Source organism: Stieleria maiorica (genome assembly GCF_008035925.1).
Lineage (GTDB): Bacteria > Planctomycetota > Planctomycetia > Pirellulales > Pirellulaceae > Stieleria > Stieleria maiorica.
The window spans coordinates 959,501-1,017,171 of record NZ_CP036264.1 but is presented as its reverse complement, the minus strand read 5'-3'; the positions used below and the strand labels follow the sequence as shown (position 1 = coordinate 1,017,171).

Genomic DNA, 57,671 nt, shown 5'->3' with positions numbered 1-57,671 from the left:
TGCGATCCCAGTTGGTCACGGTGGTGGCGCGCATCTGAATCCGCGAGACGATTCCGGTGGTGTCGCCGATGGTGACGACATCGCCGACGCGGACCGGGCGTTCCAGCAACAGGATGATCCCCGAGACGAAGTTGGCGACGATTTCTTGCAATCCGAATCCCAGACCGACCGAGGCGGCGGCCAGCAGCCAACCGAGTTGGTTGTAGGGGACGCTCAGCAAGTTCATGACGATAAAACTGCCGGCGATGATGATCACGTATCGCAACAGTGTCGAGATCGCGTAGCGTGCCCCGGGATCGAGCTCCGTCCTGCCGCGGACCAGCAATTCAAAGACACGCGGGACCACACCGGTCGCGTAGACCATCAGCGCGATGCACAGCAGACTGTAAATCACATCCAACAGGCTGACCGACTCGATATTCTCTCCCGTCCCAACGGTCCCCAGCGAGAAGTCGTCGAAAAACGCCAGTGCGGGAACGAGGTCGTGCCAGATCAGCCCGAACCCGATCAGCCCCAGCGTCGAAGCGAACACCACCGCGGTCTGCCGACCCTGTTCGTCCAGTTTTTCGAGATCGCCCGCGCTTTCTTCTTCGAGCACGATGCCGACCTGATCGGCGATCGCCTTGTCTTCGCTGCCTTGCAATTCCTTCAGCTTTCGATCGCGTTGCTCCATCGCTCGGCGGCGTGCCAGATCGCGTCGCCGCAGCATCAGCCAGCGAGAAAGCAATCCGTGGCCGAGGACGATCACCACCAACAGCAGGAACGTCGACTGCAACGAATGCCCCAATCGGAAGGTGGTTTCCAGGTACCCGGCCAACGCCATGAAGGCGAACACGATGGGCGCCAGCACGGCGATCGCCCAGATCAGTTTTCGCATGCGGTAGAACAACGAACTCGGATTGTAAAGAACGAATTCGACATGCAGCGGGCTCTTCTGACGTAGCATCAGATGATGAAAGGCGGCCGTCACCAGAAACAGTGCCGTCGACATGATCCGGATCGCGAAGATCCGAACTTCGGCATCCGGATGCTCATAGAAGACGCCCATGGTCAGGACGATGCCCCCGCCCACCCAGGTGTACCAACGCAGATGCCGACGAAGATGTCGTCGCAGCTTTTCCGACCATCCGAAATGGCACTCGGCGACCCCCTTGTCGCGACAGACTTTCGAAAGCAGTTCACGCGACGACACGTACAGCGCGACCATGGCCAACGCGTTTCCCAGCCCGCGGACGAACGGATCGGCCGGCGAGGTTTTGACCAACAGAAACGCGAAGGTTCCCAAACACGCCGGCCAAACCATGGCGGTGACGAAGGTGGCCACCATGGCACGGACCGTCGACATAAACCCGACGTTGACCTTGGTCGCCTCCTCGCCTTCGTGCTTGATCGCGGCCCGCGCCCGCCCCCGCCCGAACAAGACGGCAAAGGTCAGCAGGATCAATCCCAGCGACGCCAGCGGTTCCAAGGTCACCGTCAAGACCATCTGATGCACCACGCCTACCCAAGACGCCGGCGCACTGACCCATTGAATCAGTTCCGGAGCAACAGCCAACTCGCCGATCGAGATGGTCGGGGCGTCTTTGGTCCAAAACAGATTCGCATCGATGGCCGCGGTGAATTCGTCGATCAACAAAATCAATTCGCGACGTTGCGTGTCGCTGGTCAGCATGGACTGCAAGACGGAGTTCTGTGAATGAAGCGTGTCTTCGAGCAGTTTGCGGCGTTTGCGTTTGAGCACCCACTCGGCCTCGTCAAGCCCCAAGTCGCCCCATGCGATCTCCGTGCTGTCCCAGTCCACTTGCACCGCTTCACGCTGATCGAGCCACTGGTTGATGTCGGCCAGCTCGTCTTCCATCTTGAAGGTGCTGAGCTGGTACTCTTCGACCTTCTTGGTCAGATCGTCACGGGGACGGAATTTGTTTCGCAGTGCTTTCGCTTCTTCCCTCTGTTGGCGAAGGATCACGCCCAAGGCGTCGGTCAACCCGATCGCATCGATTCGCTCCTTGGAGGATTTTGCATCCGCTTTGACATCATCCATCGCGGATTGGACGCCCGACAAGTTCTGTTGGGTCGTGGCAGTCTGCTCGATCAGTTGCCGCTGCAACTCGGCAAGTTCGACGTTGCTTTCGGCCAGCGTTCGCAGACTCTTGGGAACCGAGGCGACGGTTTGTTTCAGATCCGCCGTGGTCGCATTGACCTGGTCCTTCTGCATCTCCAAAATCGCTTCCTGCAGCAACTCGGTTTGGCGACGCAGTTGTGTCACGTTCGCTTCGGCCAGCTTCCGTTCCAACGGCAACAAATCCACGGTCGCGGTGTAGGCCGCTTGCTCGTTCTCGAGCGCCTCGATCCGAGCGGCCAATTCTTCGCCGCGTGCCGCCAGCAAGGTTTTGCGCGTCTGGGACTCGATCGCCGATTCGTTGACCGGTGCCGGCTGAGCCTGTTGCCCGGCAACGTCGGCACGTTCTTTCTCCGCATCGGACAGCAGTCCCGGGATTTCGCCCAGTCGGGTCCGCCGCCGCGTCGACTCGGCCGTCAGATCGGTTACCTGTTTGGAAGCGGTCGCCAATTCGGCTTTCAACGTGGCCAAACTCTGGGTCGCGTCGGCCAGCGTCAGCCCCTCGGCGAGGGTGGGTTCCGCACCCGACAAGGCGTCCAGTTTGGCTTGGAGCTCCGCTTGGCGGGCCGCCACGCTGCCGATCATCTGGGAGTATTGATTCGCCAATTCCTCGTACGTCTGCCCCTGCTGCAGCGTCTTTTTGGCTTGCTGCAGCATCGACACCAGCCGCGTCTTGGTTGCCGCATCCAGCTCCGATTTCAGTTCCAGCGCCGCCAGTTCCGCATCGATCGAATCAGTCGTGGGGCCGTTGGAGGCAACGATCGGAGTGGCCGGCAGAGTGGCTGGCGGGGCGTCAGGCGGCGTTTCCTGGCCGTGACAGGTCAGGCAGGCCAGCGGCACCGCGAGGACGACAAAGCATTGCAAGCAAAGCGAGCGAACGGCGGACAGCGAAAATGGCATATCGGTCAACGGTTTTTGTTGCGTGGGAGATCGGCTCAGACGCCACACAGGATCTGATCATCTGCCGGCTTGGAGGTTTTCTATGTGTTTCGCTTCGATGTGGCAAACCCACCTGCCAGGCTTTGGTGTCGATACACGTCGTATCCTAAACCACGACATGGCTCCTCTCTCCCTAAAGCAGATCGCGCGAAAAACCTTGATCGCGGCGTGTCAGATGCCGCGATCTGTTTTGGGGAGAGGGGCTGAGGGTGAGTGGCCGCCTAGCTGAGCCGTCGGCGCGTTAGATCAGTAGCTTTTGACAGGCCGCTGGCCCCCTCATCCCCAGCCCTTCTCCCCCGCAAAGCCGGGGGAGAAGGGAGCCATGGTAGATTGTGTAAACACCTCTGCCCACTGAGAGCCCCGAAGAGGTTGCCGTTGGAGCGAGGGGATTTACTGCGGCTCAGATTCACGCCAGCACCACCAATTGCCCCTCGCTTAGAGTGAAGCCCTTCGAGCCGGCGTTTGTCTGATCCAAAACCTGCCGATGACTTTTGAAGTTTCACGTCGGAATCGGCTTGCCGCCGTTTGCCTCGGTCTCGTAGTGTCGACTTGGCGGGTCTGACCGACCGCCGCACGAGTACGGAGTCACGTTTCAGGCAGGAGGCCTGCTTTGTTCAACCAGTCGATCAATCATCGGATCGTTGCCACATTGGTCCTCGCCTGGGGGCTGACCACACCGCCGGGTGTGTTCGGCACGGAGGACGACATGATCGGCCAGGCGGCGGCCCAACCGGCGCGGCAAACCGCTTCACTGACGGCCGAACAGATCAATCAACGGCTGCAGGCGGCGGAGCAGGATGCGACACTGGCGGCCGACGTCCGCACCTCCGTGGTGGATTTGTATCGAGCAGCGCTGGCGGATCTGAAGGCCGCCGGCGAGCTGAACCGACAGCGTGACGAGTTGGTCGCAGAAGCGGAATCCGCCGGCACCCGGGTCGAACGCATCCGCGGCAAACTGGAGGAACTGAAAACCAAACAACCGGTCATCGACCCGCAGTTGAAGCTGGTCGAACTGGAACAACAGTTGGCCCAACTGGAATTGCAGTTGGCGACACAAAAACAGAATCGTTTGGCGGCCGAATCGGAATCCCAGACGCGTTCGCAGCGTCGCAAGGAGATTCGATCGAAGCTGGTGGCGTTGCAACAGAAGCTGGAAGAGAGCCGGCACAATCGCGTGGCCGACACCTCCGGCGAGACCTCGGCCTTGACCGCCGCCCGACAGGTGCGTGCCGAGACCAGCCAACATCTGCTGGAAAACGAAGGACCGACGCTCGAAGCGGAGTTGGCCAAGTACGACGCCGAAGAAGCACTCGGCATTGTCCAGCTGCGATCGGACCTGGCGGCCAAGCAGGTGATGTTCACCGAAAAGAGTCTCGAGGCGTTGGGGCTGCGGATCAAGGAGGCGCGGGAAATCGCCGCGGCCGAATCGGTCCGCAAGGCAAAGCTGGAAGCGATCGAGACGGCACCGTCACTGCGGGCGTTTGCCGAACAGAACCAGGCCCTGGCCGAAAGTGCCAAACGGGTCGCCGACTCACTGGCGACCGCCGAACAGGAGCTCAAAGCCGCGACCGAGGCTCACGAGAAGCTGGCCAAGCAATTCAAGACGACCCAAAAGAAGGTCGACTTGGTCGGGCTGACCAGTTCGGTGGGCGCCCTGCTTCGAAAGCAACGTTCCACTCTGCCCGATATGCGGCAGCGAAAAATCGACGTCGCCGATCGCCAGACACTGATCAACGATGCCCAGTACGAGCTGTTTGAATACGACGACGAACGGCAAGCGATCGCGGACACCGAATCCTGCATCGCGGAGATGATCCAGCAATCGACCAACGGTCGCGATACCGCGGTGCTGCGGTCGGCCGCACAAGAACTGCTGGCGCGAAAGCAGGAGTATCTCGATGCGCTGATCCGCACCAGCAACCAGTATTTCGATGCGCTCGTTGAACTGGACTTTGAAGACCGCCAGATCATCAAGCTGACCGCCGAGTACGAAAACTACATCGACGAGCGGGTGTTATGGATCCGCAGCGCACGCTTCCTGAGCGACGATTTTTCGATCGAAACGAGCGACAAACGGCTGCTGGATGCCGAAGCCTGGGTCGGACTGGGGGCGCACCTGATCAAGGATGCCCGAAACCGTTTTCCCGTCTACCTGCTGGCCGCCACCGGGTGCGGGCTGTTGATGCTGCGGCGCAAACGCATGCGGGACCGGATCAAGGAAGCCGGTGCGGTGGCGATGAAGGCGAACTGCCAAACGATGGTCCCCACGGTGCTGACGCTGACATTGTCGATCATCGTTTCCGCGACCGGTCCACTGCTGTTCGCGTTCTTGGGCTGGCGGCTGGGCGTCACCCACGCCGATGACCTGTTCATCAAGGGCGTCTCGCGCGGCATGACCTCCGTCGCCGTCATCTGGTTGGCGCTGGAGTGTTTGCGTCAGATCTGCCGGCCGCAGGGGTTGGCGGAAAACCACTTCCGCTGGAATCGCAGCGTGACGACGACGGTGCGGCGCGAAATGCGACAACTGTTCGGAATCGCGTTGCCGATCGTCTTCATCACGGGAATGCTATCGGTGACCGATTCGTCCCACGGTCGCAATTCGGTCGAGCGTGTGGCGTACATCGCCGGCATGATCGTGTTGGCGGTGTCCCTGTACCGATTGTTCAGCCCCGCCGGAATGCTTCGCGACTACCTGACGACGCACAAGTCCGAATGGGTCAGCCGACTTCGATACGGCTGGTGCCTTGCGGCGGCCAGCGTTCCGCTGACCTTGGGCTTGCTGGCGACGTTTGGGTATTACTACACGGCCGAAGTCCTGTTCTGGCGTGTCTTTGCCACCGCCCTGTTCGTCTCCAGCCTGTTCGTGCTGCGTTCGATGTTGTTGCGATTGTTGTTGCTGCGTCGACGCTCACTCAGCATCGCACAATCGCGGCAGCGCGCCGCGGCGGCGGCCGCGGGCACGGCGGGCAGCGAGGACGACGGCCGACAATCGGTTGCGGGCATCGTCACCTCGACCCCGGAAAATGACATCACCGCACACAGCCTGCAATCCAAGCGTCTGGTCACCACCGCATTGGTGGCCGGGTCGGTGATCGGTCTGTGGTGCATTTGGGTGCAGGTGTTGCCGGCGCTGGGGATGTTGGACAAGTACGAATTGTGGGGCGGATCGACGCCCCCAACGGTTGCCGCATCGTCACCGGCGGACGCAACGGCGGCGGTCGGCATGATTCCCGGTGCCGATGTAGCGGCGGAATCGACCGGGTCGATCGAATCGACGGCCGGGCGTTCGGATGTCGTCACCGCCTCGGATCTGGCGTTGGCGATCCTGATCGCGTTCGTCACTTTCGTGTTGGCCAAGAACGGTCCGGGGTTGCTGGAGATTTCGGTGCTGCAGCAGTTGCCGGTCGACGCGTCGGTCCGTTACGCGATCACGACCTTGGTCAGTTATGCGATCGTGCTGGCCGGAACGATCGCCACCTGTTCAACGATCGGGTTGCAGTGGTCCCAGATCCAGTGGCTGGCGACGGCATTGACCTTCGGTTTGGCGTTCGGTTTGCAGGAGATGTTTGCCAACTTCGTGGCGGGGCTGATCATTTTGCTCGAACGTCCGATCCGCGTCGGCGATGTCGTGACGGTCGATGACGTGACCGGCGTGGTTTCCAGAATCCGCATCCGGGCCACGTCGATCACCAACTGGGACCGCAAAGAGTACGTGGTCCCGAACAAGGAGTTCATCACCGGCCGATTGCTCAACTGGACCCTTTCGGACAAGATCAATCGGATCGTGATCAATGTCGGTCTGGCCTATGGCAGCGACACCGAACAGGCCCGCGAGATCTTGCTGAAAGCGGCCAACGATCACCCGCTGATTTTGGACGATCCGCCATCGGTGGCCACGTTCGAAGGATTCGGCGACAACGCGCTGAATCTGTCTCTGCGAACCTATCTGCCGACGCTGGACAATCGGTTGGAGGTGATTCACCAGTTGCACACCGAAATCGACCAGGCGTTCCGCCGGGCGGGAATCGAAGTCGCGTTCCCACAACGCGACCTGCACATCCGCTCGATGCCGGCCGCGGCCGCGTTGGGGCTCGATGGCGAGCGTCCGCAGTCCAAGTCGATCAGCGAAGCGGCGTAGCGTTCCGCCGCAGCTTGGTTTTCGGTTGGGCTGGACAGTCGCCGTCCTCTCCGAGGTCGGCGCGGGACAAAGCTTTGCTGATTCGCGCTCGCCGAGTTCGGAGAACACGGCGACATTTTGTGCTCGCCGAGTTCGGAGAACACGGCGACATTTTGTGCTCGCCGAGTTCGGAGAACACGGCGACATTTTGTGCTCGCCGAGTTCGGAGAACACGGCGACATTTTGAAGGCATCGTCAACGACGTGAAATGAGTCGCGGTAGTCGACTGGTGCACTGTTGCCATTGGTGAATCCTTGATGGCTGTTTCGTCGTGGGCCATCGTCCCGTGCTGTCTCGGGGTTTCCCGACCCGCTATAGTGGAAGGGCTCCTCCACTCCGTTTCCGGCTACGAGTCTGTTCCGATGGTGATCGTCGCAACCGCAATCAGTGACAAGGGATTGAAGCGCGACGGGAACGAAGATCAGTATCTGATCGACGAAAGCCTGGGATTGTATGTCGTTTGCGACGGGATGGGGGGACACTGTGCCGGTGAGGTCGCGGCCGAACGGGCGATCGAATTTGCGTCCGACCACCTGGCCAAAAACCGCGACCTGATCCAGTCGGCCGGTGAGTCGCCCGACGGCGTGTTCCGAGTGCTGAAGGTGGTCGAAGAAGCCGTCCAGCAGGCCAGCCAGGGGCTCAATCAACTCGCCCGAACGACTCCCGATTATGCCGGGATGGGAACCACGTTAACGCTGTTGGTTGTGGTCGAAAACAAGGGCGTCATGGCACACGTCGGCGATTCGCGGTTGTACCTGTTGCGTCAAGCCGAGGTCCACCAACTGACCAGCGACCACACGTTGGCCAACGAGCTGTTTCTGTCCGGAGACATGACGCGGGAAGAGGCCAACGACAGTCGGTACCGCCATGTGCTGACCCGCAGCATCGGGCCCCATGAATTCGTGGATGTCGACACGCTGCTGTTCGATTTGATCCCCGGCGATCGCCTGCTCCTCTGCTCCGACGGACTGAGCAATTACTTCGGCAGCAGCTCCTGTGTCGCCGATTTCATGTCCAAACCGGACATCATCGCGCAACCGGACACGCTGGTCGAATTTGCCAAGCAATCGGGCGGGGCCGACAACATCACCGCGATCGTGGTCGAAGTCCAGGGTGATGCGAACGACCATCCGGCCGCGGACATCCCCAAGAAGATCGATTGTCTCAAACGCATCTTCTTGTGCAAAAAGCTGTCGGTTCGACGGCTGATGCACCTGGTCGCGATCACCAATGTCATCCAGTGTGCGGCGGGCAAAGAACTCATCGCGATGGAGTCCGAATTGACGGGCATGTACGTCGTTCTCGATGGACGTTTCCGCGTGATCGACGAGGACGTCGTCGAAGGCGAGCTTACCCCCGGCGATTGCTTCGGCGAAGCATCCCTGTTGACGGAAACGCAGTCGACCGCGTCGCTCGTCGCCATCGAGCCGTCGCGGGTACTACTGATCGGTCGAAAGGACTTCGGCAAGCTGACCCGCCGACTGCCCCGACTGGGCAACGTGATGCTGCGAAACCTCGCCAAACAACTCGCACGTCAAATCGCCGCGATGCAAACCCGTCCGATCAACCTGGATGACACGGGGCCATTGTGATGTCGACGTTCCAACGCATCGGGTTGATTCTACTCTTGCTACTGAGCGGACTTGGTTGCAACGCCCACGGTGCGGCTGGACGGGAATCTGACGCAAGTCCTGAGCTTGAGTGCGTCCGTTCAAACGTAGCTACCTTCGCCAGAAGGTGGATTAACGGCGATTTCCACGCTCTGGCGAGCGTAGCTACGTCGACGATGTCTCTCAACCTGCTGCAAGTGCCCGCCGAACCGGATGCCGCACAAGACACAGACCTCCAAGACACCGCGGCACCTCCGATCGTCGTCGGCACCAAGCACAGCCCTCCGTTTGCGATCAAGAACAACGACGGGACCTGGAGCGGGATCAGCATCGAGCTGTGGAAGAACCTGTGCGGTGAACTGGATCTGCAATACGAATTCCGTGAATTGTCGCTTGAGCAGATCTTACAGGGGTTACAGCGTGGCGATCTCGATGCCGGGGTGGCGGCGATCAGCGTGACGGCCGAACGCCACCGGCAGATGGAGTTTTGTCATCCCCATTACGCGACGGGATTGGGGATCGCCGTTTCGCGGCACCACCGGGCCAGCGTGTTGGCGTCGATCCGTGAAGTGTTCAGTTTCCGTTTGATCCTGTTCGTCATCATCATGGCGTGCGTGGTCGCGTTTTGCGGCTGGCTGTTCTGGACGTTTGAACGCGATCGCAACGAAACGCTGTTCGGCAAGGGCCGACGCCAAGGTGTTTCGACGGGGATGTGGTGGTCGATCATCGTGCTGTTGGGGCACAAGGGGATCGCACCGGTCAGCATTTGGGGCCGGGTGTTGGCGACGATCGCGATGCTGGCCAGTATCGCGGTCATCAGCCTGATCACCGGAGTCGTCGCGTCGGCGTTGACGGTTCGGCAATTGGACATCGGCATCGCTCACCCGAGTGACCTGCAGCATGTCAGCGTCGTGACCGTGTCGGGCAGCACCAGCGCCGATTACCTGCGCAGCCGGCGGATTCCTTTTCGAGTGTACGCGACACCGGACGAAGCCATGCGGGCGATCGATGAAGGGAAAGCCGACGCCGTGGTGTATGACCGCGCGTTGATGAACTACCTTGCGCTGTTGGAATTCAACGATCGCATTGAGGTGCTGCCTGTTTCGTTCAACTCACAAGAATACGCGATCGCGTTGAAACCCGACAGCGAACTGAGGCGACCACTCAACGAGGAACTGTTGCGGTATCGTGCGACGGATGCTTGGAGCGATCTGTTGTACCGGTACTTGGGAGAATCGCAATGATCGCTCGACCAGTCGCGGCGGTGCTCTTGGTGATGTTCGGTCTGCCGACATCGATGCCGGTGGCGTTTTCACAACCGGTCGATCCGCCACCGGCGATCGAGATCCCCGACACGCTGACGGTGGCCAGTCGCAGCGTCCCACCGTTTGCGATGGAGCAGGCGGACGGCCGCTGGCAGGGCATCAGCATCGACCTGATCGAGAAGATCAAGTCGGACTTGGAAGTGGAGTCCGGGCATCAGATCCAGCTTCGCTACCAATCGCTATCACTCGACGAGATGCTCGACGCGGTGGAAGCCGGCCGGGTGGACATCGCGGTGGCCGCCATCACCGTCAACGCCGAACGCGAGAAACGGATGGATTTCACGCACGCGTTCTTCCATTCCGGGCTGGGCATCGCACTCGGCAGCACGCAACGCAGACCGGCATGGCCGGGGATCATCGAGGCGGTCCTCTCGCCCACGTTCCTGCGGATCCTCGCCGGATTGATGTTCGCGATGTTGATCAGTGCGGTCGCGGTCTATTTCTTTGAACGAAAACACCGCGGCGGTGACTTTCAGTACGGGGTCGTGCGGGGGATCGGTGCCGGGTTGTGGTGGGCGGCGGTGACGCTGACGACGGTGGGCTATGGCGACAAGGTCCCGCGAACCGTACCGGGTCGGCTGATCGGATTGATCTGGATGTTTGCCGGTCTGTTCATCATCGCCAGCTTCACCGCGGCGGTCACTTCGGTGTTGACGGTCGATCAGCTCCGCTCGCGGGTGGCCGGACCGGGCGATCTGTCGCGCGTCAAAGTCGCCACGGTCGCCGGGTCGACCTCGGCGGACTATTTGCGTTCACACCATATCCGTTTCCGGTCGTACCAGACCGTCGAAGCGGCGCTCGAGAATTTGGACCAGGGGCGCATCGATGCGGTCGTCTACGACGCACCGATCCTTCGACACCTGGTCTTCCAAGCCGATTCGAGCAATCTCTACGTGCTGCCGGTCACGTTTGAGCGTCAGAGTTACGCGTTTGCCCTTCCCAGCGACAGTCCATTGCGTGAACCGATCAATCGAAGTCTACTCCACCAGACATCCTCGTCCGACTGGGAAGACACCGTGCAGAGCTATCTGGGCAGCGACCAGTAACGCGACGACGATGGTCTTGTTCGTGGTCATCGACATTCAACATCAGGAAGGGGTCCATGAGTCCCGGCATCTTCAAGAAACAATACACCCGCGTCGGCGCCCGGCCCGGCACCCTGGTGATCTCCAAGCAATCGCCGCGACCGGTGGTCAGAGGCATTTTCTACAATCCCCAAAGCGTGGATGACCACCTGATCGAAGACCTGGATCAATTGCCCGAAATCCTGAAAGCGGAGACGGTCGGTTGGATCGACGTGCAAGGATTCGGCGATCGATCGGTGATGAACAAGATCGGATCGATCTTCTCGCTGCACCCGCTGCTGTTGGAAGATGTCGTCAATGTCCCCCAGCGTCCCAAGACCGAACTGTATGACGACCAGCTGTTGATCGTCGTTCGAATGGTGCGTTTGAAAGACCCCGAGGAACAGTCCCGCTATCGCGTCGACATGGAACAGGTCAGCATCGTCCTGGCGAAAAACTACGTGATCACGTTCCAAGAACGCTACGGTGACATCCTGGATCCGGTCCGGAAACGAATCAAAAGCGGCAAGGGCATCATTCGAAAACGCGGGGCCGACTACCTGGCCTACGCGATCGCCGACACCATCGTGGACGGGTACTATCCGGTGCTGGAGGGGGTCGGCAACGATTTGGAAGCGATGGAGGACGAGGTGATTCGCAATCCGTCGCCGGAGGTCCTGGCCGAGCTGAACACACTCAAGAACCAGCTGATCAATCTCCGCCGCGCCGTCTGGCCGCAACGTGAAGCGGTCAACTCGCTCGTCCGTGGTGATTATTCGCTGATCGGCGAAGACGTGCGTTTGTACCTGCGTGACACCCACGACCACTGCATCCAAACATCGGAGGTCGCCGAAATGTATCGTGAGATGGCAACCGGATTGATGAACACCTACCTGTCGTCGGTCGCCAACCGAACCAACGACGTGATGAAGGTGCTGACCATCATGGCCAGCTTGTTCATTCCGTTGACGTTCATGGCCGGCATCTACGGGATGAACTTCGAACACATGCCCGAACTGCACTACCAATACTCCTATCCCTTGCTGTGGCTGGTGATGTCCCTCACCTGCGTCGGCATGTTGATCTTCTTTTGGCGCAAGGGCTGGATCGGCCGCGGCTGACGCAGGATCCCCGCGATGTACGACCGCCCTTCCCGGCCGTCCGTTCGTAGGGTTTTGGCGTTTTCGATTCCGCGAAACCCTCTTGGGATCAGCCGTTTGGCGCCAGCCTACGGGCCTCCGTCGACGGGCCTCCGTCGACGGGCCTCCATCGACGGGCCTCCATCGACGCTGGGGCCCGAACGCTTGCGCGAATCGGCTGATGTCACTCGTGTTTCGTCGCCCGAAGGCGGCTGTGAGTCGACCAACCATCGCGGAATCATTCCGCTTGAATTCTGAACCACCGCGAAATCCAGATTTTGAGCGGTCCGGGAACGAGTCGCGATCGACGGCAGCCCTCCCGGACCGCCGCTCGGATTCTTCCCTCTGGGCGGCCAACGCGGCTTGCCAGCCCACGAATCCGCGTCAGACTGACAGCCCCCTCGACCGATTCAAACGAAAGGCTGGCACCGTGAAGACACCAAACGAACCGGACACGATCGAAGCGAACGATGGATTCGATTCGCAAGCCGGCGATGTAGCCGTTTCCGATCGTCCCTGGGAAGAACTGACCCGCCTGGCCGAACTGGGCGATCCGGAGAGTTTGGAAGAGTTCCTTTCGGAACTGACGACGACCGATCAGGCGTTGGCGCTGAGTCGGTTGGACGAAAACCACCGCGTCCAGGTCCTGGAGAAACTCGATGCCGAAGACGCCGCGGATTTGATCGCGGCCCTGCCGGAAGTCCAGGCGGCCGATGCGATCGCATCACTGGAACCGGACACCGCCGCGGCGATCGTCCAGGAATTGCCCAGCGACGAACAGGCCGACGTCCTGGGCGATTTGAGCGACCAGCAGGCGGCGGCCATTCTGAACGTGCTGCCGGTCGTCGAAGCCGACGCCGCTCGCCAACTGGCGTCCTACGACGACGACGTCGCCGGCGGGATGATGGTCTTGGAAATGCTCCGCTTCACACCCGACATGACCGTCGCCGATGTGATCGCGGAGCTGAACAAGAACGCCGACATCTACAGCGATTTCGACGTCCGCTACGCCTACGTGTGCGACCATGACGATGCCCTGGTCGGCGTGCTGCCGATGCAAAACCTGCTGTTCGTCCGGCGCGGTTCCAAGCTGTCCGAGCTGATGATCACCGAGCCGATCTCGGTACTCGACACGACGCCGCTGGATGATCTGATCGAATTGTTCGATGCCCACCACTTCCTGGGCGTCCCGGTGGTGGACCGAGACGGACGACTGAAGGGAATCCTGCACCGCGAAGCGGTCAATTACGAAGAAACGCGTGCGGCCGAGAGCGACTACCTGAAAAGCCAGGGGATCGTCGGTGGGGAGGAATTGCGTTCGATGCCGCTGTGGCTTCGTGCCCGCCGACGGTTGAGCTGGTTGAGTATCAACATCCTGCTGAACATCGGTGCCGCGGCAGTGATCGCCTACTTTCAAGAAACGTTGCAGGCGGTGATCGCGCTGGCCGTGTTTCTGCCGATCATCAGCGACATGAGCGGCTGTAGCGGCAACCAGGCGGTCGCGGTCAGCATGCGTGAACTTTCGCTCGGGCTGGTGCGGCCCTCGGAAGTCTTCCGCGTTTGGTGGAAGGAAGTCACCGTGGGGCTGATCAACGGCGCGGTCCTGGGGTTTCTGGTCGCCATCTGCGCGGTGATTTTCGACGGCAACGGCTACTTGGGACTGGTCGTCGGCGTCGCCTTGTTCGCCAACACGTTGGTCGCTGTTTCGATCGGTGGCGTCGTCCCTTTGGTGCTCAAACGATTCGGGTTTGACCCCGCCGTGGCCAGCGGCCCGCTGTTGACCACGGTGACCGACATGTGCGGTTTCTTCTTCGTCTTGGGGTTGGCGACGTTGCTGCTGTCGAGACTGGTCGTTTGAGCCGACGGCTGGGACAGCCGTAGCGGAAGCCGCCAAGGCTTTCGGAGCCCCGGGGCGGCTTCGCCGCCAAGGCGAAATTCTTGGCGAATTCCGCTACGGTGCAACCAGCCTCAAGGCGCGAGCAACACGATGCTTAAGTCATCTGGCTTGCCCAATTCGGTGTGCATCCGCTCGGTCGCCTGATCGACCAGCCGGCGCATGCGTTTGATCGGCGGGCCGACGCGGGCCAAGGAACAGACCTCGTCCAGATGCAAGTTGTCGAACAGCCCGTCGCTGGCCAAGACGATCGTGTCACGCTTGGCCAACGTGACCGCCGGACCGATTTCGATGTGCATGCTTTTGGACCCCACCAGATTCGAAACGAAGTGCCGATCGTCGTGATACATCGCTTCCTCCTCGCCCATCATCCCCGATTCGACGGCGTAGCCGACCGGCGAATGCGAGGTCGATTTCCACTTGATCACGCCGCGTTGACCGACAACCAAGGCCATCGAATCGCCGACCTGGTACCCCCGCGCGACCCGGTTCTGCACCTCGACCACCGAGATCGTCGTCCCGGCTCCGATCCCCAGCTCCAGCACGCGGGTGTTGGCTTTCTCGATCCCGTCCAAGATCAACGGCCGCAGATCGCCGCTTTCGGTCTGTGACTGCAAACTTTCGGCCAGACATTGCATGGCGATGGCGGATGCCCGGTGCCCCGACGGAGACCCGCCGACGCCATCGGCGACGGCCAAGACCAGGGCGTCGTCAAAGGTGCGGATCACCGCGGCGCTGTCATCGTTGGGATCTTGCTTGCCCGGACAGGTGCGGGCCAGCACCAACACCTGGCCCTGGACCTGGTCGAGAACCTCCGGCTGCTCCATCTCACATTCCAGATAGAGCTGCGACTGGGGCGTCGATGTGGAAACGCGATGCTCGCTCGACATTTAATTAGATTTTCGTTTGCGAAGGACGTGTCGAATCGCCTTGGTCCGCGACTTCTCCCACTCCGCGGCCATCTTACTGGCATCGGCATAGCGCTCGCGCGGTTTAACGGCGACCGATTTTCGTATGATGCCGATCAGTTCCGGATGCACCCGTTTGCGGATCGTCGCCGCACCGGGAAACGGCCAATCGAAGGGATACTCCGGCCACTTTCCCGAGAACAATCGGTAGGCGATCAAACCGAGCGAAAACACGTCGCTGCGGGCCGACGGCTTGCCCATCGCCTGCTCCGGAGGCATGTAACCGAGCGTCCCGGTCCCCGAACCGTTGATCGTTTGCTGGGCCACCTTGGCAATGCCGAAGTCCGCCAGCCGCAACCAGTCGTCGTCGAACAGCAGAATGTTCTCGGGCTTGATGTCACAGTGAATCACCCCCATCGCGTGGGCGTACGAAACCGCTTCGAGCAACTGCGACATCAACTCAAACCCGAGCTCGAACCGGATTCGCTTGGTCAACCGGTCATTGAGGGTTCGTTTGGCCAACGGCGACACGATCACAAAGTGGCCTTCGATGAACCGGGCGTCGCGAATCGGCAGGATGTTGGGATGATCCAGCTCGATCGTCAGCTTGACTTCCCGTCGAAATTCATCGATCAGCTCCGGCGTGACCCACCTTGAATTGGGGATTTTCAGCGCCACCTTGGTCGACAACAACGTGTCGGTCGCGGCGTAGACGTCGGCAAAACCGCCTTGTCCGATCCGTCGGTTGAGCCGGTATTTTCCCAGACGGCTGCCCACGCGAAGCCGTGGCGCATCGCGGGCAAGTCGGGCATCGCGGGAGATCGGATAGTCAGATTGTTTTGCCATGCGTTACCAGTCAACACCCAATGATCAACAGATCGTACCTGATCGGCCGGCGTTCCGCCGCCCCAATCGGAACGCTTGCCCGCTGCAACGAGCGCATCGTCTGCCATATAATAGAAGAGGAATTGTCCGACACTCACTAAAAGCCGCGCGCTTTGCGATCGTTCACCCCATGGTTTCAGATCCATCCCATTCTTCAAGTCAATCCCATTCTGCAAGCCAAGCTTGGTTCGGCAAGTCCATCGCGCCCGGTGAATCGGTCAACTCGGAACTATTGATCACCGAAAGTTACAGCAGCCGCGATATCGGCATCGCCGTGCGGGTGATCCGCGGACACCGCGACGGGCCGACCGTGTTCGTTTCCGGGGCCTTGCACGGGGATGAGATCAACGGGACCGGCGCCATCCGGTCGCTGATCGCCGACGGCGAGTTGCAACTGACCGCGGGCACGGTCGTCTTGATCCCGGTCCTGAACGTGCTGGGGTTCGAGCGTCACTCGCGCTACCTGCCCGACCGCCGGGACCTGAATCGATGCTTTCCCGGCAACGCCAGCGGAAGCATGGCCACGCGGATGGCTAAGGTGATCTTTGATGCCATCGTCCGCCGCAGCGATTTTGGGATCGACCTGCACACCGCGGCGGTGCGGCGGACCAATTACCCGAACGTCCGAGCCGACTTTCGCAACGCCCAGTGCATGCGGCTGGCCGAAGCCTTCGGCGCCGGCGTGATCCTGGACGGCAAAGGCCCCAAGGGATCGTTTCGCCGCGAAGCCACGCTGTCGGGCTGCCCGACGATCGTGGTCGAAGGCGGCGAAGTCTGGAAGGTCGAACCGTCGATCGTCGACTGCATGAAACGCGGCGTTCTGAATGTGCTGAAAGAATTGGACATGATGGACGGCGACCCGGAAATCCCGGCCGGCCAAGTCAAAATCAAGCAAACCAAGTGGGTCCGCGCCGAACGCGGCGGGTTCATGGACATGCACGTCTCGCCGGGCAGCACCGTCGCCGCCGGCCAGCCGATCGCCACCAACAGCACGCTGGTCCATCAAGACCAAAACCAACTCCTGGCCCCGTTTGACGGGATCGTGATCGGGATGTCGACCCTGCCGGCCGTCCAACCCGGCGAGCCCGTCGTCCACCTGGGACGGCTGGCCGGCGCAAAAAGCGCCCGCCGCGTGGAAAAACATTCCCAGGCCGACGACGTTCAACGAACCGCCCAAGAACACCTGTCGACGAACATCCAAATCGTCGACCCGAATTGAATTACCGTTCACCTTGTCCCTTTGATCGAATCGCCAATACGGTGTCGCCATGAAACTCGGAATCCTCTCGCGAAGTATTCGCTGCTACAGCACCCGCCGGTTGCGCGAAGCCGCCATCCAACGCGGCCACAAGGTGAAGGTCCTGGACACGTTGAAATTCGCCATCGACCTGAAGCCGGCCGAACCCGATCTGTTCTTTCGCGGCAAACACCTGTCGCATTACGACGCCGTGCTGCCACGCATCGGTGCCTCCATCACCCAGTTCGGCACCGCCGTCGTGCGGCAGTTCGAACAGATGGACATCTTCACCACCAACTCCTCGGCCGGGATTTCCAACTCCCGCGACAAACTCCGTAGCCTGCAAATCCTCAGCCGCCACCAGATCGGCATCCCCGAAACCACCTTCGTACGCGACAAACGCGACGTGTTGCCGGCGATCGAACGGGTCGGCGGGGCTCCGGTCATCATCAAGCTGTTGGAGGGGACACAGGGCATCGGCGTGCTGCTGGCCGAATCGGTCAAGGCCGCCGAAGCGATCGTCGAGTTGCTGCAAAGCCAAAAACAAAACGTGCTGATCCAAAAGTTTGTCGCCGAGAGCAAAGGCAAAGACATCCGCGCCTTTGTGGTCGGAGACCAAGTCGTCGGCGCCATGCGGCGGGTCGCCCAAGGCCAAGAGTTTCGCAGCAACGTGCACCGCGGCGGTGTCACCGAACCGGTCGATCTGCCCGACGACTATCGCGAAGCCGCCATCCGAACCACTCAAATCATGGGCTTGCGCGTCGCCGGCGTCGACATGCTGGAAGGCAAGGACGGCCCCCAGATCATGGAAGTCAACTCGTCGCCCGGACTGGAGGGCATCGAACACTGCCTGCAACTGGACATCGCCGGTTCCATCATCGACTACATCGCCGCCCAAGTCGATTTCCCCGAAATCGATTTGCGGCAGCGCCTGACCGTCAGTCGCGGTTACGGCGTGGCCGAGATCCATGTCCCCGAAGGATCCGAATTCATCGACAAAACCATCCAGGCATCCGGGCTGAGAGAAAAAGACATCAACGCACTGACGCTCTACCGCGGTGCATCCGTCATCCCCAATCCCAGAGCCGACCGTGTGCTGATGGCTGGCGATCGGCTGCTGTGCTTCGGAAAACTGGAACTGATGCGAGGCCTGATTCCCAAAAAGACCCGCCGAATTCGCAAGCCCAAGGTGCGGCACCTGCCCGATCTGCCCGTCGCCCACGAAGCGCTGACCAGCGATCCCGATGCGACCGAGTCCTGAGCGGTCTGCAGTGGTTCGGAATTCGAGCGAAATCGTCCCGTGATGGACAGTCGACTCATAACAGCCGTCGGGCGATGAAACACGCGTGACATCAGCCGATTCGCGCAAGCATTCGGGCCCCAACATCCATTGAAGGCCCGTAGGCGGGCGCCCAATGCCATCGACTTAATGAGCCGACGGCGCTAGCCGCGGGCCTTGGATTGCCCTTCGAGACTTGTGAGGCCCGAGGCTAGCGCCTACGGCTCAGTTTGTGAACGAAAGGTTGCAGGCAGTGTGTGTGGCAGGAGCCACACCTGCAGCGCGTCCCAAGGCGGAGCCTTGGAACGAGACAGCCTAGGAACGAGACGATGGGCTGATTCATGTCCGCCTTGGGGACCCGCTCCCGACCTGGCGTGAAATATCGCAGAATCATTGCGCGATATCACATACCCTCGACGGCGGCGAAGCCTACACTAGATGGACTCCCACGGTCCCTCCCGCCCCGCTACTCGACACCGTCACTGCGAATCGACCAAGCAGCTTGACCGGCAATCCCATGAAAACCTTGACGTCTTTTGTTTGTCTCGTTGCCGCCGGTGCCATGCTCTTTGCTGGCAACGCACGCTGCGACGCTCCCATCCAAGTCCTGTTCCTCGGTGACAACGGGCCCCATCAACCCGGTGCCCGATTTCACGAACTCCAGCCGGTGCTGCAAACGCGTGGGATCGAGTTGAGCTACACCGACCAGGTCTCGGATCTGACACCGGCCAAGCTGAACCAATACGACGTGTTGGCGGTGTACGCCAACATCGACGAGATCGCTGCGGAACATGCCGACGCGATCTTAGATTATGTCCGTGATGGCGGAGGATTTGTTCCGCTGCACTGCGCGTCGTACTGCTTTCGCAACGCGCCGGAAATCGTCGCCTTGATGGGCGCCCAGTTCCAGCGACACGGCACCGGCGTGTTTCGAGCCGAGGTTGCCCGGCCGGATCACGAACTGATGAAGGGATACGGCGGATTCCAAAGTTGGGACGAGACCTACGTGCATCACTTGCACAACGACAAGAACCGCACGGTGTTGGAGTATCGCGTCGACGAGGAAGGCCGCCAGCCTTGGACTTGGATCCGAACCGAGGGACAAGGCCGCGTCTTCTATACCGCATGGGGACACGACTCGCGGACCTGGACCAATCCCGGTTTTCACAATCTGGTCGAACGTGGGATTCGTTGGGCGGCCAAGCAAGACCCGACCGCGGCCGGGACGTACCTTGCCGACCAAGCGTTTCCGGTTCCGGAGATGACAACGATTCCTGCCGACGCACCGGATTTTGATTACGTCGATGTCGGCGGCCAGATCCCCAATTACACGCCGTCGGCCCAGTGGGGCACCCAAGGCAAACCGCTGAATCTGATGCAAAAACCGCTCGATCCCGAAGCGGCGATGAAGCATCTGGTCGTTCCCGAGGGCTTTCACGTCGAGCTGTTTGTTTCCGAGCCGCAACTCGGCGGCAAACCGATCTGCATGGCCTGGGATGAACGCGGCCGACTGTGGGTCGCCGAGACCCTCGACTACCCCAACGAACTGCAACCGCCCGGCAGCGGACGCGACCGCATTCGGATTTGCGAGGACACCGATGGCGACGGCAAGGCCGACAAGTTCACGGTGTTCGCCGAGGACTTGAGTATTCCGACCAGCATCGCGTTTCATCGCGGCGGGGCGATCGTCCAGAACGCCGTCGAAACGCTGTACCTGAAAGACACCGACGGCGACGACCGGGCGGATGAACGTCGGGTGCTGATCTCCGGTTGGGAGCTCGGCGACACTCACGGCGGTGTCAGCAACTTCCAATACGGCCTGGACAACTGGATCTGGGCGATGCAGGGTTACAACAATTCCCAGCCGGTCGCCGGAGACCAGACCCAGCGATTCCGCATGGGGTTCTTCCGCATGCGGCCCGACGGCAGCGCGGTCGAATTCATCCGATCGACCAACAACAACACCTGGGGTTTGGGGATCAGCGAAGAAGGCCTGATCTTCGGATCGACGGCCAACGGTTGCCCCAGTGTGTTCATGCCGATTGCCAACCGTTATTACGAACGGGTCCGCGGTTGGACGCCGTCGCTGACGCTGCAATCGATCGCCGACACGAATGATTTCCAGCCGATCACCGACAAGGTGCGTCAAGTCGACCATCACGGCGGGTACACCGCCGGTGCGGGTCACGCCCTGTACACGGCCCGCGAGTATCCGCAGGAATACTGGAACCGCGTCGCGTTCGTCAACGGCCCGACCGGGCACCTGGTCGGCAGCTTTGTGCTCCGCAGCCAGGGCAGCGAGTTTGAATCGACCAGCCCCTTCAATCTGCTGGCAAGTGACGACGAATGGAGCGCGCCGATCATGGCCGAAGTCGGTCCGGACGGACAGGTCTGGGTGATCGATTGGTACAACTACATCGTCCAGCACAACCCGACGCCGGAAGGTTTTAAGACCGGCAAAGGCAAGGCGTACGAAACCGAATTGCGAGACAAAAAGCACGGCCGGATCTATCGGGTTGTCCCGGACGGATCCTCGGGAGCCCCGGTGCCGGACTTGTCCAAAGCCGACGCCGCGGGACTGGTTGCCGCGCTCAACCACCCGACCATGCTGGTGCGAAAACACGCGCAGCGTTTGCTGGTCGAACGGGGCCAAACCGACGTCGCCGAAGCGTTGACGGAGCTTGTCGCCGATCGGCAGACCGATGAAATCGGCTTGAACGTCGGCGCGATCCATGCCCTGTGGACGATGCACGGGCTGGGCTTGCTGGACGGTCGCAATACAGCCGCCACCCAGTCCGCGGTCGCTGCGCTTCAGCATCCCTCGGCCGGCGTTCGACGCAACGCCGTTGCCGTGCTGCCCCAATCCGCCGATTCGGTCCAGGCCATCTTGGACGCCAATCTGCTGGCCGACCGAGACGCCCATGTGCGTGTCGCCGCATTGCTGGCGCTGTCGGATTTGCCGGCCGAAGGCCAAGCCGCAGCGGCGCTGTCGTCCGTGATGACCAAGCCCGCGTTGATGGCCGATCGCTGGACACGTGACGCCCTGACCAGCGCCGCGGCCAACCACAGCGCAGCGTTCCTGAAGTCCCTGGCAACCATCGGCGACGTGTCCGATCAAGCCATCGAAATGATCACGGTCGTCAGCGAGCACCATGCGCGTGGCACGGAGAACAACGACGCGGCCGAATTGCTGGCCGGATTGAACGCGGCCAACCCGGCCGTTGTCGAAGCGGTGCTACAAGGATTCAACAATGGCTGGAAACCCGGACAGCAGGTCGCGCTCGGCGACGAAACCGAAGCGGACTTGGAAAAGCTGGTCGATCGGGTTTCACCGGGTTCCAAAGGTGTGTTGGTCCGCATGGCAAGCCGCTGGGGCAGCAAACGATTCTCACGCTATGGCAAAGAAATCGCCGACGGGATGATGGAGACGGTTCGTGATTCGGACGCAGCCGAGGCGGATCGAATCGCCGCCGCGGCACAACTGGTCGAGTTCATGCAAGAGGACGAGGATATTGTGTTGGACTTGCTGGACGAGGTGACGCCGCAAACACCGCCGGCGGTCTCGATGGGGATCATCGCCGCATTGGAAAAGAGTCGCTGGGACGAGGTCGGGATCGAACTGGTCGACCGGCTCGCCACGATGACACCGGCGTTGAAAAAGGCGACGTTCTCGCAATTGCTGAAACGTCCCGCGTCGACCGCCGCCTTGCTGGACGCCGCCGAATCGGGCGACGTCTCGCTGGACGAACTGGCACTCGATCAGAAACAATCGCTGGCCGCCCACCCCGACCGACAACTCCGCCGTCGCGCCCAAAAACTGTTTGAACAAGGCGGTTCGTTGCCCGACGCCGACCGTCAAAAGGTGTTGGACACTTATCTGGCAGCGACCGAGCGCAAAGGAGACGCCGACAAGGGGCAGGCGATCTACAAAGAGCACTGTTCCAAGTGCCACGTCCACGGAAACATCGGTGTCGCGATCGGCCCGAATCTGACCGGCATGGCGGTTCATCCCAAAAAAGAACTGCTGACCCATATCCTGGATCCCAGCCGAAACGTGGAAGGGAACTTCCGGGCATACAGCCTGCTGAGTGTCGATGGAATCGTGCTGACTGGGATGCTGGCGTCCGAATCACGGACGGCCGTCGAGCTTGTTGATACCGAAGGCAAGAAGAAGAGCGTCCTGCGGGAAGACATCGACCAACTGCGGATGTCGACCAAGTCGATCATGCCCGAAGGCTTTGAAAAATCAATTTCGATCGATGCGATGGCTGACTTGCTGGAGTTCCTGACCCAGCGCGGCCAATTCGTCCCGCTGCCGCTGGACCGCCACGCCACCGCCATCAGCACAAAAGGCCTGTTCAGCAACTCCGACAACGGTCCGGATCGGATGGTGTTTTCCGATTGGAAACCGAAAACGCACAATGGCATTCCGTTCCTGTTAACCGATCCGCAAGGCAAGAGCAAGCCGAACATCATCCTACTGCACGGCCCACGCGGCCCACTGCCGCCCAAGATGCCCAAGTCGGTTTCGCTGCCCTGCAACAGCCCCGCCAAGGCGATTCATTTGCTGAGCGGTGTGGGCGGTTGGAGTTTCCCCTACGACCGCAACAAGACGGTGTCGATGATCGTGCGGTTGCACTACGCCGGTGGTGAAGCCGAAGACCATGAACTGGTCAACGGCGTCCATTTTGCCGACTACATCCAACGGGTCGATGTGCCTGAAAGTGAGTTCGCGTTCGCCTTGGGGAATCAGCAAGTTCGCTATCTGGCTGTCGTCCCCAAGAAGCACGACGTGATCGAAACGATCGAATTGGTCAAAGGCCCCGACAGCACCGCGCCGATCGTGATGGCCGTCACCGTCGAATCCCCCGACGCCAAACACTAACCGAGTGATCGGCTTCCAGCCTGTCACGGCATTCCCACGCTCGCACCTGTCTTCGGATGGTTTGCGAGCGTCACTGGACGGTAGTAAAATCGTTGATCATCCGATCAACAGCGCAAACCCGTTGGAATCCCTGAATGTCGTTTCAAGCGGAAACCCCCGGCAAGCTGGGCTACGCACATTACGTGTGCTTTCCCGATGAATGAGATCTGGTGACGCGCTCCGCCGCGACCCCGTCCCCACGCCAGCGGGAAACGTCACGGCCCGTTGATTTAATAATTCCCGATGAATCAACAGGACAACACTCGGCGCGAAACGCAAGCGAGTGAATCTACCTCGCGCCGCGGGCTCGTGATTTAACAGGCCGGTCAGCGTGCGCCCCGTGCTGCAGACACGGCATCCCAATTGAGCCCGAACTTCTGCAGGTACTTCCTCAAACGATCGGCATCGTTGGGGCGCTGCTTGGCCAACCGCGAGACCTGGAACAGAGACCGCCCGGCTGCCGAAAGCGACTTGGACCGGCGGCAAACGCGAATCACTTCGGCCAATTGGACGCGATCAAAATGGTCGATGGCATCGATCTGATCGGGCTGCAATACTCCCGCCAACACGGCGTGACTGTCGGCGACCTCACGTGCGCCGGCACCGTCATGGCCGATGCCCCAATTGCGACGCAGCCGAGCGATCTCTTCGTCGACCTGATCGATACCGATTCGACCGCCGCTTGCCAGCGTTGCCATTCGCGTCACAGCGGCATTCAGGTCGCGAAAATTTCCCCGCCATGGCGTGGACGGGTCGGCGGCGAAGGCCAAGAACCGCTTTCGCGACTCCCGATTCATCGAAACCTTGCGGCCGGCCGATTCGGCAAACCGGGCGAGTTCGAAATCCAAGTTGGGATCGATGTCGTCGCGGCGATCGGCGAGTCCGGGAAGCGTGAAGGTCCAAAGATTGATCCGCGTCAGCAGATCCTCTCGGAACGTGCCGGCGGCGACCTCCGCCAACAGATCCCGGTTCGTGCCCGCGATCAATTGAAAGTCGCTGGCCGTCGCATCGTCCGAACCGACGCTTAGAAATCGTTTTTCTTCGATCGCCCGCAGCAGCATCGCTTGTTCGTCCAGACCGAGTTCGCCGATTTCATCCAGAAACAACACGCCCCCGTCGGCCGCTTTCAACAACCCCGGGCGATCGCTGGTGGCTCCGGTGAAGGCGCCTTTCTTGTGCCCGAACAATGTCGACATCGCTTGGTCGCCGCGAATCGTCGCGCAGTTGACTTCGACCAGATCGCCGGCGACCAAGCCGCGGTTCCGCTTGAGCTGGAAAATCCGCTTGGCGAGCTGTGTTTTTCCCGCGCCGGTCGGGCCGGTCAACAAGATGGGTGCCGTGGTGGCAAGCGTGACTTGTTCGATGCGCTGGATCAGCGCGTTAAAATCATCGTCGCGGGTTTCGATCCCCGCCTTCAAAAAGGATTGGCTCTCCCGGTGCTCCTGTTGAAACCGCTTGGCGAGCTGGTCGTAACGGGACAGATCCAGGTCGATGATCCGGTGCATCCCGGCCGGATCGCTGTGCCCACGCTGACGACCCGACGGCGACGTCTGGAGCAAACAGCCGGGGAAGTGCCGCGATTCGGTCAGCAAGAACAGACAGATCTGGGAGACGTGGCTGCCGGTCGTGATGTGGATCAGGTACTCCTCTCGGTCGGTATCGAACGGATAATCGCGGGCGAACGAATACAGGGTCGCGTAGACGTCTTCGAAATCCCAGGGGTCCTCCATCACCAGCGAATGAAGCTTGACGGCGGTTTCGGGCGACACCGATTCGATGTCGGCGGCCACGCGATCGGCCAGCGACGTGCTTTTCCGATCGAACAACAACTCCAGCCGATCGACCAGCAGGTCGGGTTGTTGGCAGGCGGCGACGGTCGGCCGCCACTGCTGCCAACGGTCCTTCCGCCGCGAAACATGGTCCAGCTTCGTGCCCAGCAATCCGATCACAACAAGTTTCTTAATCATAGAAATAATTATAGAACACGCGATAAAATGATCACACTTCCCTGTCCTCTTGACATCCGCCGACCTCGAGAGAACCACCCTAAGCCTTCCCCAGTGCTAGACTTACGATTACGACCGGACGATTGGCACACCAATCGCTTAGTTGCATCGGGCAATGACCAAACGATTCCACCGACGCAAAGGAAATCTCATGACGACGACGCACGCCCGAACGACCCCTCCGATGATCTCCACCGGCGAAGCGACGGCGATCCTGCCGACCGAAACGACCGCGCCGATCAAAGTGATCGGAACCGAGGCGATCCGGGAAACGTTCGACGACCTGTGCATCCAGCAGGCGATCAATTCGCGGACCGCACCGGGCGTGACCGACGTGGTGCTCAACCCCGACGCCCACTGCGGTTACGGCGCGCCGGTCGGATGCGTGATGGTTTCCCCCTCGCACGTCTACCCCGGACCGGTGGGCGTGGACATCAAGTGCTCGATGAGCTTGCTGCAACTAGACGTGCCGGCGGACGTGATCGAGGACCGAAAGACCCGCCGCGCGCTGATCGCTGCGATTTGCAAACGCACGCCCACCGGAGCCGGAAAAGGACAGCGCAGCGTGCCCAACGGGCGACGCGTGAACCGGACGTTGGGGATGCAAGCGGTGATCGAAGGCGCCAGCGAATCGGTCTGCGAACAACTGGGAATCCCCAGCAACTGGGCCGATCGCTGCGAAGACTCGTTTCACGTCGGTCACGATGACACACGAGACGCCCTGGCATCACGGCTGGACTGGCTGACCGACCAACGCCACATGACCAACTTTTCCGACAAGATGACCCAACTGGGTTCTTACGGAGGCGGCAACCACTTCGGGGAATGCGAAGTCGTCGAGATCGGCGATGACGATCGATCCAAGTCGGTTGCCGAAACCTTCGGGCTGCGCGACGGCAAGGTTGCCTTCCTGTCCCATTGCGGATCCCGAGGGTTTGGCCACAACCTTGCCTCGGGGCAGTTCAAGGCGCTGCAGGAAAAGTTCAGCCGCTGGAACATCCCCTTGCCGGCCGGCGACCGACAACTCGTCTATGCACCGCTGGGATCCGAGGAAGCCAACCACTACTTGGACGACATGGCACTGGGCGCAAACTTCGCGACCGTGAACCATTTGTTGATCAATGCCCTCGTACTGGAAGCGTTCCAGGAAGTGATTCCCGGAACGACCGGAGATCTGGTGTACTTCATCAGCCACAACATCGCCCGCAAGGAGATCGTCAACAACGTTCCGTCGTGGGTGCACCGCAAGGGAGCGACACGCGCGTTTCCCGGCGGTCACCATGCACTGGTCGGAACGCCGTTTGCCCACACCGGGCATCCGATCCTGTTGCCGGGCAACCCTCGCGACGGATCGGCGGTGATGGTGGCCGACGAGGGTGCCGAGCAATCGTGCTTCAGCGTCAACCACGGCGCCGGACGGGTTTTGGGACGCAAGCAGGCCAAGCGAACGCTGGATCAATCGACGATCGATTCAGAGCTGGAGGATCACGATATCCTGAGCAACTGCCGCTTCTACCCCAAGGATGAAGCGCCGGCGGCGTACAAGGATTTCAACGAGGTGCTTGCAAGTGTCAAGAAAGCAGGCTTGGCCAGCGAGGTGGCACGTTTGAAAGCCCGGTTCGTGATCAAGGACGCCAGCAAGGCAGACGATTAACGCCTGCCACTCGCTAACGCGTCGTGCTGGCATTCCATGCCAGCGAGAAGCGTCACGGCCTGTTGATTTAATTCGATCACACGTGGGATCAGCCGTTTCGCGCAAGCGTACGGGCCTCCAATACCAAGAAAATGCACTATCGCCCGTAGGCTCGCGCCAAACGGCTGATTAGATCAACAGGTCGGTCAGCGAGCGGCCACATGCCCCGACTACACGGGCGTAGACCGAACACCAAAACCCGCCACTCGCTTACGCCTCGTGCTGGCATTCCATGCCAGCGGGAAGCGTCACGGCCTGTTGATTTAATTCGATCACACGTGGGATCAGCCGTTTCGCGCAAGCGTACGGGCCTCCAATACCAAGAAAATGCACTATCGCCCGTACGCTCGCGCCAAACGGCTGATTAGATCAACAGGTCGGTCAGCGAGCGGCCACACGCCCCGAACACACGGGCGTAGACCGAACACCAAAACCCGCCACTCGCTTACGCCTCGTGCTGGCATCCCATGCCAGCGGGAAGCGTCAGCGAGCGGCCACACGCCCCGACCACACGGGCGTGAACCGAACACCAAAACCCGCCACTCGCTGACGCGTCGTGCTGGCATCCACCCCCCTTTCCCATCTCCATGCTTCAACCAAAAACCAAACCACGCATCACGATCGACGGCTCGCAGGGCGAGGGCGGCGGGCAAATCATCCGCTCGTCGCTGGCGCTCGCTGCCGTCACCGGAACGCCCATCCGTCTGGAGAACATCCGCGCCGGTCGCAAGCAACCGGGGCTGATGCGCCAACACTTGACCGCGGTTCGCGCTGCCGCCGAAGTCAGCGGCGCGGAAACGACCGGTGACACACTCCGCTCGTCTTGGCTGGAGTTCACTCCCGGCGAACTTTGCGGCGGCGATTATCGATTCGCCGTCGGCACCGCCGGAAGCACATCGCTGGTCGCGCAAACCGTCTTGCCCGCGCTGACGTTTGCCACCACACCGTCCACCGTCACGCTGACCGGCGGCACGCACAACCCGTGGGCTCCGCCATTGGATTTCCTCCAGCGATGCTACCTGCCACAACTGGCCAAAGCGGGGCCGCGGGTCGATGCCTCGCTCGTCCGACACGGCTTCTATCCGGCCGGCGGTGGCGAGATCCGACTGGACGTCCAGCCCCAAGCCTGCTTGACCAGTTTTGAGTTGATCGATTGTGAACCGAGCTACACGCCCAAGGTCACGGCGATCGTTAGCAAATTGCCACGAACGATCGCCGAGCGGCAATGCGATACCATTCGTCGCAAATCAGACTGGCAGAACGCCGACTATGATGTGATCGAAGTCGACGCCCCGATCGGCCCCGGGAACGTGGTGATGATCGAAATCGAGCGACCGTCGCTGACCGAACTGTTCATCGGCCACGGCAAGCCTGGCGTCAAAGCGGAGCAGATCGCGCGAGCGTTACTCAAACAGGTCCGCGCGCACCTGGCCCGACGCGTCCCCGTCGGCGAATACCTGGCCGATCAATTGATGATGCCGATGGGGCTGGCTGCCGCGCAAGGTCACACCAGCGTCTTCCGCACCGGCCCACTTTCGTTGCACAGTCAGACGCACCTGGCGGTGCTGAAGCGATTCCTGCCGATCCAGATCGACGTCAGCGAAGAAGACGACGGCAACGTGCGAGTGAAGTTCGGACCGTGACAATAAGCCCGACGCGTCCCACGGTTGCCCAGCGAGAGGTGCGATCAACACGTTCTGCCATTCATGCGAGCCATAGGTCAACAGGCTTCAGGCCTTTCGATGGATCCAAATCAACGAACGATTTGTTCAACACAGCATGAGAAAAAACCCACGGATGGCAGCGTGAACCCACGGACCCCTGGCTGATTAACATCCGTGGGTTCGCGCTGCCATCCGTGGGCAAATTCAACACCAACGACCTACCACGCGCTACCGCTTGGCCCGCGGCTTGGGCGGTAGTGGCTTGATCATCACGACGTCGACATCGTTGGCCAGTTGCTTGCCGGGCGTCGTGCGACCGTCGTCGATCGCTTTGCGGAGCATCGCCATCATCGCTGCAACTCGATCGGGATGTAGGGCGATCAAATTCTTTTCTTCCCCCGGATCGCTAGCCAAATCGTACAACTGCATCGGCGGCAGATCGGTCATGTCGTCACGGCCCGGCCGCGGACGACTCCAGCCACCTGAGCCCGGACACACGCACAGCTTCCACTGGCCGTCGCGGATCGCGAACTGCCCGCCGATCGATTGCGAGATGATCGAGTTGCGGGCCGACTGGTCGGCTTTCCCCAGCAACGTCGGCAAGAACGACACGCTGTCTTCGGCCCCGTCGGCGGGAATCGTTGCGCCGGTGATTTCCGCCGCGGTGGCCAGAAAGTCGATCTGTCCGACCAGGTGTTCGGTCCGTGATCCCGGTTTGACTTTGCCGGGCCAGCGGACGACGAAGGGGACGCGGTGTCCGCCCTCGTAGATGTCGGCCTTGTGTCCACGGTAGATGTAGTTTTGGTCGTGCCCGGCGGCTTCGAGTTCACCGATCTTGGCCGCTGGAGAGCACCCGTTGTCGGTGGTGAAGACGATTAATGTTTCGTCGACGATGTCGTTGGCATCGAGTGCATCGAGGACCTTGCCGACGGTCGCATCGACTTGCATGGTAAAGTCGGCATAAACATTGATGCCGCTCTTTCCCCGCCACTGTTCGGTCGGAACGATCGGCGTGTGCGGGGCGTTGAGCGGAAAGTAGATGAAGAAGGGTTCGGGGGCATCGGCATGCTCATTGATGAAGCGGACGGTTTCCTCGGTGATCGTCGGCAGCACGTCGACGGCTTCGAAATCCGCCCCGGCGGGGCCTTTGCGTTGAAACGCCTTTTCGACCGTCGCCTTTTGCGTGGGGACGCGGTTGCGAACGAAGACATAGGGGGGCATGTCCAGCGAGGCGCTGATGCCGAAGAAATAATCAAACCCCAGATCGTTGGGCCCGTTTTGAATCTCGCCTTCGTAATCGACATCCCAGCCCTTCGCATACGGCTTGGAGAAATCGCCACCGTCGTCCGCAGCGCCGCCGCCTTTAAGCGGCCAATCCCAACCCAGGTGCCATTTGCCGATCCCGGCGGTGGTGTAGCCTTGGCGTTTCAGCAGCGATGCGATCGTCAATCGGCCCTGCGAAATCAGCGGCTTGGAGAATCCGCCCAGCACCCCCTTCTGCAAGTGGGTCCGCCAGTGGTAGCGACCGGTCAGCACACTGTACCGCGTCGGCGTGCAAACCGAAGACGACGTGTGGGCGTCGCCAAAGATCATGCCTTCGTTGGCGATCCGATCGATATTCGGCGTAGGGATTTTGGAGTCCGGATTCAGCGCCCCGACATCGCCAAAACCCTGATCATCGGCCAAGATGAAAATGATGTTTGGACGAGTGGCCGAATCGGCCTTTGCGACGGAAAAAAACGGGACATGCACGAACACGCCGACAACTGCCGAAAACGCGAGCGTGGCTATTTTGTGGAGCGAATGAAGCGGGAATGATGGGCGGCAAATGCCCGGCGTCGAGGCGAGAAATTGGACCATCTTAAATTTGATTTGTTGCAATGTGGGTGCTGACTTTATTATGTCACTGGGCGTTCGTACCGATTTCACGCGCCGCCGTGTAAGACGAGTTCGTCGCGCACAAAAAAACCAGAGGATCGCGGTCGGCAAACCGCATGGTGATCCGCTGGCGGCAAGGAACCGAACTCGGTTCCCGCCAATAGTTTCTTCTTTCTCAACCCCCAAGTCAAATCCCAGCGGCAATTGGGCCAACCCCAGGCTGGACTGCGAATTCCTTTTTCCGTTGAACCAAGACACGAAGTCATCGTGGCGACCTTCCGTCTCGGATTCACGACACCGGTAGAAACGACGAGCCAACGGACGCGCAAGGAATCAGGTAGCAACTTCCAATGATCAACACCATTCAATTGACAATGCTGGTCGCCGCAACGTTCGCGCCGACTGCAGTGGCAGTGTCCGACAGTCCAAACGTCGTTTTCTTTCTCGTGGACGATCTCGGCTGGGCGGACCTGGGATGCTACGGCAGTTCGTTCCACGAGACACCCAGCGCGGATCGGCTGGCCAGCGAAGGCGTTCGGTTCACTGACGCCTACGCTGCGTGTCACGTTTGTTCGCCGACGCGCGCCAGCGTGATGACCGGTCGCTATCCTGCGCGAATCGGATTAACGGACTGGATTCCCGGGCGCCGCGACTTTCCGTTTCAAAAACTAACCAACGCGCCGAATCTTCAGCAGTTGCCGCTGGAACAAGTGACGCTGCCCGAAGCGTTGCAGTCGCACGGTTATGCGACCGGGCATTTTGGAAAGTGGCACCTGGGCGAAGACGAGTTCGGGCCGCTGCATCAGGGCTTTGACGTTCAGGTCCCGAAGAACTGGTACAAAGGCTGGCCGCGAGCCGGATATCACGCCCCTTTCAAACTCGACGCACTCGCCGACCAACCGGGCGATTACCTGACGGATCGACTGACCGATGAAGCGCTCCGATTTATCGAGGATTATCGGGACCAACCATTCTTCCTGTACCTGTCTCATTTCGCCGTCCACGATCCGATTCACGGCCGCGGTGATCTGGTCGAGAAGTATCGCCGCAAACTTGAGGAGCGGCAGGCGACAGACGAAACACAGTTTATTCTCGAAGCGAACCCTGACGACGCGGAACCGCTGACTCGCGAAGCACTGGATGAATTGATCCAGCAACCGTCGCACAGCCCTTTCCGCGTACTTCCGCAACGTACCGTGAAAATCAAGCAACGGCAGGATAATGTTGAGTTCGCGGCGATGGTGGAAGCGATGGACGAAAGTCTCGGTCGTGTCCTCAACAAGCTCGAAGAACTCGGTCTGGATGAAAACACAATCGTCATCTTCACCTCCGACAACGGAGGCATGGCGGGCATGAATGTCGGAAATCCTCTAAGACAGGCCAGTCCTGACAAACTGGACACCGTTTACTCCACCGCCAATCTCCCGCTGCGTGGTGCGAAAGGGTGGCTCTATGAAGGCGGTATCCGTGTCCCCGCGATCATCAAGTGGCCCGGAAAGGCCGAGGCGGGTGTTGTCTGTGGCGAGCCGATCATCAGCAACGATTTCTATCCGACCATTCTGCAAATGGCCGATCTACCTCCGCGATCCGAACAGACAACGGACGGCGTCAGTCTGGTGCCGGCGCTGCAGGGAGGTTCACTCGAGCGTGATGCACTCTACTGGCACTTTCCACATTACAGCAATCATGGGATGCAAAGCCCCGGAGGAGCCATTCGTCAGGGTGACTTTAAACTGCTGGAATACTTTGAGAACAACACGGTTCAGTTATTCAATCTCGCGCAAGACATCGGCGAGCAACACGATCTGGCCAAACAACAGCCGGCGAAAGCCAAGAAACTCAGGAACAAACTGCACGCGTGGAGGAAGCAGGTCGGTGCAAATGGGATGGAACCCAATCCAGATTACAATTCCGCCGAGTATCCCTTTGTGACCAATCGAATCCAACGACGATGAATCATTCTGCGGGCTCCGCCACAGCACAGATCCGGCAATGGGCGACTCGGCAGCTTGCTGACTTCGATGCTCACCGACCCAGCATGATGAGTGTTTCTCCTTGCGGACAGGAAATCTTGACAATTAGCTGACCGTTGTCATCGGCGCAGGATGTGTGGATCGACCCTGTGACCCACCACTGGAGGCGGTAGTTTCTTTCGCCCGCGTCGCAAAGTCAAATCCCGACCGGTTGGCACAGCAATTGCTCGATTTGATGGCTGCACAGAAATTGGTAAAACGGGATGGAGAAACGGTTGGTGGACGACCTACGATGTCCTTTCCAGGGGTGTCGCGTTTAGCCCCACGGGCGACGGCCCGGAAGGGCCATCGTACGTGCGAGAAAAGCATCGCCCTAAGCTGGGCGGTCCCTCAAGGCGAGACACCAACACGCGCGCCGCCCCGGTGCGAAGTTTGTCAGAACGATCCGAAACTCAGAGGGAGGAAACGTCATGGCTAACTATGCAATCATCGAAATCGAAGCCGGATTCGAAGTGATCGACTTGCTACCGGGCCAATCGGCCGAAGACGCCGCGGCGGCCCAGGGCGGTGCGTTGGTCGACCCCGGCCCCTACCACAGCTTTGAAGACGCCAACGACGCGCTCGATCAGTTGGAGGTCGTCGAGGATGAAGACTAGCCGGCCGTGGTGGTGATCGCTGATCGGATTCGCATCCGGCAACACGTTCGCTGTTTTCAGATCGCGATGAATGACACGTCGCTGAGTCCCCCTGTTCGGTCTGAATGATCACCTCGGTCTGAATGATCACCGACACCGCAGCGGGCAGATCACGCTAGAATCATGCTCGCATTTGGCCCTTCATTCGATCACCTAGGTAGATCCATGAGAATTATCAACCGACTTGCGGGACTCCCAGTTCTGCTGACGCTCGTGTACACGTTCGCCCCCGCTGACGATTGGCCGCAATGGAGAGGCCCGGAACGCGATGGAAAATCCTCGGAATCAGGACTCCTGGATTCCTGGCCCGCAGCGGGGCCCAAACTACTTTGGCAAACCGACGACCTTGGCGACGGTTACTCGACGCCTTCGGCGGCCGGTGGAATCGCGTACGTGATTAGCAACAAGAGCTTGGCAGCCGAGGAGGTCGTCGCCCTATCGCTTTCCGATGGATCAAAGCTTTGGGCGACCAAGATCGGTCCGGTAGGAAAGAACCAGGGGCCGCAGTATCCCGGCACCCGATCGACTCCGACCATTGATGGCGACAAGCTTTATGCACTGGGCTCCGATGGCGATCTGGCCTGCCTGGATGCCAAGTCGGGTTCGATCAAATGGTCCAAAAACCTGCGTTCCGATTTCGGTGGCAAGCCGGGAAAATGGGCCTATGCCGAATCGCCGCTGATCGATGGGGACGCATTGATCTGTTCACCCGGCGGATCGGAGGCGACGGTTGTGGCGTTGAACAAATCCGACGGCAAACCGATTTGGAAGGCACCGCTTGCGCAAGCCGATGACGCGGGATGCTCTTCTCCGGTTGTCGCGACGATCGCGGGAACGAAGCAGTACGTTTTGTTTCTCTCCAAAGGTGTTGTCGGACTCAAGGCAGAAACCGGCGAATTGCTTTGGCGATACACCGGCACATCGGACAAAGACGCCAATGTGCAGACCCCGGTCGTCAGTGGCAACCTTGTTTACACCGGTGCAGGCCGTGTCGGCGGCGGTCTCGTTCGTGTCTCGGCCGGCGAGTCTGAACCCGAGGAAGTTTATTTCGAACGGACGATGCCCTCGGGAATGGGCGGAAACATCCTGGTCGACGGCCTGCTGTTCGGAACGTCGGGCCCCACCCAGATCTGTATCGACTTCGAAACTGGTGACATCAAGTGGCAAGATCGCGGGATCGGAGCCGCCTCGCTGTGCTACGCCGATGGAAAGATCTTCTCCCATGGCGAGAACAACGATGTCGCCGTGATCGAGGCCACGGGTGAAGGCTACAAAGAACTGACCCGATTCACGCCCCCCGGCGCGCCGACGGAAGTCAAGGGCAAAGCGTGGACCTACCCCATCATCGTCGACGGCAAATTGGTTATCCGCCACGGCGGCACCATTTGGTGCTACGACATCAGCGGATAACCTGATCGCTTCGCACCACGTTATCGCCTGTTAGAGGATCACATCCTCCACACTCCGCCTGGGCGTCGGCTTGACTTCGTTGCCATGCCCCAGGCGCAGCAAGATTTGCGGGTAAGTCTTTCGGCCGATCAGTTCGGCCAATTTGGTTCGCAATTGCGGGACTTCGATCGGTTGATTCAGGTACGACGCGTCGACCGACCAGGACGCGGCGCGGAGCGAGATTTTGGAGAGCGCCTGGCCGCATGCGATCCAATCCCGAGGCGTGTCACCGTCGGTACCGATCACCGCCAACAGCGGTGAGCCTTCGGCAAGCTGTCGGTCCTTGGCCGCTTGCCCGTCGCCCCAGTCGAACGTGCGGACGGCCAGCCATCCGAAATGCGACGCGAAATCACTGACCCCTTGCGAGTAGCCGGGGATCCCATCGCGTCGCGAGCTGGTGTTGGAATGGATCCATTTGGCAAGCTCACGTCGAAAGTGTTTGTCGCCGGCCTGCTGGCGATCGCCTTCACTGATCAGATCGGCGACGGCGTGTTTTTCACGCTCGGCGTGGATCAAATGAATCCATACGCCTTCGGACTTTGCGTCATTGATCCATTCGGTTTGCAACTCTGGATCAACGGTTTGTTTGCTGAAGGGGAACCGATTGGTTCGTCGTTTGGGGATCGCCTCGAACAGCATCTGTTCGTCGTCGCTGGGGACGTGCGGGCCGGCGACCATCACCCGCGCGATCAAGTTTTCCTCACGCCCGATCGGCAGCACACGGATCATCGTGGCCAAACCATCACAGTTCAGCGCGAGTCTCAAGTGGAACAGGGCCGCGCCGCAACTGATCGTCAGTTCGCGGTTATCGGGGTCGACCACGGGGCAGGCCCGTCGCGGATCCGCCAACAGTTCCACTTGACCGGACTTCAAGCGAAACAGCCATGGCTGGGTGTTGTGCCCCGAAGGAGCTTTCACCGCATGCCCCACAGCATCGAGCAGACGCTCGGAGAGGGTTGCGGGTGGTTTTGGATACGCAATCGTGTTCATCGGTTTGTTGCCTGGATTAGAAGCGTGGAATCGCCGAGCAGAAGTCGGCGGACGTTGTCCTAATACGTGGCGGGCAAACCGGTCGTCACACGTTGCGCATCATCGAAGGCTGGACCGATCACCGCCAACGTCGTGTGATCGAAAACCTTTCGAGCAACCTCAGTTTAGCGTCAAACGGTTGGGCGGGGAGACTTTAAATACGCGGTTTCGATGCTCCGTCTCGATCGATCGTCGCGACGTCCGTGAACCGATGTGAAGCGTTTCAACAAATGCCTGTCAGTGTGTCCACGTTTGTTAAACTCGAACCTACTGTAGCTCGCCCCCCAGATAGACCTTGGTGTTCGGGTGGCCATACAGCCGGATCCAATCCACGTACATCCGCGCCGGAAACGTCGCCGTGATTTTTTCTGGTTTGTCGAGTCCCGTGTAGGAATGCGTCCAACTGCCGACCGCGACGTTCAGAATCGGAAAATAGGGTTGGTGATACTCTTGCATCTCCGGGGCGGTGATGTCCCAGGAACCGAACTCTTTGCCGTCTAAGAAAAACTTCATGTGCGTCGGTGTCCATGAGATCCTGTACAGGTGGTAATCCAGGTGCAGGTCCTCCGGTGCGTCGTACCACTCGACCAGACTGGTCTTTTGTTCGCCGACGCCGGCAAAATGCAAGGCGCAATTGATCTTACGATGCTGAAGTCCACTCTCGATGCCATCCTTGCCCCCGATTTCCAGGATGTCGGCTTCGCCACACTTGGGCCACACGGTTTCGGGAAAGCTGTTGCCGAGCATCCAGAACGCCGGCCAAATTCCGTCGGCCGTGTCGGGCAACTTGATCCGCGCTTCCAGGTCTCCGTACTGGAACGCAAATCCTCCTCGGGTGTGGATCCTCGCCGAAGTAAACGCGTTTCCCTGATAGGCTTCCTGCCGAGCTTGGATGACTAAGTTGCCATCGCGGACGTAAGCGTTCTCGGGTCGATCGGTGTTGTACTCCAGTTGCCCATTGCCGAAGCCGTGCCCACCCACGTCATGCGTCCAGATCGTGCGATCGAGCGCCGGTCCATCAAACTCGTCCGACCAGAGCACCTTGCCCGCCTCAAGCCCCTCTCCAGGGGAAGGCACCGACAACGCGAGGACGGCGGACACAACAAAGCAACAGCGAACGCAGGTTAGCAGGCAAACCGACAGATCGTAGTGATGATTCATGCGGAAGCTCCAGGGAGGAAAGAAAGATGCGTCTCCACCGATCAAGTACGCTATAATCTACGCGATAACCAAGGGGCACCTTGGAGTAAAGCCGTGATGAAGCTCGCTTCCACTTTGTTGCTGGCGTCGCTGGTGTTCGCGTTGATCAACCCGGTGGCGGCGCGCGCTGCGGTGGTGACCAACGGATCGTTTGAGATTCCAGACATTCCGGACACCAGTGCTTTCGACTTTTTCTTACCCGGGCAAACCATCGACGTGGGATGGGTCGTCGATTCGGCATCGGCGTCGGCCGTGCTGGTCACCAGAGCGTCACCACCGACGGCGCTCGATGGCGACCAATCATTGATCATGGGGACGGCGCCCGACGTCGCTACCATTTGGCAGGACCTCACGCTCGACGCGGATTCTTATCAGCTCTCGTTCCAACTGGCGACCGCCGATTTGTCGGACGACGCGAGCGTGCGGATCGACATCGTCCGCGGCGTTAACTCGATCCTCGGCGGAGGCAGTGTGTTTGACGTGCCGACCGGCAGCGGGTTTGTGACCAAGACGATGAATTTCAATACATCCAGTGCCGACACCTATCGTCTGATCGTCCGCGGCGAAAACGGATCGCCCGCGGTGGATGCCTTTTCGATCCAGCAGATCACGGCGATCCCGGAACCGTCGTCCCTGCTGGTTTTGGCCGCAATCGGCACGGCAGCGGTGACGCGACGCCGGCGTTGGTCGTCTGCCTGAATACAAAACACCTGGCTGCACGCCGCACTCCCAGCATGATTGGCCCGATGGGCGGGCAACGCTACTTCTTTGTCGGCACGGCCAGCCCGGCGATCGGCTGGATCTGGGGGATCGGGTCTCCCAAATCGTGCAATGCCTGTTCGACGGCTTCGTGTTGGACGAGCGACTTAATGAATCGCTCCCGAGTCGTGTTCTTGGCGGTCGCGCCCAATAGTTCGATGTCCCACTGAACGGACATGCTGTCGTCGCCTTGGTTGACCTGCACGATCGATTCGACGCCGTCGTTTTGAAGAATCGCCTTTCGGATCGCGCCGGCCATGGCATCGAGCTTTTCTTGTCGCGAAGCGCTGACGACGAACTGGCCCGTGCTGACGCTTTGCCGCGTGGTGTCGGCAATCTCGGGAATCGCATCGAGCCGTTTGAACGTCATCACGCCGTTGTCGAACACCATTCCGAACAGATCCGAGGGCACGGCGCCGCAGGGCAATTGTTGCGTGCCGCACATCTCGGTCGGACAGGGGCTGAAGGGCAGAAAGCCGATGTACCGCCAGCCGTACAGTCGCTTCTTGCCGCAAGCGTCTTTGCTGATCACCGATTCGTAGTACCCGATCGGTACGTTGGTCGCCGCGACGACAAACTTCTGTGTGCTGCCCGTGACGGCGCCGCCGGAGTGCTTGGCCGACGGAATAAAGCCCGCGCCCGCCTTGGCCAAGTCGGCGATCGCTTTGACGTTTTCATCAAACTGCGAATCCAGCTCCTGGTTCAGCGACGTCAGGTTCCATCCGTCGGTCAATCCGACCGACACGTTGGCCGTTCCCAATCCAGGACGCACGTCGATCGAATACTCCTCGGAAAAGTCCGGCAGGTATTCCAGGGAGATGGCAACGAACTCGTCGCTCGGCGTCGTGGTGGAAACCTTGCCCTGGGTCACGACGCTGCCGCCCGGTTCGACCCGCAAGTACGGCTTGGGGCGGTAGTACCGGATGCCGGTATCATCTGGACCGGGCGCCTGGCGGACTCGCACCCGTGGCGCGCATCCGCCGCAGATAACGGTTGCCGCCAGCAAGGTTGCTGTCACGACCGATCGGGCCGCGCAATTGTGACGCATTTCTGTCTCCCATCCATGGTTCGACAAAGTAGGTTCCCACGGGGGGTATCGGTCCCGGGGGGAGTGTTGGTTCACCCGCAGCGAGTGACCGGACTGTCAGAACAGTTGGTGGGATTGGACGAATGATGTCGGCGGTAACGATCAAGCGATACGACCAGCTGAGCGCGGACCAGTGGCGACGCGTCGCAGTGACCGCCAAGCGTCATGTCAAACAGATCACGGGACAGTCATGCGAAATCGGAATCGGCCGAAAGTACTCCGCCGGTAAACCCGCGGGGCGGCAACTTGCGATTCGGGTCTATCTGCCCAAAAAACGCCGCCGCGTGGCGAGGGCCAAACAAGTTCCCGCGCACTTTAAAATCCGGCTGAAACGCAGCGACGGCAAATTCGATCGGCTGCGGATTCGGTCGGACGTCGAATCACTCGGCGACTATGTCCCCACCGGCGCTCGCGTGAACGTCGGCCGGTACAGCGCGACGGCCGGGTTCTTGTTGCGCTGGAAACATGACGACGGCGAAATTCGATGGGGACTGGCCACGGTCGGCCATCTGTTTGACCAGACCCGATTGCGAATCGTTTCGGTTCGGGTGAATCCGACGGTCACCTTTCGGTGCCGACGCTTGAAGACGCCGCCGAAACGCAATCACATAGACCTGGCGGTGTTGGAGATCATCGGCGACCAGAATGAGACCGAAGCGAAACTCCTGCGTTGCGGTCTGATCGAAAGCGTCCATCCACCGGCAATTTCGTTGATGAGTGTTCGCCAAGTGCACCGCGCGGTCATGGGGCATCGACGCGGCCGCACCTATCCGCCCGACGGCGATCGTGACTTTGTCGGCGAAGAGGTCTTTCCGGACGGATTTCAATTGGGATCGCGAATCCTGGAGGATTGTGTCCGCGTCGGCCGTTCCCAGATCGACACATTTCGCCAGGGCACGTCGGGTTCCGCCTGGAGCATCGGGGCTCGACCGGCGTGCTTGCAAGTCGGCGGCAAAGAGACGGATTTCCGCGAAGGCATCGGCCAGCCGTTTGACCTGTGTTTGAAGTGGATTCGGTCGTCGATCGCACCGTCGGCCGACGTCGTCGCAGTCTGGTGATTGTGGCGTGGAAGAGGGGGCCGCCGATGAATGATCGGGAAGAGTCGTAGCGGAAGTCGCCAAGACTTTCGGCGATTCGCCGAGGCCGAGCGAAACGCTGGGCGGCCTGTTGATTTAATCCGATCACAGGTGGGATCTGCCGTTTCGCGCAAGCGTACGGGCCTTCGCGCAAGCGTACGGGCCTTCGCGCAAGCGTACGGGCCTTCGCGCAAGCGTACGGGCCTTCGCGCAAGCGTACGGGCCTTCGCGCAAGCGTACGGGCCTTCGAACGCCAAGAAGACGCACCGTTGCCCGTAGGCTCGCGCCATACGGCTGATCAAATCAACAGGCCGTTGGCGAGTTCCGCTACTGAAAAATGCGATAACGACAGGCTGGAAGCCTCTCCCACGGGGATCCCTTTCAGCGCAACCAGGCGTCCAGGTTTCGGGTGACGAATTCGTCGTCGGTCAAGTGCGGGTAGGCGTTGTAAACGCGATCGATTTCTTCGCGTTGGCCCGGCGAGAGTCGTTCGTCGGGATCCAGGCACCGGGGACTGCGCAACAGGCCCTGACGGAACAGCACCTCTTGAATGCCGGCGATGCAACCGGCAAACCCGCCCGCGGCATCGAATAATGCCGCGTTGCAATCGGTCACCTGCGCCGCCAACGTCAGCAATCCGCGTTGCATCTGATCCGACTGACGGGCACTTTTACAGGTCTGCAGCAGTTCGACGGCCTTTTGAGTCCAGCAGGCCCAGTGCCCCAGCAAACCGCCGACGATCTGCAGACGCTTCGCGTAACCGTTCATTCGGATTTCATAGTCGGTCAACAAATCAATCACGATGGTGTCGTCGTTGCCGGTATAGAGTGCGACATCGTTCCCGCGACGTGCCTCGGCGACCGCGCGAACGACATCCAGTGTCTTGTATCGATCGAACGGCGAAATCTTGATACCGACCAGGTTGGGCAACCCCGCCAACCGTCTCCAAAAGTCCAGCGACAAGATTCGCCCGCCGACGGCCGGTTGCAAGTAAAACCCGAAGATCGGAATCCGCCTCGCGACCGCCTGACAGTGCCGAATCAATTGATCATCGCTCGCGTCGGGCAGTGCCGCCAGCGACAACAATCCGATGTGATAGCCGAGATCCCGGGCCAGTTCGGCTTCAAGCACCGCCTGGTCGGTCGGGCCGCAAATCCCGGCGATCAAGACCGTTTGCCGGTCGCTGGCCGCGTCCAGCTCCCGTGCCGTTTCCGCCGCCAGGCTGAGCACCGGCCGGAGCAGGTTGTGCTGGGGGGCACGAATGTGAAACTGCGTGGTATGAACGCCGACCGCCAAACCGCCGGCGCCGGCGGCATGGTAGTAGCGTGTCAGGGCGCGTTGGCTGCGCTGGTCAAAGTTCCCATCGGGATCGAGCGCCAGCGGATGCGCGGGAATCACAATGCCGCCGCGAATCGCCTGGGTCACCCAGGAAGGAGGCATCGGAGCGTCCGGGTTGATTCCATCAGAAGGCACCATCACGAACCTCAAAGTGCGTCGGTTTGCCCAACAGCCGTCCGCCGTGCTGCACCCAATCCGCCGTCCAGCGGATCACCTGCTGCATCGGTGTCGCCGGGGCACCGAGCAGTTCGCTGCACTGCGAGGCATTACTCAGCAGCGCCGTCTCGGATTCCTGGCCGCTGAATCGGACGCTGCAATTCATCAGTTCAGCAAACCTGGTGGCGACCTCGCGAACCGAAAAGGTTTCCACGCTGGTCAAGTTGATCGGTCGGGGAGGCGACTCGGCCAGCGGCAACGCGCGGAGGATCAAGTCGTTTGCGTCGCCTTGCCAAATGCAATTGAAATAGCCTTGCGCCAAGTCGATCGTTTCTCCGCGGGCGACTTTGGTGGCCAAGTCGGTCAGCACGCCGTAGCGCAGATCGGTGGCATAGTTCAAACGAATCATGGCAACCGGTGTACCATCCTGACGCGAAAAGTGATCGAAGATGCGTTCGCGTCCGACAGCCGCATAGGCATATTCTCCGACCGGAGCGAGCGGATCGGATTCGAGTGAACCACCGCGGTCGATCGGCGAGAACGGATAGACGTTTCCGGTGGACAATGCGACGAAGGTGGAGGTGGGATAGCGTTGCATCGCAAGCGCCGGGGCGATTGTGTTGACGGCCCAGGTGTGCGACGGATTTTGCCGAGTTCCGAATTTCGACCCGACCAAATAAACGATCGTGTTTGCGTCGGGTAATTGCGACAGGGAATCCTGGCACAGCAAATCCGCGGCGATCGTTTGGACTCCATACCCCTTGAGCCATTCGCGCGCGGCCGGGTCGGAGAACCGGCTGACCGCGACGACGTGGGCATCGGCGCCGGCCTGGTCGATCGCGGCCTGCGCCCGGGCGGCCAAGGTCGGCCCCATCTTGCCGCCGGCCCCGAGGACAACGATCGGACCGGAAAGCGACGCGGCAAATTCAACGAGTTCCGCCGACGGCGCCACCAACAACGTCTCCAACTGCGATTCGTCTTCGATCCGATCGGGCAGGCCGGCGGTAGTGGTCATGCGGTGTCGTGGTTGGGTCAGTGGGAAGGGCTTCCAGACTCTCGGCGGCCTGTGGGTTTACCAGGCGCGACGCGTGAGCGAAAGGCCGCGTAACGCTCCTCGCTCGCGCGTCGGGATAGTTTACGCGAACCAGTCGTCGACGATGCGGCCGTGAACATCGGTCAGACGAAAATCGCGTCCGGAATAGCGGTAGGTCAGTCGCGTGTGGTCGATCCCCATCAGGTGCAGCACGGTGGCGTGCAGGTCATGAACGTGAACGCGTTTTTCCACCGCGTGCATGCCAAAATCATCGGTCGCCCCGTGCATCACCCCGCCCCGGACGCCGCCGCCGGCCAGCCACATCGAAAAACCGGTGTGATGATGATCGCGACCCGCTTTCTTGGGATCTTTGTCTTTATCGACCTGGGCATAAGGGGTCCGTCCGAACTCACCTCCCCAGATCACCAACGTGTCGTCCAACATCCCGCGGCTTTTCAGGTCTGCCAAGAGAGCCGCGGTGACTTGATCGGCGTCGGCACACAGTTTTTCGTGGCCGGAGTTGTTGTTCCGGTGGGTGTCCCAAGGCTGCTTGCTGTTCTTTTTCACATAGAACACTTGGACGACCCGGACGCCGCGTTCGAGCAACCGGCGACCCAACAAACAACTGCGGCCGAATTCGGAATCCCCGTAGGCCTGACGCGTCCGTTGGCTCTCACGCTCCAGATCAAACGCTTCGGACGCTTCACGTTGCATCTGGAACGCCATCTCCATCGACCGAATGTGCGTTTCCAAGGAAGTTTCGCCGGGACGTTGCTGCCGGTGAATCTGATTCAGTTGCTGTAGCAAATCCAACTGCTGGCGCTGGTCGGATCGTGACAGGTGCGGGTGGCGGATGTTGTGAATCAACTTCTCCACGTCGGAGTGATTCGTGTCGATCTCGACCCCTTGGTGCTGTCCGGGCAAGAACGCGTTGGACCAAAGTTGCGGACCGACGACGGGCAATCCGGGTGAGAGTGCGATGAACGAAGGCAGATTGGCGTTTTCGCTGCCCAGACCGTACGACAACCACGATCCCATGCTGGGACGCGTCGGCTGTTGGTGCCCGGATTGCATCAACAACAAGCCGGGCTCGTGATTGGGAACGTCGGTGTGCATCGATCGCACGACGCACAAATCGTCCGCATGGTCGGCCAACTTGGGGAACAGCTCGCTCATCACAACGCCGCTTTCACCGTGAGCGGCAAACTTGAACGGTGACGGCATGTACCCGCCGGCGCGGTTCTTTTTGTCGACCGAATGGTCGTTGGGAGATTCACCGGCGTGCTTGGCCAGCATCGGTTTGGGATCGAACGTGTCGACGTGTGACGGCGCGCCATTCATGAACAGAAAGATCACACGTTTGGCGCGTGCGGCGTGGTGCAACCCGTCGCCGATCGCAAGATCGCCGGAGAGCACACGGTCGGATGCCAACGCCGACATCAATCCAACGGACCCGAATCCGGCTCCGCTGCGAAGGAACAGGCGACGGCGGGAAAAGGAATCGTGCATGATCAATCCAACATAAACATTTCGTTGCTTATCAACAGCGTCTGCGCAAGGCCGTTCCAACGCTCGTCACTTCCATCGGCGACAAAGTTCTCCGCAAGGCCGAGTTCTTGGTCGCCGGGTGGTCTGCCGTAAAGTAACCGGTAGGCAAACTCGATCCGCTCGCGATCGGTCTGCCCGCCGTGACGGATCCGTTCGGCGAGCTTTTCTGCATGGTGAATCAGGAATGGGCTGTTGAGCAAAAACAGTTTTTGTAGCGGAGTGGTCGTTTCGTGTCGGCCGGGACTGTGCGCGTTCGGGTCCGGGAAATCGAACCGTGCCAACATCGGGTTCAGATCCAACCGGCTGACGTGGCTGTAAACCGTTCGCCGCCCCGTTGCTGTGTCTTGGGGATCAATCGACCGGCCACCCATGGTCGTGTCAAGTCGGCCGGAAGCGGCCAGGATGGCATCCCGATAGCCTTCCAAGCTCAATCGTCGCCGGGGCATCCGCCAACGCCAGCGGTTGTCCGGATCGACCTCGGATTGGGCCGAATCGATGTCGCTGCTTTGTCCATAGGCGGATGACAACACGATTTCCCGTTGCAGCCACTTCAACGACCATCCCGCGTTCATGAATCGAACCGCCAGATCATCCAGCAGCAACGGGTGGGACGGTGGGGCGCCGAGCGAGCCGAAGTTGCTGGGGGTTGCCACGATCGGCGTTCCCATCAATTGGTGCCAAACGCGATTGACGATCACGCGGGCGGTCAGCGGATTGGAGGGATCCGCGATCGCGTCGGCCAGCGCCACGCGGCCACTGCCGTTTTGGAAATCATCGCTTGGTGGATCGTCGTTGTCGACGGTTTCACGGCCTGTTGAATCAACAGGCCGTTCCAGCACGGTCAAGAAACCTCGCGGGACCGATTCGCCCAGACGTTTGGCGTCGCCGCGGATCATCACCTTCAAATCGCGCGGATTCCCTTCGCGAACGATGTGCATGGCGTCTTGCGGTTTTTCCGCTTGGCCTGCTTTTGTTTTGACCGAATCATCCAGCGGCCGATTGAACATCTCGGTGCTGGCGAACACGCCGGCGATTGCGTAGTAGTCCGTCGTGGGCACGGGATCGAATTTGTGGTCATGGCAGCGGGCGCAGGCGACGGTCAGCCCCAGCAAGCCACGTGAGACGGTGTCGATGCGATCCTCCCATTCATCGGCCATCACCTCCGGATCGCCGCGACGGTAATACTTGGGTCCCAGCCCGATGAAGCCGAGCGCGACATGTCGGTCCGGGTCGTCGGGGTGTCTCAGGTCCGCCGCCATTTGATCGCTGACGAATTCGTCGTAGCGCATGTCGTCGGCCAAGGCGTGGATCACCCAATCGCGATACAGGTACGCGTTCGGGTAGGTCAGCGAATCATTGTTGCCGACGATGTGCGCCTGGTCTTCGGCGAACCGCGCGACATCCAGCCAAATGCGCGCCCAGCGTTCGGCATGCTGGGGTGACGCCAACAACCGGTCGACCACCCGCAGCTTGGCGTCAGGAGTGTGGTCGGCGTTGAAGGCGTCGACATCATCGATCGTCGGCGGCAATCCGGTCAGATCAAACGTGACGCGTCGCAACCACGTCGCCTTGGACGCCGCCGGGTTGGGAGCCAGCCCGTTCTGGGAAAGCCGAGCCAGCACAAAACGGTCGGTTTTCGTCGCGGCCCACGACGATCGGTCGGTGTCGTGACCTTCGATCTCATCGGGTTGATGCAACGTGGGCGGGCTGAAGGCCCAAAACTGTTTCGCTTGGTCCCAATCGATTTCCGATTCTGTGGTCGGTTCGCGATGTGGATCACTCGAGCCGTCGAGATCCGGCATGGCGGCGCCGGATCGAATCCATGTTTCGAAATCGCGGATCACACGCTCTGGCAACGGTTCATCGGGTGGCATTTCCATGCCATCGTATCGCAACGCGGTCAGCAGCAAGCTGGCAGCCGGTCGGCCGGGTGAAACCGCCGCCCCCGAGTCGCCTCCGCGCAACATCGCTTGGGCATCGTCGACACGCAAGCCTCCCTGGATCAAATCGGCATCGGACGAGTGGCACTCGTAACAGCGGGAAACCAGGACCGGACGGATCTTTCGTTCGAAAAAATCGATCGATTCGGCGTCTCGCTCCGCGGCGGGAACGATTCCACTGCCGCAACAGGCCAAGGCCAGCAAGGCGCTTGTCAAGACGGATGCTCGATGGACGCTGGGGGTAGGCACGACGGCGGCACCGTGGTGTGGAGGGGGAGGGCTGAGGCGGGAAGAACATTGTACCGCATCAGCCAACCGTGCGTGCACCCAATCTCACGTCCACAGGCGTCGGCGTCTCGCCCCCTCAATGTACGATGGCTCTTCGTACGATGGCCCTTCCGGGCCGTCGTCCGCTAGCGCGCCCCGCGCGCGGACCTGAAAAGGACGTCGTACCTTCAATCCGCCAGCCGCCGCTGCGATGTACGATGGCCCTTCCGGGCCGTCGTCCGCTAGCGCGCCCCGCGCGAGGACCTGGAAAGGACGTCCTAACAGCGATCCGCCGACCGTCCCTTCCCCCGGATCGATCAGATGTCCGAAAGTGTCATATCAAACGGCGGCAGCGGGATTTCCGGTGTCAGTGGGATCTCTGCGGAAGGGCCTCCGAGGGGACAGAATTCTTGTTCGACATCGCCGGCATCACTCCGGACGATCACTTTCAGCGGTCCGCTCAGGCTTTTGTTCTTGTAGAAATTTTCCAACAGACGGATGGCCGAACCGGTCAAGCGTTGGCCTTTGCTCATCAGCAACGTGCCCGTTTGGCAGCGAATGTCCTCGGCCAGCACCATGCCTTGGACGACTTCGTGGAAGTTCAGTTTGACGTGTCGGAAGTTCCGCTCGCGTTTGACAAAATCGTCCAGCGCGGCGAAGAACGTCGGGTCATAGGCCGCTCGGTTTTCCTTCAACTCGTTCAGTGCATGCAGCGGGCTCTCGCAGAACCGTTCTTTCAGGTCGAAGTCGATGGCCAACTTCAACACGCGACATTCGATCGGAACCGCGATGCCGTCCACCGTGGCGACGTTGATGTCGACGTTTTGAAACTGGATGATTCGGGAAACATGTTCCATCCGTGGGATCGCATTGAGCAGGTCGGCGGCCAGTTTGGGATGTTTGGCAAACTGCCGTTCTTCCTCCACGGCGATGCTTTCGCCGTCAAGCTTTTTCTCAAGCACCTCGGTGGGTAGGGTGACACAACCGAGGGAGGAAAGCATCGCAGCGATCTCCAACTGCCATTGGTCTCGGATCGGAACGCGTTTCAAAATGCCGTCAACGATCGCGCGGACGCGTGCCGACTGGCCGAACGCCAACGGGCTGACCAAACCGAGCACTTCGCTGAGCACTTTGACGCTGCCGTGCAGTGTGCCTTCGACCAATTCTCGTTCCGCCGCGATCAGGGCGTGTTGCCGCAGCGCGGCGTGAAGCGCTGCCGCAAGATCTTTCCCGCTGCAGGGTTTGGCCAAGAAGCGAAAGATGTGGCCTTCGTTGATCGCTTCGATGGTCGAATCGAGTTCCGCGAATCCGGTGAACATGATCCGGACGGTGTCGGGCGAGACCTCTCGGATGCGTTTGAGCAGTTCAATGCCATTCATGGCGGGCATTCGCATGTCGGAGACGACGACGGCGAACGGTCCCTGTCGGTCGATCAACTGCAAAGCTTCTTCGCCGCCGAGCGCGGTGGTTAGATCAAAGTCATCGCCCTGCTGACGCACGATTCCGCCCAGCAGATTCGCGTCATCGTCGACGAACAGGATTCGTTGGTTACTCATCGATTACTCTTGGACTGCCATGATTTGAGCGTCGTGTTTCCATTTCAATAACTGTTTTGCCAGCGTGCTCGCTTGGGCCGTGTGGTTGGCACTTTTTAGCCCGCGATCGATGATGTCTTCATCACCGCCGTGATAGAGCCAATTCACGGCGTAGACCACTTGGCAGTCCAAACTGCGGCGTGAGCAGACGTCGAAGTTGTGGTGCGATGCGACGATTTCGACAATCGCGGCGGGTAGTCCCCACAGCGCGAGCAGGTAAGCACCGACGCCCTGATGCGTCGCACCGATCCCGTCGAGTTCCAATTCCCACAGCGGGCGGTTCTCCGCGACAGAGACCCTCAGCAGTTTGGAATACTGGTCGGGAAAGGTGTCCATCAGGATCAGTTTTCCGATGTCATGCAACAACGCGCCGCTGAACACCGCCCCGTAGGTGTCATCGCTGGGGTGAAGGTGGCGGGTGAATTCTCTGGCCAACACCGCGACCTGGAATGAGTGATTGAACAAAGCGTGAGATGACCGGATGGCGGTTTCGTCGACACTGCGCAGCATGACTGCTTGTGACAGTGCCAGCCCCAGGATCACATCAGCCCCGACCAGCGACACCGCGTGATTGACGTCCAATACCGGGTAAGGCAGTGCAAAGATGGCCGAGTTTGCGACCTGCAACGTTCTGGCGCTGAGCATCGGGTCACGCGCAACAATGGTCGCGATCAACTGCGCATTCCAGCGTTCGCCCGCCAGTGCCGCGTTGATCTCGCTGATGACTCCCGGGACCGACGACAAACCATTTGCCTGGCCGATCGCATCCAAGACGGCCGGCGACGTGATCGTCGCCTGAAACGTTTCGGCACGCTTGATGGCATCGACCAGAACGTTCAAATCACAGGGTTTGGAGAGGTATTGGTGCATCGGCTGAACCGCAGTGAGCGCGGTGTCGCGGTCTGCTTGCCCGGACAGGACGACACGGAACACGTCGGGGTGACGTTGTTCGACCCTGCTTAACAATTCGGCTCCGTCCATCCCCGACATCTGCATCTCACTGACAATGACGTTGAAATTCCCCGATTCCAACAATCGCAGCGCTTCGGCACCGGAGGCCGCCGTGACAACCTCCCATTGGTCGATTTCACCTTTGATCCACCGCGACACGCCACGGAGCACGCGTTCTTCGTCGTCAACCAGCAGAATCTTCATGAAATTGCTCCGATCGATTCGGGCCACGTCTCATGAAACACGGATTCGATGTCGAGATGATTCGCACAGGCCGTGCGGGCCACGCGGGGGATCTGGATCGTGAAGGTCGTCCCGATCCCCTCGTGAACGTCGAACCAGAGTTTGCCCCGGTGTTTATGGACGATCACCGAGTGGGCGACCGCCAGACCTTGGCCGGTGCCTTTGCCGACCGACTTGGTCGTAAAGAACGGCTCGAAGACGCGTTTACGGGCCTCGACCGGGATGCCTCCGCCGTTGTCGGTGATCGTCACTTCAACACCATCGTCCAGGTTGCGGGTCGTAATCGAGATCGTGCCTTTAGAGAATTCCCCTCGGTCGATGCGGTCGCCGATCGCGTGCGCTGCGTTGACGATGATGTTCAGAAACGCTTGGTTCAATTCGCTGGGCAAACCGTCGATCGGTTGCAGGTCGTCTTCCAGTTGCGTTTCAACCTCGGCAACGTATTTCCATTCGTTTCTGGCGACGGTGATGGTCGACCGCAACACGTGATTGATGCAAAGTCTGGTCGTCTTGCCCGTCCCGGGGTGGGAGAATTCCTTCATCGCGGCAACGATTTTCGAAACGGCCTGGACGCCTTGGATTGAGTCCGCCAACGCGTCCGGAATCTGCTTCAGCGATGACCGGATTTTGGGCGCGTTGTCGCACCGATCGATCGAATGACGCAGAGAGAGCAATTGCGCATCGGACGTGGTTTCATCGACCAACGCCGGCAGCAAGTCGAGCAACTGCGACAATCGATCGATTGTTTTGGCGACGTAACGGACGTTGTCGCCGATGTACTGCATCGGTGTGTTGATTTCGTGCGCCACCCCGGCGGCGAGTTGCCCGACCGACTCCAGTCGTCGCGACTGATCAAGCTGATCCTGGATGAACCGTTGCCGTGTCACATCGGTTGCGACCAGCAACGTGACACCAGAGTCCGCCTGAGTGAGCGGGCTGGTGCGCATGTCCAGCGTGCGACGACGTCCGCAGCGGTCCGTAAAGCCGATCTCGTCGTGGCAAGGGGCATTCGCCGGCTGGGAGTGTAGCAAGGCTTCCAATTCGGCTTGGTCGGTCCACGCAATCGGCAACTCGGTCATCACTTTGCCGATCGCGTCATCAAGACGAATTTCGAACGTGGCTTCGGCGTGGGGATTCCAACGCGTGATGCAACCATTCCGGTCCAAGCAGACCAGAACGCTGGGAATCGATGCGATCAGCACCTCGGCGTCGTGGTGAGCCGAATCGAGTTTTGACTGTTGTGACGCGACGACCTGCTTTAGATCATCGAGGTTCTGCCGGTGACAGCGGAGCAGACGACGTTTTTCGCACAGTGACGTCGCCAGTTGAACCGCCTCGATTTCATCAAACGGTTTCTTCAGCACCAGCAACCTGTCGGTGCGTCCGATCCTTTCGGCGATTTCGCTCCAGCTTTGATCCGAGTAGGCGGTGCAAACGACGACTTGAAGGTCTGGGTCGACCTGCCAAAGTCGCTCGATGGTTTGCACGCCGTCCCAACCCGGCGGCATCCGCATGTCGACGAACGCCGCTCCAAAGGTGATTCCGCGTCGTTTGGCTTGCTGGACGAATTGAAGCCCCTCGAGGCCGTGGCGGGCACAACTGAGCTGATAGTGAGGGGCCGGTTCACGGGGCGTCGGCGGCGAACCGAACAGCGCCGCGTCCAAGGCCAGCAATTCGTCCTGGGGATCGGGCGTCGCAAAGATTTTTCGGAAATCATTGTGAATCGCTTCGTTGTCGTCGATCACCAGAAGATGTTCGACGGTCGCCTTGGAGCCACTCATGCGTTTTCTCCGGAATCAAGTGGAGACAAGTCCATGTCGTCAACGCTGTCGGTGTGGTGGTCGTGTTTGTCAACGGTGTCACGCGCGTCGACCGGCAGCCGCAGAACAAAGCGAGCGCCTTTTCCGATCCCCGCGCTGGTCGCCGAAAGTCGTCCGCCGATCTCGGTGGCAGCATTGGCGCTGCTGTGCAGCCCGAATCCGTGACCGTGGGCTTTCGTGGTGAAGCCGTGCTGGAAGATTTTGTTGATGTCCTCGCTGCGGATACCGATGCCATTGTCGGTGACTTCGAAGAGAACGTGGTCCTGTTGTGTCCAGGTTCGCAGCAGGATCCTCGGCTGGGGCACGTTCGCCTCCAGCAATGCATCTTTGGCATTGCAGACCAAATTGATCAGGATTTGCAAGATCCGGTGTTTGTCGGAAACCAAGGTCGGCTCGGGCGAAGCGACCTGTTCAATGAACTCGATGGCGTGGTTGGTCAACGATTCTTTGTTTGCCGTCATGACGTCGCGAATGATTTCGCTGGCGTGGAGTTCCTGTTGCAGCCCCGAAGTTTTGGCCATGGTCTGCTGGACGGCGATGATCTCTTTGATGTGTTCGATATTTTTGGTCAGATCGCCGATTTCTCGGTCGACCGACACGCGCTCGTTTCGCAACGACTGAGCGACCAACACCAGGTACTTGGGAAGGTTCTTGCCGCGGTCGTCGTGTTCGATGAATTCGGCCAGTGACGATTCGTATTGGGAAATCAGGTCGGTCGCCTTCTCCAAGTTTTTCAGGGCGCTGTTTTCGAATTGTTTTCGAATGACCGAGGCGGAAACATTGACGCTGTTGAGGATGTTGCCGACGTTGTGCAAGACGCCCGTGGCGACCTCGGCCATACCGGCTTGACGCGAGGCGTCGACGATCTCTTGCTGCAGCAGTCGGTTTTGTCGTTCCGCTTCGACGCGATCGGTGATGTCACTTTGGATGCTGATGAATCGTTCTGTCGTTCCGTAGTTGCCGGGAATCGGTCGCAGTTCGATCGCCATCCAATAGGGCGTGCCGTCCTTGCGATAGCTGACCATTTCTGCATTGAAGGCCTGTTTGGCGTCGATGGCACGACGCATGTCCGCCAACGTTTGCGGGCACGTCAGTTCGCCGAATTGAAATCCGGACTCCGGGGCGCCGATGATCTCGTCGGCTTCAAATCCGGTGATGCGGGTAAACCCTTCGTTGACCCATTCGACGTTGGCGTCGCCGTCGGTGATCGCAACCGCGTTGTCGGTGTACTTGGCGACCAAGGCCAGTTTTTCCGCTTCGGCGGTCTTGATCGCCAGCAACAGGTTGGCCTTGACCAGATCTTTGGTGCGTTCGTCCACCTTGATGTCCACCGACCGTTTCGCTTCGACAATCTCCGTTTGCCGCGCGCAAAGTTCGCGGAATTCGTTACGCAATCGCCGACACCCGGGGGCCAAAAAAGCGACCTCGAACAGCACCCACAAGGCGTGTTCGATCCAGCGATAGGGACTCTCGGTCACGATGCCGAACGCCGAGAGCGGATAGAACACCCCGCGGACAAAGTGGTCGACCGCAATGACCGCGGTCGCCGTGATCAAGATCGTCCAGTCACGATAGATGCTGAGGATTGCCAACGAGGCAAAGACATGGAAGTGCGTCTCGATTCGACCACCTGACAAATGGATCAGCAACGCCGACCAGAGCATCTGCGTCGTCGCGACCACGTGACGCGTGTGGGCGGCGGTGGGGTAGGTTCGCAGCCACAGAATCGTGAACGCCGACAGCGAACCGCCGATGAATACCGAGGCCCAAAGATGAACGTGCGGTTCGAATTGATTTCCGATCCAGGTCAGCGGGGAGTAAAACGCGGCGAACGCGATTCCCATCAACCACTGGCAAACCATCAACCACTGGATGAATCCGCTGACGCGCAAACATTCCTTCTTGTAACGCTTGCGAAACAGCGTGTCGGCACTCTCGATCGCCCGGGCACTGTCGGTCACCATTGCCGCTCCGAATCCGAAAGCATCGAACATCCGAAGACGGGCCACGAGCCGAGGTCATCGTGCGGCTCATTGATTCGTTTCAACAGATCCAGGGACGAAGGGCTGTCTCCCTCGTGCCCGCGGTAGGGCGTGATTCCGCCGCTGAACGACAATCGGCCTTCGCCGTCGTAAAGCAAGACCTGACCGGAAACGTAGACACCGAATCGTTTGCACAGTCTGCCGCCGTGGTCAACCACGACCTGCGACGTGGTGAGTTTTGAAAGTGCCGTTGTCGTTCGGGTCTCGATCCAGGCGTCATCCTGGTCGCCGGGGCAATAGGCGACGGCCGTGATTCGCAGTGAGGGCCGAAATCGTGGCTGCAGCCTTTCCAAGACCCGTACGGTCGCCGCGGTACAGGGGCATTTCGGGTGGTAGAAGACCAGCAGGGTCGGCACATCGGCCGAAGGAAATGTGCCCGCCAAGGAGGTGTCACACAGTTCCACGTCCGTCACCCGTCGGGGCGCCTGCCCTGACTTTCCGGGACGACTGGAATAATCCGTCAGCTGAACGAAGCCGATCGCCGACATCGCAAACAGTGCGACAAATGTCATCAATAGAATCGGCCGTGAATTCATCCTGCTGTCCCCCTCTCGTTTATCTGACGCCATCACTATCTGTTGGTCGCGGCCGGTCGGCTGGCAACGGATCGATGACGCTTTGAGGGGAATCCCGCAGCGCGTGCCGGTCGAGCGTTGACGCGGTTCGCACTCCCTGGCGAGGGGCTTACGCCTTCTCTCGTTCCCGGGCTCCGCCTGGAAACGAACATTTCCAGAGGCTCCGCCTGGGCTGCGCAAAATCTGGAGTTTGCGGTGGTTCGGAATCCCAGCGAAATCACTCCGCGATGGATGGTCAACTCACAGCCGCCATCGGGTGACGAAACACGAGTGGCATCAGCCGATTCGCGCAAGCGTTCGGGCCCCAGCGTCGGTGTAGGCCCGTAGGCTGGCGCAAAACGGCTGATCCCAAGCGGGTGTAGCGGAATCGAAAACGCCAAAATCCTACGAACGAAAACGCGAACAAATCGAATGATTCTGCGCAGCCCAGGCTCCGCCTCGCGTTACACGCGGCGCGTGTGGCAGGAGCCGCCGTTTGCAGTGCGTTCCCGGGCAGAGCCCGGGAACGAGGCAGAGAATTGAACGCCGATGTCACTTGCCCTCCCGGCGAGGATCACGTGGACGGATTCTTACCGGCTCATTCTTCCGCCGACGTCGTGCCCGTTGCCGCCTCGGCTTGCTCGAACATCTCCTTCATCATTTGGTCGTCCGGCTTGTGCTTGAGGTAACGTTCACTCCACCGTTTGGCTTGATCGTTGTCCTGCTTTTGCAGGTAGACGCGAACCAACCCGTACCAGGCGGCCAATCCCATCCGGGCAGCGCTCGCTTCACCTTCTTTTGCGATCGTTTTCTCGGTCGCATCGAGCAGGACCTTTTCCGCTTCGTCCAGCTTGCCCATCGCCAGCAGGCTTTGGCCGATCCCGTTCAGCGCGGCGCCCTGAACCGGCGATTCACTGTCGATCCTCTTGAATTGTGCGATCGCTTTTTCGTACTCGCCCAGATGCACGTAGGTCCAACCCAGTCCGTTCAACGCCACTTCGTTTTCCGGTTCCATCTCCACCGCCTTCAGGAAGCTCTTTAAGGCATCCCCGGGCTTGTGCGTCCGCCAGGCCTTCCAACCCTCGCTGGCGTGGACCGATGCCGGCACTTTCGGTTCGTGATCCGCCACTTTCGACTCGCGAGCAGCGGCGGCCGCGTCATGGTTGACCAATGTTTCCACGCGGGCGGCGATGATTTCTTCGGCCGCTTCTTGACGTTGTTTCAACTGGTGTTTGATCCGTTGCAAATCGGCTTCGGCTTTTTCGATACGGGCCAATTGCAGTTGCATCTGTAATCGGAATGATTGTCGGACCAGGGATTCGATGACACTGCGCTGATCGGACTCCGCCGACGGAGTTGTTTTTGGCTGTGCCGTCGATTGATCGGTCACCGTTGCCAGCGGTGCGGCGCCCATGCGTTCGAGCTGGTCGTCGATCAGGTCTAGGTTTTCCTTGAGTTGCTTGAGGGCAGGATGGTTTTTCGCGACCCGATCGGATAACCGCGACAGATGCCGTTTGGCCTCCATTGCGTCTCGGCGGAGTTGGTTTTCCAACGTGTGTGCGTTCTTGTCTGACTTGGCGATGTGATCCGAATCGGGGCCCGACTCGGAGGTAAAATCAGCGACCCTGCCATTCTTTCCGTCCACGACAAACCGCTTGCCGGAGTACTGGCCCTGAAAGGTGGTGATGTCCAGCCCCGTGATATCCTTCAGCCGCGCCCGTAGTTCGCGGCCGTTTTGGGTATGCCACGCGTAAGCCCAGAAGTAGTCTTTGCGACTTTTGTCCGCCGCGGGAAAATAGGTGATCACCTCGGTAGGAATGCTCTCGGGAATCCCGACCACACCGTGTTCGAAATAGCCGGCGACGATGACTTGGCGAACGTCGGCGTCGGGTGAGATCTCCAAATTCCATTGAGCGCCGAAATAGCCGCTCATGACTAACACGATCGGTTGCCCCGTCGGTTGCACGGTGACGAACACTCGGTCGTCGGTGCTATGGTCCTCCGGCGAGTAAATACCGATGACGTGCATCTGGCACGATGCAAGTTTGTCTGGCGGCAACAGTTCCGCGACCGCGGTGGACGCCGTGCCCACATGCATGCCGAGGACGCCGAGCAGAACCAGAGCAACGGACTGTAGTTTTCTGGTGTTCATTGTTCACTCCGAGATTGATGATGGGTCGGCAAATGGGTCGGTAGCGGATTGTTCAAGTAAGAGATCAAGTTCGGTTTCCAATTCGTCCAGTGGTGTCGTATCAAACTCCCACCGCAAATGTGTTTGGTCACCGTCGTGCAGAAGTGGATTGCTTCGGGGCGACGCTGACGGATTACTGGTATCGTGCTCACCGGTCTGATTGCGCGGGACTTGTTGATTTGTGAGTCGATCGATCGCGAACCATCCGCCGACCAGAACGACAGCGACCAACAGCCCCCTGAACAACGCGACTGGTCGATGCTTCCTTGTCGGCTGCAGGGCAGGCAGCAGCGTCGTCGTGGGTTGGCGGAGATGGGCCAGACAATCCTCCAGGTAGTCGGCCAACGCGTGGGCATCGTTAAACCGCCGTGAAGGATCCTTTTCGAGCAATCGGTCGATGGTCTCCCCCATCCAACCGGGCAGATCTTCGCGCAGTTGCGATAGAGGCCGATGTGCCTGGTCGGTGATCTTGCGGAGTACGCCGTAGGGCGTTTCGGCACGGAAGGGTGGACGACCGCACGCCATGGCGTACATCACGCTGCCCAGGCTGAACAAGTCGGTGCGGCCGTCGACCGCTTCCCCCTTGGCCTGTTCGGGCGACATGTACTGGGGCGTCCCGGCCAGCACACCGCTGCGTGTCAAACTGGCGTCATCGGCCGTTCGAGCCAAACCGAAATCGGTGATGATCACTCGGGAAACACTGGCTGGCATCAAGATGTTGGCCGGTTTGATGTCCCGGTGGACCAGTCCCTGGTCATGTGCCGCCGCCAACCCGCGAGCGATTTGAAGTGAAATCCCCAGAATGTCCTCGATCGACATCGGCGCGGCACGATCGATGCGCTGCTGCAGCGATTCGCCTTTGATGTAAGGCATGACCAGGTAGGGCATGTCATTCCATTGATCGACGCCATAGATGGCGATCACGTTATCGTGCAGCACGGCGGCGGCGGCTTGTGCTTCGCGGGCAAAGCGTTTTCGCGCCGCAGAGTGACCGGCATAGGCTGGGCTGAGCACCTTGATGGCGACGAAACGATCCAGCGAAACATCCCGGCCCTTCATCACCACGCCCATTCCACCTTGGCCGATGATACCGGAGATCTCATAGCCGCCGAAGCGCCCCAGCATGTTCGGATCGTCAGTGGGATCCAGGAATCCGACGGCACCACCGAGGGCGTCGCGCCGGTCGCCGGACGGATCTCCATCGTCTGCATCGGTACGAGTGGGCAGCGGCGCGTCTTCGGTATCATGCTCACCGGGAATGTCACCGGCACAATGAAGAAAGGCTCGGGCATCATCCCAAAACGATTCGTCGGCCGTCCGGCGAGTCAGTTCGGCATCGCAGCGGGTGCATGTTTCGAGGTGTTGTTCCAGTTGGGCGAGCTCGGCGTCGGGAAGTGATCCGGCCAGAAAGGCTTCGATCTGGTCGACGCGACAGGAAGTGCGTTTGGTTTTCATCGCTCGTCGCGGTCTCCCCGGAGATCGAGTTCTTGGACTTTGTCTTTCAGACGCTTCATCACGCGGCTGCGCGCCGTGTAGACACTGCCGCAGGAACGTCCCAGCGTTTCGGCGACCTGCCGAACGTCATGACCGAGCACCACGCTGCTGTAAAACGCTTGCCAGGTCTGGGGCTGGAATTCGTCGCGGATCTGCGACGCGGCGACCAAAAAGATTTCGCGGCGGTACTGCATCATCAACGTTTGCGTTTGCTCGTCGTCGGCCGGCTGTTGGTTCAGCAAGTCGATCACGTCGCTGCCGCCGACGGCTCGGTCGGGCACACCGCGGGTCAGCGCGTTGATGATCGCGCGTCGGGCGATCGTCTTCAGCCAGGTTCGGAACTTCGCTCGGCCGTTGTCGACGTCAAATCCTTCGATCGCTCGCGAGATTGCCAGCAAAACTTGCTGAGCCAAATCCTCGGCGTCGGCCGGCTGCATTCCCCGCTGCCTCGCCATTCGGCACACGACGGGGCGGTACAACGCCGAGAACT

General features: G+C 60.2%; 36 protein-coding genes (2 of these 36 running past the window's edge). 16 read left to right on the top strand and 20 right to left on the bottom strand.

Annotated features, from left to right (window positions below; genetic code table 11):
• Positions 1-3,019, bottom strand: partial view of a mechanosensitive ion channel domain-containing protein gene (locus tag Mal15_RS03180; protein WP_233903513.1) — the 5' portion only. 416 nt of this gene lie to the left of the window's left edge; only the first 3,019 of its 3,435 coding nucleotides appear in the window; its start codon is at positions 3,017-3,019; the stop codon falls past the left edge of the window.
• Positions 3,020-3,668: 649 nt separating this feature from the next.
• On the opposite strand from Mal15_RS03180, the gene Mal15_RS03175 reads away from it, so the two are divergent.
• The 6 genes from Mal15_RS03175 (at position 3,669) to mgtE (ending at position 14,231) form a co-directional block, all read left to right on the top strand.
• Positions 3,669-7,196 carry a mechanosensitive ion channel domain-containing protein gene (locus Mal15_RS03175; RefSeq protein ID WP_147866433.1) on the top strand — a complete coding sequence of 1,176 codons (3,528 nt, stop codon included), beginning with the start codon at positions 3,669-3,671 and terminating at the stop codon, positions 7,194-7,196.
• A 401-nt stretch (positions 7,197-7,597) separates the two neighbouring features.
• Complete coding sequence (locus Mal15_RS03170) at positions 7,598-8,827, top strand: cyclic nucleotide-binding domain-containing protein (protein ID WP_167546616.1); 1,230 nt, start codon at positions 7,598-7,600, stop codon at positions 8,825-8,827.
• Between the two features lie 194 nt (positions 8,828-9,021).
• Positions 9,022-10,089 carry a transporter substrate-binding domain-containing protein gene (locus tag Mal15_RS03165; RefSeq protein WP_167546615.1) on the top strand — a complete coding sequence of 356 codons (1,068 nt, stop codon included), beginning with the start codon at positions 9,022-9,024 and terminating at the stop codon, positions 10,087-10,089.
• Positions 10,086-11,216 carry a transporter substrate-binding domain-containing protein gene (locus tag Mal15_RS03160; RefSeq protein WP_147866430.1) on the top strand — a complete coding sequence of 377 codons (1,131 nt, stop codon included), beginning with the start codon at positions 10,086-10,088 and terminating at the stop codon, positions 11,214-11,216. Before Mal15_RS03165 ends, Mal15_RS03160 begins: the two co-directional genes overlap by 4 nt.
• 56 nt (positions 11,217-11,272) lie before the next feature.
• Entirely contained in the window at positions 11,273-12,355 is a 1,083-nt protein-coding gene (gene corA, locus Mal15_RS03155; RefSeq protein ID WP_233903252.1) for a magnesium/cobalt transporter CorA, read from the top strand.
• A gap of 448 nt (positions 12,356-12,803) precedes the next feature.
• Positions 12,804-14,231 carry a magnesium transporter gene (gene mgtE / locus Mal15_RS03150; RefSeq protein WP_390623487.1) on the top strand — a complete coding sequence of 476 codons (1,428 nt, stop codon included), beginning with the start codon at positions 12,804-12,806 and terminating at the stop codon, positions 14,229-14,231.
• Positions 14,232-14,341: 110 nt separating this feature from the next.
• Here the strand turns inward: mgtE and Mal15_RS03145 are convergent, their stop codons facing one another.
• On the bottom strand, positions 14,342-15,157 hold the full coding sequence (locus Mal15_RS03145; RefSeq protein ID WP_147866428.1) for a PP2C family protein-serine/threonine phosphatase: 816 nt from the start codon (positions 15,155-15,157) through the stop codon (positions 14,342-14,344).
• Positions 15,158-16,021: a serine/threonine-protein kinase gene (locus Mal15_RS03140; protein ID WP_147866427.1), complete on the bottom strand. Its 864-nt coding sequence runs from the start codon at positions 16,019-16,021 to the stop codon at positions 15,158-15,160.
• Between the two features lie 169 nt (positions 16,022-16,190).
• Between Mal15_RS03140 and Mal15_RS03135 the strand changes: the two genes are divergently transcribed.
• From Mal15_RS03135 to Mal15_RS03125, 3 genes are all read left to right on the top strand, one after another.
• Positions 16,191-17,279, top strand: a complete 1,089-nt coding sequence (locus Mal15_RS03135; RefSeq protein ID WP_147866426.1) for a succinylglutamate desuccinylase/aspartoacylase family protein — start codon at positions 16,191-16,193, stop codon at positions 17,277-17,279.
• A 49-nt stretch (positions 17,280-17,328) separates the two neighbouring features.
• Entirely contained in the window at positions 17,329-18,558 is a 1,230-nt protein-coding gene (locus tag Mal15_RS03130) for a RimK family alpha-L-glutamate ligase (RefSeq protein WP_147866425.1), read from the top strand.
• A gap of 580 nt (positions 18,559-19,138) precedes the next feature.
• A complete protein-coding gene (locus Mal15_RS03125; RefSeq protein ID WP_449336650.1) occupies positions 19,139-23,461 on the top strand; it encodes a PVC-type heme-binding CxxCH protein in 4,323 nt (1,440 codons plus the stop codon).
• A 365-nt stretch (positions 23,462-23,826) separates the two neighbouring features.
• Here Mal15_RS03125 and rtcR read toward each other — a convergent pair whose 3' ends face one another.
• The gene (rtcR, locus tag Mal15_RS03120; RefSeq protein WP_147866423.1) at positions 23,827-25,467 is read right to left on the bottom strand and encodes an RNA repair transcriptional activator RtcR; all 1,641 of its coding nucleotides are present in this window, start codon (positions 25,465-25,467) and stop codon (positions 23,827-23,829) included.
• A 190-nt stretch (positions 25,468-25,657) separates the two neighbouring features.
• Between rtcR and Mal15_RS03115 the strand changes: the two genes are divergently transcribed.
• Complete coding sequence (locus Mal15_RS03115; RefSeq protein ID WP_233903251.1) at positions 25,658-27,160, top strand: RtcB family protein; 1,503 nt, start codon at positions 25,658-25,660, stop codon at positions 27,158-27,160.
• Positions 27,161-27,786: 626 nt separating this feature from the next.
• On the top strand, positions 27,787-28,842 hold the full coding sequence (gene rtcA, locus Mal15_RS03110) for an RNA 3'-terminal phosphate cyclase (RefSeq protein WP_147866422.1): 1,056 nt from the start codon (positions 27,787-27,789) through the stop codon (positions 28,840-28,842).
• 249 nt (positions 28,843-29,091) lie between these two features.
• On the opposite strand, the gene Mal15_RS03105 is transcribed toward rtcA, so the two are convergent.
• The gene (locus tag Mal15_RS03105; protein WP_261344632.1) at positions 29,092-30,615 is read right to left on the bottom strand and encodes a sulfatase family protein; all 1,524 of its coding nucleotides are present in this window, start codon (positions 30,613-30,615) and stop codon (positions 29,092-29,094) included.
• A 476-nt stretch (positions 30,616-31,091) separates the two neighbouring features.
• Between Mal15_RS03105 and Mal15_RS03100 the strand changes: the two genes are divergently transcribed.
• The 3 genes from Mal15_RS03100 (at position 31,092) to Mal15_RS03090 (ending at position 34,819) form a co-directional block, all read left to right on the top strand.
• Entirely contained in the window at positions 31,092-32,696 is a 1,605-nt protein-coding gene (locus tag Mal15_RS03100; RefSeq protein WP_147866420.1) for a sulfatase, read from the top strand.
• A 488-nt stretch (positions 32,697-33,184) separates the two neighbouring features.
• A complete protein-coding gene (locus Mal15_RS03095; RefSeq protein WP_147866419.1) occupies positions 33,185-33,370 on the top strand; it encodes a hypothetical protein in 186 nt (61 codons plus the stop codon).
• 204 nt (positions 33,371-33,574) lie between these two features.
• A complete protein-coding gene (locus Mal15_RS03090) occupies positions 33,575-34,819 on the top strand; it encodes a PQQ-binding-like beta-propeller repeat protein (RefSeq protein ID WP_167546614.1) in 1,245 nt (414 codons plus the stop codon).
• 30 nt (positions 34,820-34,849) lie between these two features.
• Here the strand turns inward: Mal15_RS03090 and Mal15_RS03085 are convergent, their stop codons facing one another.
• Positions 34,850-35,848 (bottom strand): Acg family FMN-binding oxidoreductase, encoded by a 999-nt coding sequence (locus Mal15_RS03085; RefSeq protein ID WP_147866417.1) that lies wholly within the window; start codon positions 35,846-35,848, stop codon positions 34,850-34,852.
• A gap of 306 nt (positions 35,849-36,154) precedes the next feature.
• The gene (locus Mal15_RS03080; RefSeq protein ID WP_147866416.1) at positions 36,155-37,048 is read right to left on the bottom strand and encodes a glycoside hydrolase family 16 protein; all 894 of its coding nucleotides are present in this window, start codon (positions 37,046-37,048) and stop codon (positions 36,155-36,157) included.
• Between the two features lie 96 nt (positions 37,049-37,144).
• On the opposite strand from Mal15_RS03080, the gene Mal15_RS03075 reads away from it, so the two are divergent.
• Positions 37,145-37,786: a PEP-CTERM sorting domain-containing protein gene (locus tag Mal15_RS03075; protein ID WP_233903249.1), complete on the top strand. Its 642-nt coding sequence runs from the start codon at positions 37,145-37,147 to the stop codon at positions 37,784-37,786.
• Between the two features lie 61 nt (positions 37,787-37,847).
• Here the strand turns inward: Mal15_RS03075 and Mal15_RS03070 are convergent, their stop codons facing one another.
• Positions 37,848-38,894: a hypothetical protein gene (locus tag Mal15_RS03070; RefSeq protein WP_147866414.1), complete on the bottom strand. Its 1,047-nt coding sequence runs from the start codon at positions 38,892-38,894 to the stop codon at positions 37,848-37,850.
• A 122-nt stretch (positions 38,895-39,016) separates the two neighbouring features.
• On the opposite strand from Mal15_RS03070, the gene Mal15_RS03065 reads away from it, so the two are divergent.
• Entirely contained in the window at positions 39,017-39,991 is a 975-nt protein-coding gene (locus Mal15_RS03065; RefSeq protein WP_147866413.1) for a hypothetical protein, read from the top strand.
• Positions 39,992-40,390: 399 nt separating this feature from the next.
• Here Mal15_RS03065 and Mal15_RS03060 read toward each other — a convergent pair whose 3' ends face one another.
• The 12 genes from Mal15_RS03060 to Mal15_RS03005 all read right to left on the bottom strand — a co-directional run.
• Positions 40,391-41,449, bottom strand: a complete 1,059-nt coding sequence (locus Mal15_RS03060) for a dihydrodipicolinate synthase family protein (RefSeq protein ID WP_147866412.1) — start codon at positions 41,447-41,449, stop codon at positions 40,391-40,393.
• Between the two features lie 22 nt (positions 41,450-41,471).
• Entirely contained in the window at positions 41,472-42,518 is a 1,047-nt protein-coding gene (locus tag Mal15_RS03055) for an NAD-dependent epimerase/dehydratase family protein (protein WP_147866411.1), read from the bottom strand.
• 120 nt (positions 42,519-42,638) lie between these two features.
• Positions 42,639-44,045, bottom strand: coding sequence for a DUF1501 domain-containing protein (locus tag Mal15_RS03050; RefSeq protein ID WP_147866410.1), 1,407 nt, complete (start codon positions 44,043-44,045; stop codon positions 42,639-42,641).
• A gap of 2 nt (positions 44,046-44,047) precedes the next feature.
• The gene (locus tag Mal15_RS03045; protein WP_167546612.1) at positions 44,048-46,240 is read right to left on the bottom strand and encodes a PSD1 and planctomycete cytochrome C domain-containing protein; all 2,193 of its coding nucleotides are present in this window, start codon (positions 46,238-46,240) and stop codon (positions 44,048-44,050) included.
• Positions 46,241-46,608: 368 nt separating this feature from the next.
• Positions 46,609-47,847 carry an HD domain-containing phosphohydrolase gene (locus tag Mal15_RS03040; RefSeq protein WP_147866408.1) on the bottom strand — a complete coding sequence of 413 codons (1,239 nt, stop codon included), beginning with the start codon at positions 47,845-47,847 and terminating at the stop codon, positions 46,609-46,611.
• A gap of 3 nt (positions 47,848-47,850) precedes the next feature.
• Positions 47,851-49,041, bottom strand: a complete 1,191-nt coding sequence (locus Mal15_RS03035) for a response regulator (RefSeq protein WP_147866407.1) — start codon at positions 49,039-49,041, stop codon at positions 47,851-47,853.
• Positions 49,038-50,861, bottom strand: a complete 1,824-nt coding sequence (locus tag Mal15_RS03030) for a hybrid sensor histidine kinase/response regulator (protein WP_147866406.1) — start codon at positions 50,859-50,861, stop codon at positions 49,038-49,040. The genes Mal15_RS03035 and Mal15_RS03030 overlap by 4 nt, the downstream gene beginning before the upstream one ends.
• Positions 50,858-52,864 (bottom strand): ATP-binding protein, encoded by a 2,007-nt coding sequence (locus Mal15_RS03025; protein ID WP_147866405.1) that lies wholly within the window; start codon positions 52,862-52,864, stop codon positions 50,858-50,860. The genes Mal15_RS03030 and Mal15_RS03025 overlap by 4 nt, the downstream gene beginning before the upstream one ends.
• Positions 52,858-53,478: a TlpA family protein disulfide reductase gene (locus Mal15_RS03020; protein WP_167546611.1), complete on the bottom strand. Its 621-nt coding sequence runs from the start codon at positions 53,476-53,478 to the stop codon at positions 52,858-52,860. Before Mal15_RS03020 ends, Mal15_RS03025 begins: the two co-directional genes overlap by 7 nt.
• 616 nt (positions 53,479-54,094) lie before the next feature.
• The gene (locus Mal15_RS03015; RefSeq protein ID WP_147866403.1) at positions 54,095-55,648 is read right to left on the bottom strand and encodes a tetratricopeptide repeat protein; all 1,554 of its coding nucleotides are present in this window, start codon (positions 55,646-55,648) and stop codon (positions 54,095-54,097) included.
• 3 nt (positions 55,649-55,651) lie between these two features.
• The gene (locus Mal15_RS03010) at positions 55,652-57,142 is read right to left on the bottom strand and encodes a serine/threonine-protein kinase (protein ID WP_147866402.1); all 1,491 of its coding nucleotides are present in this window, start codon (positions 57,140-57,142) and stop codon (positions 55,652-55,654) included.
• On the bottom strand, positions 57,139-57,671 hold the 3' portion of the coding sequence (locus Mal15_RS03005; RefSeq protein WP_147866401.1) for an RNA polymerase sigma factor. 73 nt of this gene lie beyond the right edge of the window; 533 of the gene's 606 nt are visible here — the last part of the coding sequence; its start codon lies beyond the right edge, outside the window — the gene reads right to left on this strand; the stop codon is at positions 57,139-57,141. The genes Mal15_RS03010 and Mal15_RS03005 overlap by 4 nt, the downstream gene beginning before the upstream one ends.

Bases quoted from the DNA above. Each gene is read 5' to 3' on its own strand.
- Mal15_RS03170 (WP_167546616.1), top strand. From the start codon at position 7,598: ATGGTGATCGTCGCAACCGCAATCAGTGACAAGGGATTGAAGCGCGAC.
- Mal15_RS03165 (WP_167546615.1), top strand. From the start codon at position 9,022: ATGTCTCTCAACCTGCTGCAAGTGCCCGCCGAACCGGATGCCGCACAA.
- Mal15_RS03160 (WP_147866430.1), top strand. From the start codon at position 10,086: ATGATCGCTCGACCAGTCGCGGCGGTGCTCTTGGTGATGTTCGGTCTG.
- corA (WP_233903252.1), top strand. From the start codon at position 11,273: ATGAGTCCCGGCATCTTCAAGAAACAATACACCCGCGTCGGCGCCCGG.
- Mal15_RS03145 (WP_147866428.1), bottom strand. From the start codon at position 15,157: ATGTCGAGCGAGCATCGCGTTTCCACATCGACGCCCCAGTCGCAGCTC.
- Mal15_RS03140 (WP_147866427.1), bottom strand. From the start codon at position 16,021: ATGGCAAAACAATCTGACTATCCGATCTCCCGCGATGCCCGACTTGCC.
- Mal15_RS03135 (WP_147866426.1), top strand. From the start codon at position 16,191: ATGGTTTCAGATCCATCCCATTCTTCAAGTCAATCCCATTCTGCAAGC.
- Mal15_RS03130 (WP_147866425.1), top strand. From the start codon at position 17,329: ATGAAACTCGGAATCCTCTCGCGAAGTATTCGCTGCTACAGCACCCGC.
- Mal15_RS03125 (WP_449336650.1), top strand. From the start codon at position 19,139: ATGCTCTTTGCTGGCAACGCACGCTGCGACGCTCCCATCCAAGTCCTG.
- rtcR (WP_147866423.1), bottom strand. From the start codon at position 25,467: ATGATTAAGAAACTTGTTGTGATCGGATTGCTGGGCACGAAGCTGGAC.
- Mal15_RS03115 (WP_233903251.1), top strand. From the start codon at position 25,658: ATGACGACGACGCACGCCCGAACGACCCCTCCGATGATCTCCACCGGC.
- rtcA (WP_147866422.1), top strand. From the start codon at position 27,787: ATGCTTCAACCAAAAACCAAACCACGCATCACGATCGACGGCTCGCAG.
- Mal15_RS03100 (WP_147866420.1), top strand. From the start codon at position 31,092: ATGATCAACACCATTCAATTGACAATGCTGGTCGCCGCAACGTTCGCG.
- Mal15_RS03095 (WP_147866419.1), top strand. From the start codon at position 33,185: ATGGCTAACTATGCAATCATCGAAATCGAAGCCGGATTCGAAGTGATC.
- Mal15_RS03090 (WP_167546614.1), top strand. From the start codon at position 33,575: ATGAGAATTATCAACCGACTTGCGGGACTCCCAGTTCTGCTGACGCTC.
- Mal15_RS03085 (WP_147866417.1), bottom strand. From the start codon at position 35,848: ATGAACACGATTGCGTATCCAAAACCACCCGCAACCCTCTCCGAGCGT.
- Mal15_RS03080 (WP_147866416.1), bottom strand. From the start codon at position 37,048: ATGAATCATCACTACGATCTGTCGGTTTGCCTGCTAACCTGCGTTCGC.
- Mal15_RS03075 (WP_233903249.1), top strand. From the start codon at position 37,145: ATGAAGCTCGCTTCCACTTTGTTGCTGGCGTCGCTGGTGTTCGCGTTG.
- Mal15_RS03070 (WP_147866414.1), bottom strand. From the start codon at position 38,894: ATGCGTCACAATTGCGCGGCCCGATCGGTCGTGACAGCAACCTTGCTG.
- Mal15_RS03065 (WP_147866413.1), top strand. From the start codon at position 39,017: ATGATGTCGGCGGTAACGATCAAGCGATACGACCAGCTGAGCGCGGAC.
- Mal15_RS03060 (WP_147866412.1), bottom strand. From the start codon at position 41,449: ATGCCTCCTTCCTGGGTGACCCAGGCGATTCGCGGCGGCATTGTGATT.
- Mal15_RS03055 (WP_147866411.1), bottom strand. From the start codon at position 42,518: ATGACCACTACCGCCGGCCTGCCCGATCGGATCGAAGACGAATCGCAG.
- Mal15_RS03050 (WP_147866410.1), bottom strand. From the start codon at position 44,045: ATGCACGATTCCTTTTCCCGCCGTCGCCTGTTCCTTCGCAGCGGAGCC.
- Mal15_RS03040 (WP_147866408.1), bottom strand. From the start codon at position 47,847: ATGAGTAACCAACGAATCCTGTTCGTCGACGATGACGCGAATCTGCTG.
- Mal15_RS03035 (WP_147866407.1), bottom strand. From the start codon at position 49,041: ATGAAGATTCTGCTGGTTGACGACGAAGAACGCGTGCTCCGTGGCGTG.
- Mal15_RS03030 (WP_147866406.1), bottom strand. From the start codon at position 50,861: ATGAGTGGCTCCAAGGCGACCGTCGAACATCTTCTGGTGATCGACGAC.
- Mal15_RS03025 (WP_147866405.1), bottom strand. From the start codon at position 52,864: ATGGTGACCGACAGTGCCCGGGCGATCGAGAGTGCCGACACGCTGTTT.
- Mal15_RS03020 (WP_167546611.1), bottom strand. From the start codon at position 53,478: ATGAATTCACGGCCGATTCTATTGATGACATTTGTCGCACTGTTTGCG.
- Mal15_RS03015 (WP_147866403.1), bottom strand. From the start codon at position 55,648: ATGAACACCAGAAAACTACAGTCCGTTGCTCTGGTTCTGCTCGGCGTC.
- Mal15_RS03010 (WP_147866402.1), bottom strand. From the start codon at position 57,142: ATGAAAACCAAACGCACTTCCTGTCGCGTCGACCAGATCGAAGCCTTT.